We start from the raw sequence: 55048 nt of genomic DNA, 5'->3' as shown, positions 1-55048 counted from the left end.
CGACGTACGCAACAGCAGATCCCGGGCCGCCATCGAGGCACTCGGCGCACACTTCGACGGGGTGCGGCGAGCGGACAGCCGAGGCGCCGACGACACGGTCCGAGATACCGCGTTCTACTCGATCCTGAACTCTGAATGGCCGGCCGTTCGCGACCGGCTGCGCATGAGGCTCGGCCTGGTCGAGGCAGCCTGAAACCGTCCGTCCAAGGCCCCATCCGGAAATCCGGGTGGGGCCGGTATTTTTCCGGCCCTGCCCGCACTCCCTAGAGACACACGCCCCCGCGATGCGTGTCCTGCTTGCCGGTTCTCATCATCCAGGGGCGGGTTCAACACCGGATTGACGACGGATCAACAGGAAAATGAACGGATCTGCCGGGATCTAGGTGGCAAAGGTCGTTGGACTTATCATTTGGGGACAAATTATCTCGCTGGCTGGGAGACGAACGGCATGGCTGGTCAGAGCGGCGAAGGCGGGCTGCGGTTCGCCGTGCTCGGTCCTGTCCGCGCCTGGCATGACGGCCAGGAGCTCGACCTGGGCACCCCGCTGCAGCGTTCCATCCTCGGCATGCTGCTGCTGCGCGAGGGCCACGCGGTCACCCCCAACGAGATGATCGACGCCGTCTGGGGCGAGGAGGCGCCGCCGCGCGCGCTCGGGGCCCTGCGCACGTACGTCTCGCGCCTGCGTACGGTGCTCGAACCAGGCAGGCCCGCCCGCTCCCGCCCCGAGCTGCTCACCTCGATCGGCCGCGGCTACGCGCTGCGCCTGCCGGACGACGCACTCGACCTGACCCGCTTCGAGCGCGGCGTCGCCCACGCCGAGGCCGCGCGCAAGGCGGGCAGGCTCGCCGAGGCGGCCCGCGAGCTGCGCGCCGCGCTGGCTCTGTTCGAGGGCGAGCCGCTGGCCGGCACCGTCGGCCCGTACGCCGAGCACCAGCGCGACCGCCTGATCGAGCGGCGCATCAGCGTCATCGAGACCCTCATGGACGTCGACCTGGAGCTGGGCGAGCACGCCAAGGTCGTCTCCGAGCTGATCGCGCTGACCGCCGAGCACCCGCTGCGCGAGCGCCTGCGCGCCCAGCTCATGCTCGCCTACTACCGCTGCGGCCGGCAGGGCGACGCGCTCAACGTCTTCACCGAGACCCGCGAGGCGCTCATCGACGAGCTGGGCATCGAGCCAGGGCCCGAGCTGACGGCGCTGCACCAGCGCATACTCGCCGCCGACCCCGCGCTCGCCGCCCCGCACCGGGCCGAGGAGGACGAGGAGGAGGAGCCGCCGGCCGCCGACGACGAGCAGCCCGCCGCGCTTGAGCTGCCGAGACCTGCCCAGCTGCCCGCCGCCGTCAGCGACTTCACCGGCCGCAAGGAGGTCGCCGGACGCCTGCGCACGATGCTGTCGGCCCAGCCGTCGGCCGAGGGCGTGCCGGTGGCGGCCATCTCCGGCATCGGCGGGGTCGGCAAGACGACGCTGGCCGTCCACGTGGCCCACCTGCTCGCCGACGTCTTCCCCGACGGGCAGCTCTACGCCGACCTGCGCGGCTACAGCGAGGAGCCGACCGCGCCCGAGTCCGCGCTCGGCGGGTTCCTGCGCGCGCTCGGCATCCCGCCGGACGTCATCCCCGACGGCCTCGCGGAACGCTCCGCGCTCTTCCGCTCGATCCTGGCCGAACGCCGCATCCTCGTGCTGCTCGACAACGCCCGCGACGCCGGCCAGGTCACCCCGCTGCTGCCGGGCTCGCCGGGCTGCGCCGCGATCGTCACCAGCCGGGGCAAGCTCGCCGACCTGCCCGCCGCCCGGCTCATCGACCTCGACGTCATGGAGCCGGACGAGGCGCTGCAGCTGTTCGCCGCGGTGGCCGGCGCCGAGCGCGTCTCGGCGGAGCACGGCGCCGCCATGGACGTGGTCGCGGCCTGCGGTTTCCTGCCGCTCGCGGTCCGCATCGTGGCCGCCCGGCTGGCCGCCCGCCCTTCCTGGACGGTCGCCTCCCTGGTGCCCAGGCTGGCCGACGAGCAGCGCCGCCTCGACGAGCTACGGGTGGGCAACCTGGCGGTGGAGGCCACGTTCGCGCTCGGATACGGGCAGCTCACCCCCCTTCAGGCCCGCGCCTTCCGCCTGCTGTCGCTGTCGAACGGCCCCGACATCTCGGCGGGCGCCGCGGCCGCCGTGCTCGCCGCCGACGCGTTCGAGACGGAGGAGGTGCTGGAGTCGCTCGTGGACGCGAGCCTGCTCGAAGCGCCCGCGCCCGGCCGCTACCGCTTCCACGACCTGCTCAAGCTCTTCGCCCGCCGGGCGCTCGATCGGACGGAACGGCCGCAGGCCCGCACCATGGCGCTGCGCCGCCTGCTCGGCTTCTACCTGGCCTCCGCGCAGTCGGCGCACGCGCTGGCGTACGAGGGCAGCATGATCTCGGCGAACCTCGTCGTGGTCGGCACCGGGCGCACGTTCAGCACCGTGGACGAGGCCGTCGCCTGGCTCATCGCCGAGGGCGACTCGTTGTTCGCCACGATCAGCCAGGCCGCGTCCTGCGCGCGCACCTCCGAGCACCTGCTGCCCGCCGCCGACCTGCTGGTGGCCATGGAGCCGCTGCTGGAGTCGGGCACCCACACGCGCGAGTTCGACCAGAGCACCCGCGCCGTGCTCGCCGCCGCGCGGAAGAACGGCGACCAGGGCAGCGAGCTGCGCTCCCGGTACGTGCTCGGCCGGGTGCTGTTCGCCGCCAACCGGCTCAAGGAGGCCGAGGAACACTTCAGGATCGTCCACGAGCTGTCGGTCGCCCGCAGGGAGAAGGTCGTCACCGGCGAGGTGCTCAACGCCCTGGCCGTCGTGGTCGGCAGGCAGCGCCGCCACACCGAGGCGCTCGGCCTGTTCGACGAGGCGATGCGCTTCTACCGCGACAACGACGTGCCGGCCGGCGAGGCGCTCGTGCTCAGCTACTCCGCCCGCGACCACCTCGGCCTCGGCCGCCCCGACGACGCGATCGCCGCCGCCGAGAAGGGGCTCGCCATCTTCACCGAGATGGGCTCGGGGGCCGGCACCGCCCGCGCCCGCTACCACCTCGGCATCGTCCTGTCGCGGGTCGGCCGGCTCACCGAGGCCGTCCACCACCACGCCGAGTGCCTGGCCTTCTTCCGTGCCAGCAAGCAGCGGGTGTGGGAGCAGCGGGTGTGCTCCCGGCTGGCCGAGACGTTCATCGCCGCCGAGCGGTACCCGGACGCCGTCCGCCATGCCGAGGAGGCCCTGGTGGTCTCCCGCGACATCGGCCACCCGTACGGCGAGGCCCTGTCGCTCACCGTGCTCGGCAAGGCGCTGCGCGGGCTCGGCAGCACGACGCGCAGCCGCGACTGCCTACGCCGGGCCTTCGAGATCTTCACCAGGCTCGGCGCTCCCGAGGCCGGCGATCTGAAGGTCCTGCTCGACAGCATCCCCGCCGACGAGCCCGGCAGCAGGAGCGGCGCCGATTCCGTCGTCGAGTCCTGAGTACAGCTCGTCGTCCAGACGTGTCATCCACACATGGTTGATCAAGGCTGTCCTTAGGGTGTCACGAAGAGCTCGTGATCGATGGAGTTCAGCCCGGCCGGCCATCTTCGGCCGCCACACGTCGCTAGGGGGCCCGGTTATCCGGATGCTCCGTATGACGGCCTGCCGCCTCACACAAGACGACCGGCCGGACCTGACACGGCCCTCGAACCCCCCAGGTCCGTGTCCTGTCCCAGAGACTCCACCCCCGGTGTCAACGTCCGATCAACAGCGAATCAAAGCAGGAAGTAGCCCTCGGCGATGAGCGGGCGCAGCGCGTCGGCGTTGGTGACCTCACCGTCTCCGACCAGCTCGGCGATGACGTTGAGCAGCGGGCCGAGTGCCAGCTGGCCGTCGCAGACGCCGGCCAGCGCGGCCTCGACGGTGCCGACCTCCCTGCTGCGGCGCAGGCCCTGCGTCTGGCGCAGCACGATGCGCATCGGGTCCTCGGCACCGGGCAGGCCGATGCGCTCGTCGAGCAGGCCGTCGGCGGTCCGCAGCAGCGCCGACTCCAGGCCCTGCGCCCGGTGCGCCGCCGCGATGGCGTCGATCACGCCGTCCACGTAGTCGCCGACCGGGAGCACCACCTGGTGGTCCAGGTGCTCGACGCGGACGACGGGGTCGAGCGTGCCGGAGTTGCGCATCGTGATCCAGCCGAACCCGACGCCCTCGACCCTGCGCTCCTCGAACCAGGCCAGCCACCGGTCGTAGTGCTCGGCGTAGGCGGCGCTGCCCTGCTCCGCGGCGTCGCGCAGCCACAGCTCGACGTATTCGGCCGGGTCTTGGACGTCGCGCTGCACCACCCAGGCGTCGCAGCCGGTCTCGCGCAGCCAGCCGCCCACCCGGTCGTGCCAGTCCTCGCCCTCGACGTGCAGCCAGTTGGCCAGGAAGTGGGCCTGCCCGCCGGGGTTGAGGTAGGCGGGGGTGCGCCGGACCAGCTCGCGGCAGAAGTCGTCACCGGCCGCCCCCGACTCCCGGTAGGTCAGCCGCCCCTCCCGCTCCGGCGCGATCACGAACGGCGGATTGCTCACCACCAGGTCGAACCGCTCACCCTCGACCGGCTCGTACATCGACCCCACCCGCGCATCGACCCCGGAAACCCCCGACAACTCCCAGCTCAGCCGGGCCAGCTCCAGCGCGCGCGGGTTGACGTCGGTGGCGGTGACGCGCTCTGCCCGCCCGGCGAGGTGCAGCACCTGCACGCCGCAGCCGGTGCCGAGGTCGAGCGCGCTGCCGGCCGGGCGGCGGGTGACGAGCTGGGCCAGATTCGCCGATGCGCCGCCTGCCCCCACCACGTGGTCGGCCCGCAGCGCGGGGTCGCCCGGCCGTACTTTCCTGTCGGAGACGACGTAGCCGCCGGTCTCCCACGGTTGCAGGTGCACGGTCGCGGTGATCTGGTCGCCGTCGGCCGCGACCAGCCCCGACTCCAGCACCTCGGGCGCGACGCCCTTGGCCGGCACGGGCGCGCCCAGCCACCACAGCCTGATCAGCGTGCCCAGCGGGTCTCCGCCGGCGGTGGCGCGCAGGGCCGGTGTCAGCTCCTCGCGCGCGAGGGCCGAGGCGGCCGTGGCTCCCAGGCGCTCGCGGACGCCGTCGATCGTGTAGCCGGTGTCGAGGAGGTGATGGCGCAGTCGTTCCACCTGACCATCCTTTCACCGCGGACATGCCCGCTTGATCCGGCACCGACAGTGTTCATACTGTTACTTAAACTCCCAACCGTTCTGCAAGCGGCGGACAAGGGATGCGCGATATCTCTGGAGATGCACCTCACGTCACCACCCCCCAGGAGCAGGACCATGCTCATCCCCTGCTTGGCTTGTGACTCCAAGTTCCGGCCCGACGAGTACTTCGAAGCCTGCTCCGACTACAACCGCGGCATGGACCTCGTCTCGTGGACCTGCCCGTGCTGCGGCAACCGCGACGACCTGCGGGTGCTGCCGGGCGAGCTGGGCTTCGGCTATCCGAGCCGCGGCAGGTTCGACGTGCTCGACCGCGTACGCGTGCCGGGACTGCGCAGGCAGCGCGGCGAGCTGCGGCTGGACATCTCGCTCGACCGGTCGATCTGGCACGTTTCAACCCGGCTGCGGCAGCCCGTCTAGGCGAGCCCTTGGTCCTCGCCGCGCAGCAGCCGCGCGATGTCCTCCACCAGTGTCCCGGCCGGCTCCCCGCATCGGCGTGGGGGGCTCTGACCAGCGCGAACGTACGGTCAGGCAGTCTGGCGCAGGCTCTGCCAGGCAGCCTCGCCCAGCGCCTTGATCTCCTCCTCGGTCGGCGTGTGCGCCCCCGCGAACCACAGCCGGCACATCTCCTGGGCGGGCCCCAGCCACAGCACGTAGCACATGGTGGGGTGCACGGGCTGGAGCCGGCCGTTCTTCATGTGCGGCCGCCACCAGTCGGAGACCTGCTTGAAGAACCCGCGCCGCGCCTCGGCCACCTCGGCGCCGCCCGGCTCGTGCTTGCGCGGCGGGCGCTCGCTGATCAGCAGCCTGGCCCTCTCGGGGTGCTCGCCGGCCCAGCGCATGTGAAAGGCCACAATGGCCTCGATGCCTGCCCTGGCGTCGTCGTGACGGACCAGCTCGGCGAGGAACGCCGCCTGGTAGGCCTCGAGGATCTCGCCGTACAGCACGCCGAAGACGTGCTCTTTGCTGGCGAAGTGGTGGTAGAAGCTGCCGACGCTGACGCCGCTTTCCTCACGGAGGCTGGCCAGGGTGGTGGCCGAGACCCCGTCCTGGCTGAAACGGCGGAGGGCGCCCTCGATGATCCTGGTGCGGCCGTCGCGTCCGTTCTTGACACTCTTCACAGTGTCAATGGTGTGGCACCAGAACCTTGTTCCGCAAATAGGCCAGCTGATCGATCATAGCGGTCACTTCGACCGTACCGGATTCGACCCGCATTCTGGCGTCCGGCCAGAGGCGGCGGACGAGCCTCAGCACGCGGCGGTTCTCGCCCATGACGTCCATGCCCACGGTACGCGCGCCGCGCAGCGCGGCGCCGAACAGCAGCGCGTCGACCAGCCGCGGCCCGAGCCCCTGGCCCTGCCAGGCGTCGGCGACCACGACGGCGATCTCCACGTCGGTGCACCCGCCGCCCTGGAAGCTCATGGCGTGGGCGACGATCTCGCCGTCGCCGTCGGTCGCGACGAGCGCCTCGCGCTGCTCGTCCACGGCCAGCAGCGTACGCACGAGCGCGGCGGACGGCGCGGAGACCCCGGTGAAGAAGCGCAGCGTCTGCGTGTGCAGCGACAGCCCGGCGAGGAAGCGCCGCATCCGCTCCTCGTCGTCAGGGGTCACCGTCCGCACCTGAGTTCGTTGCATGGACTCAGCCTGCCCGGCAAAGCTGAGTCTGTCAATCGAACTCAGGTATAATGCAAAAATGAACATGCCTTATCGCATGGATTTCCCAGTGGACAATTGCTCGATCGAGCGCACCCTGGAGATCGTCGGGGAGAAATGGACCTTCCTGGTGCTGCGCGAGGCGTTCAGCGGCGTACGCAGGTTCGCCGACATGCAGGCCGGCACCGGCGCCCCCCGCCAGGTGCTCAGCGCCCGCCTGTCCCGGCTGGTCGACGAGGGCCTGCTGCGCAAGGTGCCCTACCGCGAGCCGGGCCAGCGGCAGCGCGACGAATACCGCCTCACCGACAAGGGCCGCGACCTCTATCCCCTGCTGGTCGCCCTCATGCACTGGGGCGACAAATACCTCGCCGGCGACGACGGCCCTCCCGTGCTGCTCACCCACCGCGACTGCGGCGCCCCCATCGAGCTGCGCTTCCGCTGCGCCGACGGCCATGAGGTCGCCGGGCCGCGCGAGGTCACCCCCGTCCCCGGCGAGGGCGCCCACCTCACCCGTGCCTGAGTTCGGCACCACCGGTGCCGATGCCTAGTCTTGAAGGCGTGTACCGGTTCCTGCTGACGCCTCGCTGGCTCGTGCTCCATGTCGTGGTGCTGCTGGTCATCCCCGCTTTCGTGCTGCTCGGGCGGTGGCAGTTCGGCCGGTTCGAAGAGCGCTCGGCCAACAGCGAGCGGGTGACCGCCAATATCGAGGCGCCGCCCGTGCCGCTCGACCGGCTCGCCGCGCCGGGACAGCCGGTCAAGGAGGACGACCGGTTCAGGAAGGTGACGGTCGCGGGGACGTACGACACCGCCCACGCCCTCGTCGTACGCCGCCGCCCCCAAGAGGGCCGCAACGGCTACTACGTGCTGACCCCGCTCGTCACCGGCCCGGGCACCGGCGTGATCGTCAACCGGGGCTGGGTGCCCGCCGGCGCCACCGCCGACACCCCGCCCGACGTGCCCGCCCCGCCCACCGGGCAGGTGACCGTGACCGGCCGGCTGCGGCCGAGCGAGACCGAAGAGAACAGCGGCGTCCGCGACCGTGGCGGGCTGCCGCCCGGCCAGGTGCTGCTCATCAACGCGGGCGCCATCGGCAAGGGGCTGCCGTACACGCTGGTGGGCGGCTACGTCGAGCTGACCGAGCAGCAGCCCGCGGCCGCCACCTCCCCGGCGCCCGTGCCCGCCCCCGACGTCGGCTCTGGAGGCGGGCTCAACCTGGCCTACGGCGTGCAGTGGTGGTTGTTCATCGGCATCGCGATAGGCGGCTGGCTGCTGCTCATCCGGCGCGAGGCGGCCGAGCGCCGGGCGTCATCGGCCTCGGACTCGGCGGAGAAGGCGGCCTCGGAAGAAGAGGCGACCTCGGAGACGAAGAGCGTCGCCAATTAGGGTGTTGAGGGTGATCCGCCACATTGAGTTCACCAATCTGTGCAACTTCCGCGACGTAGGTGGATATGCCGCCCAAGGCGGGCGTACCGTCCGCTGGCAGCGGCTCTACCGCGCCGACTCCCTCGGCTGGCTGGCCGGCGACGACCTCGCCGCCTACCGGGCGCTGGGCGTGCGCAGCGTCATCGATCTGCGTCACCCCTTCGAGGTCAAGAAGGCCGGACGCGTGCCGGAAAGCGACTGCCCGCACTACCAGAACCTGCCCATCGAGGGCCGGCGCTGGGAGCTCACCCCGTACAACGAGGAGGTGGGCATCTCCCGCTACCTCGCCGACCGCTACCTGGAGATCACCGAGGACGGCATCGCCAACCTCAGGACCGCCCTGGAGACCGTCGCGGCGGCGGACAACGCGCCCGTGGTCGTGCACTGCGCGGCGGGAAAGGACCGTACGGGCGTGCTCACCGCGCTCGTACTGTCGCTGGTCGGCGTGGACGAGGACGACATCGTGGCGGACTACGCGCTCACCGGCCGCGCCACCGAGCGCTTCATCGCCGACTGGCGCAGGCGCCACCCCGACACGCCGCTCTGGCCTGGGTTCGGGCTGGCCCCCGCCGAGACCATGCGGCTCTTCCTCACCGACCTCACGGCCCGTCACGGCAGCATCGAGAGGTATGTCACTCAGGTGCTCCAACTTTCCCCCGACGCGGTCGCGGAACTTCGCGCACATTTGCTGACTGAGGCGAACGGCGCTGGGTAGTGGAGCGCAGGGCCTGCTTGCTGCGCGAGGCGGGCCCGTTCATCCCGGGATCGCCAGCCATCCCCCTCCCGGCGGTCCCGGGTCAACATCTTCGCGCAGAGACCCAACGGATACGTCGCAGCTTGTTCGACGTTATGCCGCCGTCGTACGGTTACGTGCGTGACTACGCCGCTGCTCCCCGATCCTGACCCCAGGCGGCGCGACTACGTGATCATCTCAGCCGACGATCACCTGATCGAGCCGCCCGACCTGTTCGAAGGGCGCCTGCCGGAGAAATACGCCGAGGTCGCGCCCAAGGTCGTGGAGACGGAGGCCGGTCACCAGGTCTGGCGCTACGGCGGCGCGACCTATCCGTGCGCCGGCATCGACGTCGGCGCGGGGCTGCCACGCGAGCAGCGGACGCTCGATCCCATCAGGTTCGAGAACATGCGTCCGGGCTGCCACGACATCGAGGCCCGCATCCAGGACATGGACGTCGCCGGCATCTGGGCCGCGCTCTGCTTCCCCGGCATGCTGGCCGGGCAGGCCGGCATGCCGTTCGCCAGGACCCGCGACCAGGAGCTGGGCCTCGCCCTCGTGCGGGCGTGGAACGACTGGCACATCGACGTCTGGGCCGGCACCTACCCCGAGCGCATCATCGGCCTGCAGCTGCCCTGGCTGCCCGACGCCGAAGTGGCGGCCAAGGAGATCAGGGCCAACGCGGCCAGGGGCTTCAAGGCGGTCGTCTTCCCCGAGTTCCCGACCAGGCTGCGGCTGCCGTCGATCCACTCGGGCCACTGGGACCCGTTCTTCGCCGCGTGCGAGGAGACCGGCACCGTCGTCTGCCTGCACGCCGGCGACTCCTCCTGGTCGCCCGTGCCGTCACCCGACACGCCCATCGAGGCCATCACCACGCTCATGCCGACGAGCGCCATGTTCGCCTGCGCCGACTGGCTCTGGTCAGGGCTGCCGCTGCGCTTCCCCGCGCTGCGCATCCTCATCGTCGAGGGCGGCGTGGGCTGGCTGCCGATGCTGGCCGAGCGCGCCGACTACGCCCTCGACCACCCGGTGGCCGGCGAGGCGTCGTGGGAGGGCGGGCTCAAGCCCAGCGAGGTGCTGCGCCGCAACTTCTTCTTCGGCACCCTCGACGACCACGCGCTGTCGGGCGTGCGGCTCGCGGTCGGCCTCGACCACGTGCTGCAGGAGAGCGGCTACCCGCACTCCGACTCGACCTGGCCCGACACTCAGCAGTCGGTGGCCCGCAATCTCGGAACGCTCCCACCGGCCGACATCGCCAGGGTCGCCTACGGCAACGCCGCCCGTCTGTTCGGCCACCCGCTGCCGTCGCGGGCCTGGCTGCGGATGGAGGAGATCTAGCCCGATCTAGACCTCGTCGAGCCGGCCCTGGATGACCTCGCGTTCCTGCTGGACGTACCGGCCGCTCTCGCCGATCAGCGAGGCCATCAGCCACAGGAACACGCCGAAGTCGTCGGCCACCCCGATCAGCATGAGGAAGTCGGGGATGACGTCGATCGGCGAGATCAGGTAGACCACGCCGAGCCCCATCAGCGCCAGCTTGCCCTTGCCCATGCCCGCGTACTGGCCGCGCATGACCGCGCCCAGCATCCGCGGGATCGCCCTGACCCTGGTCATCAGCGGCGGCGACCCGGGCCTGGTCACCTCGCGGTAGGTCTTCCACGCCGCTGCCGCCCGTGCTGCCTTCGCCATCATGTGCAACCCCCTACCCCCGGTCTCTCACGACATAACGCGTCGGAAAGGCCAGGGGTTCCTGTCCTCAGGTCAGGGCAGGCAGGGGTGCTCGAAAGGCCCGGCCTGCTCGATCTGGGCGGCCACGCGTACGAGGAGGTCCTCGCGCCCGGCGGCGGCCACGAGCTGCACACCCACCGGCAGCCCGGCTGAGGTCCTGTGCAGGGGCAGTGAGACGGCCGGCTGGCCGGTCGCGTTGATCGGCGAGGTGAAGGCGACCACCGACGCGGTACGCCCGAACGCGGTGCTGAGGTCGTCCGGCGGGATCCAGCCCAGCGGGAACGGCGCCGCCGCCACCGACGGCACCAGCAGCAGGTCGTACCCGGAGCTCCACCAGGAGACCATCCTGCGGCGGAACCCGTCCATCCACTGCGTGGACAGCAGGTGGTCGGCGGCGCCGCGCTGGCGGCCCGCGCCGACCATGGCGGCGTTGCGCGGTTCCAGCTCCTCCATCTCCACCGGCTTGCCCCGTGCTTCGCCGAGTGCGGCGACCAGCGCGGCGAGGTTGTCGGAAACGATGGCGCCGAAATGGCGGGGGAAGTCGGGATCGGCGAGGGCCTGTGGCCCGCCCTCGGTGACGTCGTGGCCCAGCGACTCCAGCAGCGCGGCGGCCCCGGTGACCGCCTCCGTAACCTCGGGGGCCTCCGGGATGTCGCCGCGCGGGTGCGTGGTGAGGAACCCGACGCGCAGCCGTCCCGGGTCACGGCCCACCTCGTCGGCGAGCCTGCCGGGCAGCGGCGGGGCGTCGTACGGGTCGCCCGGGTGCATGCCGGAGACGGCGTCGAGCGCCGCGGCGGTGTCGCGTACGGTCCTGGTGACGAAACCGGGGCAGGAGAAGCCGTTCCACCCCTCGCCCATCGCCGGGCCGAGGCTGACCCGGCCGCGCGACGGCTTGAGCCCCACCAGCCCGCACAGCGACGCGGGCACCCGGATCGAGCCGCCGCCGTCGCTCGCCGTGGCCAGCGCGACCATCCCAGCCGCCACCGCCGCCGCCGACCCGCCGCTCGACCCGCCCGCCGAGTACGCCGGATCGTACGGGTTCCGCGTCGCCCCGAACGCGACGGGCTCCGTCGTGATCGTGCTGCCGAACTCGGGGGTGTTCGTCCGCCCGAGCAGCACGAACCCGGCCTCGCGCAGCCGGACGACCCCGTACGCGTCGGCGGCGTCCTCGACCCCGTCGCGCACGTTCGACCCCGCGCTGTACGGCTCGCCCGCCTCCCGCCAGCCGAGGTCCTTGAGCAGGATCGGCACCCCGCGGAAGGGCGCGCCGGCCGGGATGGCGTCGATCTCGGCGAGCGCCCGCTCGAACCGCCGGTGAACGACGGCGTTGAGCACGCCGTCGGTCTCCTCGATGCGCGCGATCGCGGCCTCGGCCAGCTCGCGCGCCGACACCTGACCGTCCCTGACAGCCTGGGCCTGGCCGGTCGCGTCCAGCCGCAGGAGGTCGCGCATCGCCTACGCCTCCGGCGCCAGCTCGCGGACCGCCTGGTCGATGGGCATCGCACCGGGCAGCGGCGCGAGGACCGGGGTGTCGAGGCCGTTGGCGACGTACTCCTTGATGCGGGCCCGGCAGGTGGCGGCGTCGCCGTGCACGATCAGGTCGTCCACCACCTCGTCGGGGATGGCCTTGAGCGCGGCCTGCCGGTCGCCCGCGGCCCACGCCTCGTGCATCGGGCGCAGCACCTCGCCGCGGCCCAGCCAGTCGTGGAAGGCCGCGTAGACGGGGACGGTGAGGTAGCTCGCGAGCATCCACCTGGCGGTCTCGCGGACCCGCTCGGTGTCCTCGTCCACGCAGACGAACAGGCGGGCGATCAGCTCGGTGTCGGGGCCGATCTCGGCGCGGACCTGCTGGACGTCAGCGGGCGCGAGCCAGTTCGTGATCGCGCCGTCGGCCTCCTCGGCGGCCAGCCGCAGCATCCTCGGCCGCAGCGCGGCCAGCACGATCTTCGGTGGCGTCTTGGGCGCGCGTTCCAGCTTGAAGCCTTTGACCTCGAACGTCTCGTACGCCTCCGAGACCTTCTCCCCCGCCAGCGCCCGCTTCAGGAAGCGCAGGGTGTCGCGGGTGCGCGCGTACGGCTTGGCGAACGTGCCCGCGTTCCACCGCTCGACGATCGCCGGCGACGACGCCCCGATGCCCAGCACGAACCGGCCAGGCGCGAGGTCTGCCAGCGTCGCGGCCGACATCGCGAGCAGCCCGGGGCCGCGCGTCGAGACGGGCACGATCGCGCTGCCCAGCCGCACCTGCGGCGCCCACTGCGCGGCCAGCGCCAGCGGCACGAACCCGTCGGTGCCGTTGACCTCGGCGGACCACACGTCGGTGTAGCCGAGCGCGGGCAGCTCGGCTATGAGGTCCTGCGCCTTGGACAGCGAGCGATCGTAGAAGGGGATCGTCATGCCCCAGTTCTGCGTCATACACGGCCTCCCAGATGCCACATCAGGAGGACCATACCAACCGCTCGGTATGTCGCCCTAGGCCCGCAGCTCGTGCACCGCCGCGATGAAGTCCTTCGTGATGCCCCGCAACCCCGGCAGGTGCGACAGCCCGACCAGCCGGTCCACCAGCGGCACCGTCACCTCGATCAGCCGGTACGTCCGCGCGCACCCCTCCGAGGTGTCGTGCACCCAGAACAGCACCATGCCCATCGACAGCAGCCACAGCAGCTCCGGCAGCTCCTCGCGCAGCTCCGCGTTCATGCGGTCGCGCGAGCCCTCGACGACCTCCCGATAGATGGCGATGGACGCCTCACGCGCGGGCGAGGACTGCTTGCTGAACGGGCTGAGCGGATTGGTCGGCTCGGCCGCGTGCTTGAAGAACTTCACGGCGAACTCGTGGTAGGGCTCGGAAACCCGCACCCACTCCCGCAGCACCCCGCTCAACCTGGCCGCGAACGACTCCTCCGTGGCGAGGAACTCCCTGCACGCGGCTTCGTGCTCGGCCTGCGCCCGGTCGTAATAAGCCTGGATCAACGCCTCCTTGCTGTCGAAGTAGTAGTAAGCGTTGCCCACGGACACACCGGCCTCGGCCGCGATGGCCCGCATGGTGGTCGCGTCGAAGCCGCGCTCCCTGAACAGTCGCAAGGCCGTCTCGACGATGACCTCTCGAGTGCTCTCCGCTCCTCTGTTTCGGGCTTCGGACACGTTCGTCACTTTACGTCGTCGAGCACGGTTAGGTCATGGAGCCGCACGGTGATCACCGCCACAAGGCAAAGTTGCACTCGCGGTGCGAGTTATCTCCAGTGAATGGTGGGATTGTCGTTTCAGGCGGAAGGGCTATTTCCGCGAAAAGGCATCGACATGTGGATACGTGGAACAGTGCGGCTCCTGATAGTCGCGCTCCTCGGCATTCAGATCACCATAATCGCGCTGGCCACCGCTGCCGCCGCCGCCACCTACCCCGAAAAGGTGCCGGCACCGAGCGGCCTGCACGGGCCCGGCGGCTGGGAGCACAGCCCGGCCGTGCTGAGCGCGGTCTTCTCCGACGCGTACGAGATCGGCCCGCGCATCGCCTGGGCGCACCGGCGGCTGATCGAGGCCCGCGCGGAACTCGGCGCGATGAGCGAGTGGCCGTCGTGGGACGAGAGCGACGACGCCCAGGAACCCGCGTGGGAAGAGGCGTCCGACCTCGTGGAGCCGGCCAGGCCGGCCGCCGTCGAGGCGGTCAAGACCCGCGTCGCGGAGACCAGGGCGCAGCCGGTCAAGCCCAAGGCACGCCCCAAGGCGCTGCCAGGGGCCAGGAAGGCGCACAAGCAGCGCGTCCACACCAGGGCCGCCACGATGCCCCGTATGCGGGCACACGCCGCGCAGCGGCACGCTCAGGTCGATCTGACCCGGGTCCTGCCCAGGACGGCCGCGGTGACGATGTCCCACACGACCGCCGCCCACTGGCTCAGGCACGCCGGGCTGAAGACGAAGTCCACCGGCCGCTGCACCAGCAAGCACATACGCCACTGCACGTCGCTGGAGCGCGTAAGGACCGGCACGATCGCTGAGATCATCCGGCTGAAGCACAAGAGCGGCTGCCCGATCCTGGTGACCGGCGGCACCGAGCACGGCCACGCGCCCGGCCACTACAGCCACGGCAACGGCTACAAGCTGGACATCGCCCACAACGCCTGCATCGACCGGCACATCCACAAGCACTACGACAAGGCCGGCGTACGCAGCGACGGAGCCCGCCTCTACAAGGGCTCGGGCAACGTCTTCGCCGACGAGGGCGACCACTGGGACATCCTCTTCCGGTGACAGGGCCGCGGCTCACGCAGCCGCCGGAAAAGAAAGTGACGCCGCACGAAGACGTACGGCGCCACCTCGAAGAACGGCTTACCGGAACTCGGCCGCCACCAGCTCGGCGATCTCCGCCGCGTTGAGCGCCGCGCCCTTGCGCAGGTTGTCACCGCAGACGAACAGGTCGAGCGTGTTGGGGAAGTCGATCGCCTGACGGACACGACCGACGTAGGTCGGGTCGGTGCCCACCACGTCGACGGGCGTCGGCCAGACACCGTTGGCCGGGTCGTCCATCAGCACCACCGTCGGCGCCGCCTCAAGCACGCGGTGCGCATCGGCGACCGTGATCTCGCGCTCGAAGCGCGCGTGCACGGCCAGCGAGTGGGTGGTGATGACCGGCACGCGCACGCAGGTCGCGGAGACCTTCAGGTCGGGGATGCCGAGGATCTTGCGGGACTCGTTGCGGAGCTTGAGCTCCTCGGAGGCCCAGCCGTCACCCTTGTCGGAGCCCGCCCACGGCACCACGTTGAACGCGATGGGCGCGGGGAACGGCGAGTCGGCCGGCAGCTTGTCGACCAGCGCCTTGCGGACGTCGCCCGCGCTCTGCCCGACCGTGCGGTCACCGGCCAGCGCCTCGATCTCGTCGTAGAGCCGCGCGGAACCCGCCACGCCTGCCCCGGACACCGCCTGGTAGGAGGCGACGACCAGCTCCTTGAGCGTGAACTCGGCGTGCAGCGCCCCCATGGCCGCCATCATCGACAGCGTCGTGCAGTTGGGGGTCGAGATGATGCCCCGCGGCCGCTCGCGCGCGTCGAGCGGGTTGACCTCCGGCACCACCAGCGGAACGTCGGGCTCCATGCGGAACGTGCCCGACTTGTCGATGGCGATCGCGCCGCGCTCGGCCGCGATCGGCACCCACACGGCCGACACCTCGTCGGGGACGTCGAAGATGGCGATGTCGATGCCGTCGAACACCTCGGGGGCCAGCGCCTGCACCACGACGTCCTCGCCGCGTACGGACAGCACCTTGCCCGCCGAACGGGCCGAGGCGACGAGACGGATCTCGCCCCAGATGTCCTCGCGCGTCGACACGATGTCGCGCATGACGGTGCCCACGGCGCCGGTCGCGCCGATCAGGGCCAGACTGGGCCTCTTGCTCATCGTCCTGAACCTCCGTACACCACGGCTTCGACCTGGTCGGCGTCGAGGTCGAAGGCGCGGTGGGCGGCCGCCACGGCCGCGTCGACACCGTCCTGCCCGACCACAACAGAGATGCGGATCTCCGAGGTGGAGATCATCTCGATGTTGACCCCCGCGTCGGCGAGGGCCGCGAAGAACGTCGCGGTGACGCCCGGGTGCGAGCGCATGCCCGCGCCGATCAGCGACACCTTCCCGATCTGGTCGTCGAACAGCAGCGACTCGAAACCGATCCGGGGCTGGATCTTCTTCAGCGAGCCCAGCGCCGTCTGGCTGTCGGCCGTGGGAAGCGTGAAGGAGATGTCGGTGCGGCCCGTGGCCGCGGCCGAGACGTTCTGCACGATCATGTCAATGTTGATCTCGGCGTCGGCCAGCGTTTTGAAGATCGTCGCAGCCTCGCCGACCTTGTCGGGCACCCCGACAACAGTGATCTTGGCCTCGCTCCGGTCGTGCGCCACGCCGGAGATGATCGGCTGCTCCATCTCGGTTCCTTCGGTGTAAGGGTCGGCTACGACCCACGTGCCTTCCTTGGTGCTGAACGAGCTGCGTACGTGGATCGGCAGGGCGAAGCGGCGCGCGTATTCGACGCACCGCAGGTGCAGGATCTTCGCGCCGCAGGCCGCCATCTCCATCATCTCGTCGTACGAGATCCGCGGAATCTGGCGCGCCGCGGGAACGATGCGCGGATCGGCGGTGAAGATGCCGTCGACGTCGGTGTAGATCTCGCAGACGTCGGCCTCGAGCGCCGCCGCCAGGGCGACCGCCGTGGTGTCGGAGCCGCCCCTGCCGAGCGTGGTGATGTCTTTGGTGTCCTGCGAGACGCCCTGAAACCCGGCCACGATCGCGATGTGGCCCTGGTCGATCGCCTCCTTGATGCGGCTCGGCGTCACATCGATGATGCGCGCCTTGCCGTGCGTGGAGTCGGTGATCACGCCCGCCTGCGAGCCGGTGAACGAGCGGGCCTCGTGGCCGAGGTTGGCGATCGCCATCGCCAGCAGCGCCATCGAGATGCGCTCGCCCGAGGTCAACAGCATGTCGAGCTCGCGTGCCGGAGGCAGCGGCGACACCTGCTCGGCCAGGTCGAGCAGCTCGTCCGTCGTGTCGCCCATTGCGGAGACGATCACGACCACGTCGTTGCCGGCTTTTTTCGTCGCGACGATCCGCTGCGCGACCCGCTTGATGCAGGACGCGTCGGCGACGGACGAACCACCGTACTTTTGCACAACGAGCGCCACGAGAGTCTCCCGGTTTGGACTGTGAGCTGCCAGTCTATCCGGGGCGTCTCGTGCGGCCGGTGGGTCGTACCAGTATGTGGATACTCAGACCGAGGTCGTCTCCTCCGCCACGTCGAGACGGGAATGCGCCGCGAGGGCCTGCAGCGCGCGCATCGCGGCGCCCGCGTGGTTGCCCCACGTGTTGAAGTAGGAGTATTGCCACCACCACAGCGCCTCGTGCGGCCGGCCCGCGTGATAGTGGCGCAGCCCGTGGATGAGGTCGGCGGCGACCGCGGTCAGGTCGTCGGAGAGCCGGTACGGCGTGACGGCCGTGTCCTTGTACGGGTCGAACACCTCGACGTAGTCGTCGACCGCCTCCAGCCGCTCGGCCAGCGCCGTGCGCACCCCGTCGATGTCGGGGTCCTCGCTCATCGGCGGCTCGTAGTTGCCCGACAGGATCACGTCGCGGTTCGCGCCCAGCTTGGCGCCCGCGAGGCTCACCTGGGCGACCTCCACCAGCAGGATCGACCAGATGGCGTCGCCGCCCTCGCCGCCCGCCATCCTGGTCAGACCGTCCACGTAGTTCTGGGCGTGCCCGGAGATCTCTTCCGCCAGGGCACTCCACTGGTCAGACATCCAGCAGCCTCCGTCCTTCGAACGCGCGGCCCAAGGTGACCTCGTCGGCGTACTCGAGATCACCGCCCACAGGCAGACCGCTGGCCAGTCGTGTCACTTTGACGCCCATCGGCTTGACCAGACGGGCGAGGTAGGTAGCCGTCGCCTCGCCCTCGAGGTTGGGGTCGGTGGCGAGGATGAGCTCGGTGACCCGGCCGTCGGCCAGGCGCGTCATGAGCTCGCGGATGCGCAGGTCGTCGGGGCCGACCCCGTCGATGGGGCTGATGGCGCCGCCCAGCACGTGGTAGGTGCCGCGGAACTCGCGCGTCTTCTCGATCGCCACGACGTCCTTCGACTCCTCGACGACGCAGATGACGTGGGTGTCGCGGCGGGCGTCGCGGCAGATGCGGCACTCCTCCTCGGAGGCCACGTTGCCGCACACCCGGCAGAAGCGCACCTTCTCCTTGACCTCCAGCAACGCGTGCGCCAGCCGCTTGACGTCGGCTGGATCGGCCGCCAGCAGGTGGAACGCGATCCGCTGCGCGCTCTTGGGACCGACGCCGGGCAGCAGCCCCAGCTCGTCGATCAGGTTCTGGACGACCCCTTCGTACATGCCTAGAACCCTGGCAACTGTCCGAGGCCGCCGCCACCCAGCCCCTGCGCGAGCGGGCCGAGCTTTTCCTGCTGCAGGTCGGCGGCCGCGCGTACGGCGTCGCGGACGGCCGCGATCACCAGGTCGGCGATCGTGTCGGCGGTGTCCTGCGCGTCGCCCGCGTCGATCACGCTCGGGTCGATCTTGAGCTCCAGCAGCTCGCCCGAGCCGTTGACGACGGCCGTGACCAGGCCGCCGCCGGCCGAGCCCTCGATCTGCGCGTCGTTGAGCTCCTGCTGGGCGCTCACGAGCTGCTGCTGCATGAGCTGGGCCTGCTCCAGCAGCTGCTGCAGGTTGACATCCCCTGGGTTCACCGTCGTGCGCTCCTCGTGGCTCCGCGTTCTTGACTGCCACGAGCCTACGGTGTTTGGGCGGCGTCATGTACTGGGGTGTCCCCTTGTTTCGTGGCCTTTTCCCCGTACGAGATGCGAATTGCGCTCCCCGATGCCCCTCATGGCGGGCTTTTCCGGTGTGGAGGCGCCGTCCTGACCAGGCCCTCATGACCATGTTCTGTCGTGTGTCGGCGTGTTCTGGCCGGATCTCGGCCCCCCTCCAGCGTCCGAGACCCGGCCACCACGTCGGCGGAGCGGCCGCACCACGCCGACGCGTTGGTCAGGAAGCTACCGGGGGCAACGTTGCACACACGTTGCGTTCATTCAATCACCCTCCGCAATCCCCCGAACGACTTGCGCTTATGGCTCATAAGGCGGATGCTCTAACTTGACTACTTGGAGTGACCGATGAGTTACCCCCATCTCGACGCGTACTCCCGCCTGCTGCGCGGGGCCTACGAAGCCGTCGCCGCCGGCCAGAGCTGGCCGCACGCGCCCCGCCGCCTGATCAAGGCATCCTGGCTCCGCTCGCTCGACGCCGGCATCGACCTCGAAGGCACGAGCGCGCCGCTCGTCATCGACCCCTCCCACATCAGGGACCTGCGCGACGACCACCCGCTGCGCCCGCTGCTCCCGCTGCTCGCCCAGGCCCTGGTCGGGCTCGCCGACGCGAGCGGCCACGTCATGATCGTCACCGACGGTGACGGGCGCGTGTTGTGGCGCGAGGGAAACCACACCACGCTGTCGCGCGCCGACGGCATCGGCCTGGCCGACGGTCACCAGTGGAGCGAGCAGCACGTCGGCACCAACGGCATCGGCACCGCGCTCGCCACCGGGCGGCCCGTCCACGTCTTCTCCGAAGAGCACCTCATGCGGGTGCTGCACGTCTGGTCCTGCAGCGCCGCCCCCATCACCGACCCCGACTCCGGCCGGGTCATCGGCTGCGTCGACGTCAGCGGCACCTCCCGCAGCCTCCACCCCGCCACCGTCGCCCTCGTCGCCACCACGGCCAAGCTCGCCGAGACACAGCTCGCGCTGCGCATGCACGAGCGCGACGAACGCCTGCGCCGGCGCTACGAGTCGCTGCGCGGCCGGCCCGGCATCCTGCTGTCGGCCACCGGCCGCGTCATCTCCGGCGACCCGGCCGGCGACCTCGGCGAGCGCGTCCACCTCGACGAGCGCGCCCACTTCGCCGGGCGGCGCATGATCCTCAGGGACGGCAGCGTCGCCCTGCTCGAGCCCTTCTCCGACGGCTACCTCCTGCGGCCCGCCCCGCCCGCCGCCCCGCCCCTGCTCACGCTCTCCTTCCTCGGCGAACGCCCGCCCTCCGCCGCCTACGGCGACCGCGACCGCCCCCTGTCGCTGCGGCACGCCGAGATCCTGACGCTCCTCGCCCTCCACCCCCACGGCCTGACCGCCGAGCAGCTCTCCTTCCACCTTTACGGCGACGACGGCAACCCCGTCACCATCCGGGCCGAGATCCACCGGCTCCGCGCCCAGCTCGGCGACGCCATCGCGGCGAAGCCGTACCGGCTGACCTGCCCCGTCGAGGCCGACTTCCTCGCGCTGCGCCGCTTGCTGACCGCCGGCGACCCCGCCAGCCTCGCCCGCTCCTACCCCGGCCCCCTGCTGCCCCGCTCGGAGTCACCGGAGATCCGCCGCGAACGCGACGAACTCGAAGCCCAGGTCCGCGCCTGCCTCCTGCGGCACGGGACACCCGAGGACTTGTGGACGTACGCACAGACCTGCAACGGCCGCGACGACTACGAGATCTTGGAACGCCTCGCCGCCCTCCCCCCGACCGACCCCCGCAGCGCCGCCGCCCGCTCCCGCCTGCTCTCCTGACCCCCGCCCACCACCGGCTACGCGAAACGCCGCCGCCGCCGTCGAGCAGCCGCCCCAAGCGAGGCAGGGTCAATCCCGGCAGCCGTCCCCAGCGACGCTCGGGCCGGATCCCGCAAACCTCCGGCCCAGAAGCCGCATCACTGGGCAGCCACCTGCTGCCTGGGCCACCCGCTGCGGCGCGGAGTCAGCCTCCTCCCTCTTCTTGCGACGCCTGCCGGAGCGGCCGGGGAGGGGAGGGTCAGGGGTGGTCGATCTCGCCGATGACCTTGGCGCCCAGTTCGCGTTCGAGCAGGGCCATGCCTGAGAGGGCGACCGTGTCGGCGTCGGCGTCGTTGAGCGGGTCGACGTCGTCGGAGTCGGTGGCCTTGGTGTCGCGGCCGGGGATCGCACTCGGCCACGCGGACGCCGACATGGACGTCGACGGGGACGCGCCGCCCCTGGCGCCCGAGGCGCGGGGGCCGGCCGCGGCCGCGGCCTTGGCGGCCGAACGGGCGGCGGCGAGCCCGCTGCCTGGACCGCTGGAGACGCGCTGCCCGGCGGGGACGGTCCGCGTCAGGTCAGGCCCGGGTGGGGAGCCGGGGCCAGGGTCGTCGTCGGGGGCGTCGGGCCAGGACTCGTCGGTGGTCGGGCGGGCCGCCGCCGGTGGGCCGGCCGGAGGCTGGTCGCCGTCTTGCCCGCCGCCGTCGTCGGAGGACCCGTGTGAGGCCGTACGTCCCTGAGAGCCGGACGCGCCCTGCCCACCGCTCTGACCAGCGTCCGAGGCCCCTGGCGAACCGGGGGACCCCTGCGTGCTCTGGACGTTCGGCCCATGCCCTCCAGAGGGCCCGTGACCACTCTGAGGACCGTTCGCCTGACCGCCGGGCGCACCCTGAGCGCCGTTCGCCTGACCGCCGGGCGCGCCCTGAAGACCCCCCTGCGCAGGGGGACGGGCGGGACCACGGGACGCCTGCGGCATCGGGGAGCCCCCGACCACCGCCTCGACCCGCCACGTGCCGCCGAGCACGTCGCCAAGCGCGGCGGCCACGACGGCGTCCTTGCCGCCGCCGGTGAAGTTCTTCATCGCGCCGACCTGGGTGAAGCCGAGCGTGACCAGGTTGCCCTCCACGCCGACCACCTGGGCGTTGGTGCTCACGTTGGCCCAGACGACGATGCTGCGCTGCTTGAGCGCGGCCAGCACGGCGGGCCACTGCGACTGGAGGCCACCGGCCCCGCCGCCGCTCGGGGCCGCGGCCGGAGGCGTACCGCCGGAAGGAGCCGCGCTGGGGGCGGCGCTCGATGGAGCGGCCCCCGCGGACGCCGCACCGGCCCCGGGACGAACCGCCTCGGGCCAGTCGTCACCGGAAACCCGCCCGGCGCCCTTCACGTCTCCGTCCGACCCGCCGGGACCCGCCACCTGAGCCCGCGCACCCGCCCCCGGATCCTGCGCACCGGCAGCGGCGGGACCATGCGTAGCGGAGGAGCCAGGCGTGGCGGAGGGGGCAGGAGCCGTCGCGGCCGCCGCGGGAGCGTGAGCCACGGGCGCGGCAGAAGGAGCGGGGACGGCCGGGGCGGCCGCGGCGCGGGCCGCCATCTGGGCCACGGCGCCACCGCGTTCGAGCCGCTCGAGCCGCGCGAGCAACGCCCCTTCGCCCTGCTCGGCGCCAGGCAGCAGCACGCGCGCGCACATCAGCTCCAGCAGCAGCCGCGGCGAGGTGGCGCCGCGCATCTCGGTGAGGCCCGCGTTGAAGACCTCGGCCGCGCGGGTCAGCTCGGCGGGGCCCATGGAGGACGCCTGCTGGACCAGGCGTTCGAGCTCGTCGGCGGGCCGGTCGAGCAGCCCGCTGGTGGCCGCCTCTGGGACGTTCGCCAGGATCACCAGGTCGCGGAAGCGTTCGAGCAGGTCCGAGGCGAAGCGGCGGGGGTCGTGGCCGCCCTCGATGACCCGGTTGACCGTGTGGAAGACCCGCCCGCCGTCACGGGCCGCGAACGCGTCGACGACCTCGTCGAGCAGGTCGCCGTCGGTGTAGCCGAGCAGGGAGACGGCCTTGGCGTAGGTGATGCCGTCGTCGTCGGCCCCGGCGAGCAACTGGTCGAGGATCGACAGGGAGTCACGGGCCGAGCCGGCGCCCGCGCGTACGACGAGGGGCAGCGCGGTGGGCTCGAAGGGCACGTTCTCGGAGGTGAGGATCTCCTCCAGCAACCCCCGGAGCGTCGCGGGCGGCATGAGCCTGAACGGATAGTGGTGTGTGCGCGACTTGATGGTGCCGATCACCTTTTCCGGCTCCGTCGTCGCGAAGATGAACTTCAGGTGCGGCGGGGGCTCCTCGACGAGCTTGAGCAGCGCGTTGAAACCCTCGCGGGTCACCATGTGCGCCTCGTCGATGATGTAGATCTTGTAGCGCGCGGACACGGGGGCGAAGAAGGCCCGCTCGCGCAGGTCGCGCGCGTCGTCGACGCCACCGTGTGAGGCGGCGTCGATCTCGATGACGTCGAGGTGGCCGGGGCCGGTGGGGGCGAGCGCGACGCACGACTCGCACGCGCCGCAGGGGTCGGGCGTCGGGCCCTGCTCGCAGTTGAGCGAACGCGCCAGGATGCGCGCGCTGGAGGTCTTGCCACACCCTCGGGGGCCGCTGAAGAGGAAAGCGTGGTTGATGCGGCCCGTACGCAACGCCTGCCGCAGCGGGTCGGTGACGTGTTCCTGACCCTTGACCTCGGCGAAGGTCCCGGGTCGGTACTTGCGGTAAAGCGCAAGGCTCATGCGACCATCCCGCCTTCGAGGGGGCTCTCAACGAAGAGACCCCCCGCACACCCGCCAGAGCCCGCTTATCCTTGCTGCCTTCCGGCCCTGGGGAGGTTCACAGGATGACGCCGCGCGAGGGGTCCCTGGACAGTCTAGCCGGATGCCGCAGTGCTCGCTCCACCCCGCGCGAACCCGTCCGGCCGGAAATTCATGGTCTTGGCACCCCCGGAAGTCCGGTAAGCTCGTCGGCGGAGGATTCGCCTAGTGGCCGAGGGCGCACGCTTGGAAAGCGTGTATAGGGCAACCTATCGGGGGTTCAAATCCCCCATCCTCCGCGCCTGGTTGAGGCAGTAAACGCGAAGGGGCCGACCCCATCCAAGTCGGCCCCTTTCGCTATTCGGGTCTCAGTCGGGGCGTGGTGGCGAACGGGAACGGCTTGAAGCCGTCTACCTTGCCGTCTCGCAGCAGCGGCCACGCGGGCTGCTTCATCTCGGACGCGGGCTGGTGGCCGACCCAGAGCGCCAGGCGTCCGGGGTGGCCGGCACCGGGCTCGGGCCAGACCTGATGAGCGGCAGGCGCATGCCGGACGCCAGACGTCCGCGCCGGGCGACAACGTCGGCGGCTTCGACTCCGTAGGAGCCAGGCATCCTTCGCGCCAGGGTGCGCGACCTGCTGGACGAGCCCGCTCTGCGCGCCCGAGTGCTGGAGCTGTATGGCATGAAGTCCGTGGGCCCGTAGTGGGTCGCGCGCGACATCGACAGTGGGAAGCCGTGCTCCTTGGCGTCCCGCGCCACCCACTCGAACTTGTGGGCGCCACGGTCTTTGCAACAGGCCCGGACTCGGGCGCGTCTTGTAGGTGTGGAGTTCGAGGATTTCGTCCGGGCGCGCGGGTCCGCCCTACTCAGATACGGCCACGTGCTGACCGGCAACGCCGACGACGCCGCCGACCTGGTACAGGAGGCACTGCTCAAGCTGAGCGACAGCTGGCGCAGGGTCCGCAACAAGGACGATCCAGAATCGTACGTACGTACGATCATGACCCGGCAGCACATCAGCTGGTGGCGCAGGCGGCGCAGGGAGCATCTGACGGACGACGTACCAGAAGGCTCCTACATCGACAGCCACTCCTACGGCGAGCTGTGGAAGGAACTGGCCACGCTGCCGCGCAAGCAGCGTGCCGTCCTGGTGCTGCGCTACTACGAGGACCTGTCGGATCAGGACATAGCCGAAATTCTGGGAATCTCCCGCGGAACCGTGCGCAGCCAGGCGTTCCGGGCGCTCAACACGCTGCGGGTCAAGCCGGCGATGCTTGAAAGGGGACGATCGTGAGGACAGAGAACGAGTTGACCGACGCGCTGCGGTCGGCGGCGGAGCGGGCGCCACAAGAGGGCGACCTGTTGGCAGCCCTTGCGGTGCGCAGGCGTCGCAGGCACCAGCGGCGCATGCAGATACTCGCGGCCGGGGCCGTAGTGGCGGTACTGGGTGGGGGCGTGGTGGGAATCAGGGGCGTCTTCTCCGGCGAGGGCCACTCCGCCGTCTCGGCGGCGACTCCCACGGACATGACAGTCTCCGTCACCACGACGCTCCCGAAGGCGGCGCTCTCCCCTTCCGCGCGCTCGAAGGTCGTGGACGCCGAGAGGCTCTGGCCCGGCGCGGTCTTCACGATGCCCGCCAAGAACGCCGACGGCTGGCGCTATCGCCCGATCACCAGCCTCAGCGCGACGGAGGTGCTGCTCAGAGCCGAGTCGTCGTTCGAGAAGACCGGGAAGTTCGAGGTGTACGACTCGGCGACCGGCAAGTCGCGCGTGGTCACCACGGTGCCGCGGACGCCGGGGCTCGACCGCTACTTCCCGCAGACCGCCACCACCGACGGCCAGAGCCTCGCCTGGTTCGCGCACGGCGAAAAGGACGGCGAGGCCGTGCGCGAGATCTGGACGGTCCCGCTGGCGGGTGGCGAGCCCAGGCTGCTCGGCACGTTCACCGGGAAGCACGCGCAGATCGACGCGATCGGCGTTGACGGCGACCACGTCTACTGGTCCGAGCGCTCCGGCGGCGTCTGGAGCATCCCCCTCGCGGGCGGCGAGGCGGCGCGCGTGCCCGGCGGCGACGGGCTGCACCTGATGAAATGGCCGTACGCCGTGGACGTGGCCGACGGCGAGAAGGGGCACGACCGCAACCAGACCAAGCTCGTGGACCTGGCGCGGGCCGCGCAGACCGAGATCAACGCGCCCACGTCGGCGCAGGGCCTGCGGTGCGGACCCACCTGGTGCTTCGGGCGTAACGGGCAAGGCTTGTTCGTGCAGTCCCTCGACGGCACGAACACGATCGCCCTCGACGGCATCAGCGGCACCTCGATGACCCGGTTCCCGATCCTCGACCGGTTCCTGTTCGCCGGGAGCACCGTCTACGACGCCGCCACCGGCGAGGTGGCCGCCACCATCGGCGAGGGCGGGGGGTCGTACGGCGTGGGCACCTCCTCCGAGCCCAGCACGATCATCTACTGGGACGGCGAACCCGGCACGTTCACGGTGCTGAACCTGGCAGCCGTCCCGCCCGCGCAATAGCGTTCGGGACCATGCGGACCTTCGCGAATGTTCAGGAGCGCAGCCACGCCCGACCCAGGCCGCCGGCCGCCAAGTAGGCGCTGACCTGGGGAATCAGCTGCTCGTCGCCCGCTCGGCTTGAGCCGTTGCCTCTTGGACGGCAGGGCGGCCCGTGGCGAGTTCGGGAACTGAATGTACTTGTAGATGGTCGAGCGACCGACACCGGAGGGGCCACCGATGACTGCCTAGTGGGGCCATGAACCAGTCTCAAACCAGACGGTGTTCTCCAGTCGGGTGAGCAGGTCGCAGGTTGAACGCATGAGCTGCCAAAGCTCGGGAGATGCGGTCAGCCTTGTGGTGTGGCGAGTTCGACTACGTTGGAGCTTCGCACCTTTCGTCTCGTCACATCTGTCGTTGTCGGCTGCCGAGGAGCGCCCCTAGATGAACTGGCTCTACGTCGCGGGGATCATCCTCTTCCTCCTCGGGTTGATGATCTCCATCGCGCTGCACGAGCTCGGCCACCTGCTGCCGGCCAAGCTCTTCGGCGTCAAGGTGACCCAGTACATGGTGGGTTTCGGCTCCACGGCCTGGTCCCGGCGCAAAGGCGAGACCGAATACGGCATCAAGTGGATCCCGTTCGGCGGCTACATCCGCATGATGGGAATGCTGCCGCCGCGCCCCGGAGAGGATCCCACCAAGGTCAGGAGCACGGCGACAGCACCGTTCCAGGGGCTGATCGAGTCCGCCCGCGAGGCCGCGCTGGAAGAGGTGCGTCCAGGTGACGAGAACCGCGTCTTCTACCGCAAGAAGTGGTGGCAGAAGGTCATCATCATGTCCGGCGGGCCGTTGATGAACTTCATGCTGGCGTTCGTCTTCTTCACGATCCTGCTGGTCGGCATCGGCCTGCCCGTCGATGCCCCGATCGTCTCGCCCACCACCGAAACGTGCGTAATCCCCAGTTCCGAGCAGCGCACCGCCTGCAAGCCCGGCGACCAGCCAACCCCGGCCGCGCAGGCGGGCCTCAAGCCGGGCGACCACATGGTCTCCTTCAACGGCGCCACGATCGGCTCCTGGGAAGACGCCAAGCGCCTGATCCGCTCCCACGGAGCCGGCCCGGTCAAGCTCGGCATCGTGCGTGACGGCAAGCCGATGACGCTCGACGTCACGCTCATCGCCCAGGACCGGCCCAACCTCGACGACCCCGAGAAGACCGATGAGAACGTCGGGTACCTCGGCGTGCGGCCCACCGAGGTGATGGAGCGGCAGAGCGTCGGCCAGGTGATCGGCTACATGGGCGGGCTGACGGCCAGAGTGGCGGGCTCGATCTTCAACTTGCCGGAGAAGATGGTCGGCGTCTGGCATGCGGCCTTCTCCGACAAGGAACGCGACCCCGAGGGCCCGGTGGGCGTGGTCGGCGCGGGCCGCTTGGGCGGCGAGATCCTGACCTCCGACCTGTCCAACGAGGCAAAGATCGCCACCTTCGTCAACCTGCTGGCCGGCTTCAACCTGGCGATCGGCATGTTCAACCTGATCCCGCTGCTGCCGCTCGACGGCGGGCACATCGCGGGCGGGCTCTGGGAGGGGCTCAAACGGGCCTACGCCAAGATCACGCGACGGCCGAAGCCCAAGCACGTCGACATCGCCAAAGTGCTGCCGCTGACGTACGCGGCGGCACTGGTGATGATGATCATGGCCGGTCTGTTGGTCTACGCCGACCTGGTCAACCCGCTCACACTGACGAACTGACGGACCGGTTCGTGCCAATAGATCCGCGCCGGGCCCTTCGACAATACAGAAGGTCAAGCCAGGGACCTCCGGGTGAACTGCAGGACCGCTCCCCGCGGGAAGTGGCCGGTGCCCGTCCGTGTCCTCCGGCCGAAGGGTGTGGAGACCGACTACCTCAATCGCTCCATCGGAGGACCGGCGGACAGCTGGCTCCCGGCAATGGCGAAACACGCGTGCAGCTCTCGAAGCGGTCCGGCCCCGGTGATGTCATGATCTCGGTGGCGCCTCGTCGATGGGATCCCCGATGCCTGCTCGCTCGCTCGTGCTGCTGATCGCCGCGCTCTTATTAGGCGGCTTCGCGGCCTTCGTGTACGTCCAGGACTCGAGCCTGGTGCTCCTGCGGGAACACCTCAATCATCCGTTCGCGTTCAGCGTGCTGGCCTGCACGCTGGTCGCGCTGGCCGCACTCGGGCTCCGGTGGAAGTGGCTACGGGCGCTGGTCATCATCCTCGCCGGGCTGGCCGGGAGTGGTGCGCTGCTGATAGGCCTGTTCCTCGCCGCACTCGGCTCGCAAGAGGACATCGGCTTCGTGGACGGCCCTGGCCCGTACAGCGTGCGGCTCCAGCAGTCGATGGCGGGGCTCGGGCCGGACCGCATCACGTGGCTCAGCCTGCGCAGGGACGACGGGCTCCTCAGCAGGGAGTGGCACGTCGCCTGCCTCAACGACGACGACCCCGCCGACGCCTACGAGTCGGTCAGGTGGACGGGGGCGAGTTCATTCGAGATCCGAGTGAACGACGAGCGGACGTTCCCCGTGGCCCTGGATCCCGCATCCGGCCGACCCAAGACCACGGTCGCGATCAACTGCTGACAGCGGGCCGGACGACGCCGTCCACCGAACACCCTGACACCATGATCCGCAGCCGAGACGAACGCCACTGGGAGGCGCCCCCGTGCACAACCACGCACCCGCCGACTACGACTGCCCGTTCTGCGACCTCCCCTCGGACCGCGAGCCCGACGTGGTCTACCGCGACGAGCGGGTCTTCGCGATGATCTGTCCGCGCTGGTGGCCGCGGAACCCCGGGCACCTGCTGATCATCCCCGTCGCCCACCACGAGAACCTGTACGACCTCCCCGCCGCCGACGGTCACGCCATCTTCGACGCCACCCAGCTGCTGGCCCGCGCCATGCGCACCGCGTACGAGTGCGCCGGCGTCTCCACCCGCCAGCACAACGAGCCCGCGGGCAACCAGGACGTCTGGCACTTCCACCAGCACCTCTTCCCCCGCTACCCGGGCGACGACCTCTACCGCACACCCCCGCAGCCCGACTGGCTCCCCGCCGACCGCCGCCGCGCCTACGCCGACCTGCTGCGCGCGGCACTCGCCTCGTGAGCTTTCAGGAGGCCACGACGGCCTTGGAGCGGTCGGTGGCCATGGTGACGGCGAAGACGCCGAGGACGGTGCCGGTGAGGTAGCGCTGGACGCGGACCCAGACGGGGCGCCGGGCGAGGAACGCGGCGAGGCCGCCGGCCGTGATCACGATCAGGCCGTTGACCAGGGTGCCGATGGCCACCTGGACCGAGCCGAGCGCGATGCTCTGGAGCAGGACGTGTCCCATCGACGGGTCGACGAACTGCGGGAGCAGCGACAGGTACAGGATGGCGATCTTGGGGTTGAGCAGGCAGGTCAGCAGGCCCATCGTGAACAGCTTGCCGGGACGTTCGACGGGCAGCTCGCGCGGCTCGAAGGCGGAGGCGCCGCCCGGGCGGACGGCGTTCCAGGCCAGCCAGAGCAGGTACGCGGCGCCGGCGAGCTTGAGCGCGGTGTAGGCGGCCGGTACGTACGCGAAGACCGCCGTCAGTCCGAGGCAGGTCGCGATGAGGTACGTCGTGAACCCGAGGAACACCCCGATCAGCGAGATGAACCCCGATTTGCGGCCCTGGGTGATCGAGCGCGACACCAGGTAGATCATGTTGGGCCCGGGCGTGAGCACCAGGCCGAGGGAGACCAGCGCGATCCCGATCAGGCCAGCAGTCATAGCGGCAGAGTAACTGACATATCGGAAATTTCGCATCCACAGCTAATTGCTCTGCGTAATCGCCTCGCTACAGGGCAGACTGCTGCCGGAGGCTTCGATGCAGTTCGACGACGACAAACCGCTCGACCCGTCGCAGGTCGAGGACGCCCGCGCGTCGCGCCCGCGGCCCGGCGGCGGGTTCGGCAGGATGCCCGGCGGCTGCATGGTGCCGATCGGCGGCCGGGGCGGCGGGTGCCTGCTGCTGATCCTGGCGGTGGCGGCGATGTTCCTGTTCGGCATCATTCCGACGTCCTTCACCGGAGACCCGGGCGAGCAGCGCGACCCGGGCGGGCAGGGCGGCGGCCAGGCGCCGAGCGCCCCCGTCACCGGCAACCTGGCCGAGCGCTGCAAGACCGGCGCCGACGCCGACCAGTCGGAGGACTGCCGGGTGGTCGGGACGGTCAACAGCATCCAGACGTACTGGCGGCGGGCGCTGCGCGACGGCGGGGAGACGTACCGGCCGGCCAAGACCGTGCTGTTCACCAGGGCCATCGAGACGGGCTGCGGCGCGGCGGACTCGGCGGTGGGGCCGTTCTACTGCCCGGCCGACCGCCGGGTCTACCTCGACCTGACCTTCTTCGACACGCTCCAGCGCGACTTCGGGGCCGAGGGCGGGCCTTTCGCGCAGGCGTACGTGATCGCCCACGAGTACGGGCACCACGTACAGAACCTGCTCGGCACCATGGACCAGCTGGGCCGCGACAGCAGGCCCGGCGCCGACAGCCCCTCCGTACGTCTGGAGCTTCAGGCCGACTGCTACGCCGGCGTCTGGGCCCGCAACGCGGTCAAGACCGGCTTCTACGAGCAGCCGTTCTCGCAGAACGACATCCAGCAGGCGCTCAGCGCGGCGGCGGCCGTCGGCGACGACAGCATCCAGCGGCGCTCCCAGGGCCGCGTGACGCCGGACGCGTTCACGCACGGCACGTCGGAGCAGCGCGAGAAGTGGTTCAGCACCGGGTACGACAGCGGCGACCCCCAGCGGTGCGACACGTTCTCCGGGCGGATCTGAGCCCGGCTCGATAGAGCGGTCCCGGTTCGGGGCAGTCTGTCCTGCGGGCAATACCCCAGAAAGGGATGTCAGCATGGACTTCAGGGACCAGGCGGACCTCGACGCCTCGCAGGTGGAGGACGCGGGAGGGGGCGGCGGCTCCTCCGGCTTCTCCGGCTTCCCCGGAGGTGTGGTGGTCGGCGGTGGCGGGATCGTCGGGCTGATCGTGCTGGTGCTGGTGTTCGTCCTGAACAACGTGAGCGCCGAGCCGGGGCAGGGCAGGCCGCCGGCCGATCTGTCGGCGCGGTGTCAGAAGGGCAAGGACGCGGACCAGTCGGAGAAGTGCCGGGTGGTGGGCGTGGTCAACAGCATCCAGGACTACTGGAAGCAGGAAGTTTCGGGATATCGGGCGGCGAAGACCGTCCTCTACTCGGGACGGTTAAGGACCGCCTGCGGCTCCGCGAGCTCCTCCGCCGGCCCCTTCTACTGTCCCGGCGACCAGCGCGTCTACCTCGACCTCAGCTTCTTCGACCAGCTCCAATCCCAGTTCGGCGCCAAGGGCGGGCCTTTCGCGCAGGCGTACGTGATCGCCCACGAGTACGGACACCACGTGCAGAAGCTCCTCGGCGCCCTCGACGGCGGCGGCTCGGTCGCGGTCGAGCTGCAGGCCGACTGCTACGCCGGCGTCTGGGCCCGCAACGCGGTCAGCACCGGCTTCTACGAGCAGCCCTTCACCTCCGCCGAGATCTCCGAGGCGCTCGACGCCGCCGCGGCGGTCGGCGACGACAGCATCCAGCGGCGCACCACCGGAAGAATCGATCCTGAATCGTTCACCCACGGCAGCTCACGGCAGCGCGTGGCCGCGTTCAAGCGCGGATACGAAAACGGCGCACCCGCCGACTGCGATCTCCAGAACCCGGCCTGACGCGACCGGACAACGCGAGGAATCGGATTCTCTCCTAAAATCGGGGGGGTGATCTTCAAGCTAGTCGGCGACGGACGCCCTTATCCCAACCACGGTCTGACGAACCGCGATTGGGCCCAAATCCCTCCACGGCAGGTCCGGCTCGACTCGTTGATCACCACGAAGGCCATGCTGGACCTGCACTCGCTGCTCGCGGCCGACTCCACGTTCTACGGGGACCTCTTCCCGCACGTGGTTCAGTGGCAGGGCGAGCTTTATCTGGAGGACGGCCTGCACCGAGCGTTGCGGGCCGCGCTGCACCAACGATCGATCCTGCACGCCAGGGTCCTCGAACTGCCCAACTGAGAAAGGGGGCGCCGCGAATCTCGCGGCGCCCCCTTTGATTTTTTTCCGCCAACATCATTTCTCCGGCCGTGAACGACCAGTGAATACGATTACGGTTGTCGCCCGCCGCATGGTCTCCGGACATGCGAAAGGGCCCCCGAGATCTCGGAGGCCCTTCGGCGTGGCGGTGGTGGTGGGATTTGAACCCACGGATGAGTTGCCCCATCACACGCTTTCGAGGCGTGCGCCCTCGGCCACTAGGCGACACCACCGCGGAAGAGCTTACCGGATCCTGCGCGTAGCGAAGAACCGCTTCAGGGCCGCACCGCACTCTTCTGCGAGCACGCCCATGACGACCTCGGGCCGATGGTTGAGCCTGCGGTCGCGTACGACGTCCCAGAGCGAGCCCACGGCGCCGCCCTTCTCGTCCGTGGCGCCGTACACGATCCGCTCCACCCTGGCCAGCACCGCGGCGCCCGCGCACATCGTGCACGGCTCCAGCGTCACCACGAGCGTGCAGCCGCCGAGCCGCCACTCGCCGCGCCGCGCGGCGGCCGCGCGCAGCGCGAGCACCTCGGCGTGGGCGGTCGGGTCCGCAGTGGACTCGCGGTCGTTGCCCGCCTTCGCCAGCACCTCGCCGTGCTCGTCGAGCACGACCGCGCCGACGGGGATCTCACCCCTCGCGGCGGCCGAGCCGGCCTCCGCCAGGGCCAGACGCATGGCGTCCTCGTACGTCACCGCAACCGGTCGAGCTCGTCGGCGAACGACAGCCGCTCGGCGATCACCGACAGGATGTCGGCCGGCAGCATGCCCTCCTCCATGCTCAGCTCAAGCAGCTCCTCGGAGCTCACTCCCAGGTCACTGAGCAGCTCGAAGTCGCCCGCCGGGCGTACGCCGAGGCCGTTGCCCTCCTTGTCGGGCGCCACCCCGGCGAACTCGGCGAACAGCTCGCCGAGGTTGTCGGCCACGACGGCGTGCACGTCGGAGAGGAACACCCGCGGCTCCTCGATGCCGTGATAGCGGGCGATCGCGAACCACTCGTCCTCGACCTCGACGCACAGCAGGGCGAGCTCGTCGCCGGAGAGTCCCAGCGTCTCCGTGACGGCGTCACCGAAGTCGTCGACGATCTCGACGTCCCCGAGATCGACCTCGGCACCGTTCCAGCCGTCGGAGGTCCTGACGAAGGCCGCAGAGAAGGTGTTGGACGCCATGTCCGCGCTCCAGGGGGGGTCAGCCGAAGACCGATTCGATGGCACGCTCGAACGGCTCGGAGAACCCCAGCCGCGCGGCGATGCTGGACAGCACATCTTCGGGAAGCAGGTCAATGTCGCCGGAGAGGATGCCCAGCTCCATCTCGTCCAACCCGAGATCGGCGAAGATCGACAGATCTCCTGCGGGAAGCACGGTCTCCTCGTCCTGGAGGATCTCGTCGAGCTCCTCCTCGTCCGGCACGGGGACGTCGAGGTAGTGGAGGACCTGGCGGGCCAGCGGGAAGTCCCACGAGGCGGCGATGTCGGACAGGAACACGTCGACCCGCTCGCCGATGACCCTGAGCGCCACGAAGAACTCGTCGCCGACGGCGACCAGCCCGATCGTGCCGCTCTCGCTCGGCTGCTGCCTCAGGGCATGGATGAGCCCGTGCAGGTCGGACGTGAGCGTGACCGGCAGGAGCTCGGCCTGCCAGCAATCGTCCTCGCGATAAACCACGATGGCGAAGTCGAGAGCGTCTTCGTCTGTCATCGCCATCCCCACCCGACCTCTGACACGACAGATATCACCAGGACCCAATCGTTCCAGAACCGGCCACCGGGCGTGTGCCTCTCCGACCAAATTGTGATCAAAACCAAAGATCTGATGCCCCCGCACCCCTCCCGTCACGTTCGCCTCCCCGGGCGCGACGGTTCCCGGCCTTCGGGGGGAGGAGGAAGCGACGGCCCAGCAACCCACCTTCACGCCCGCCACTCTCCCGGGCGCGAGACTCTCCGTCCTTTGGGAGGAGAGGAGGCCACTGTCCCGGACGCGAGACTTTCCGCCCTCTGAGGAGGAGAGGAGGCCGCGCTTCCCGGCGCTGCCGGCGTGGGGGTTGGGGGGCTGGTGGGGGGGTCGATAGCAGGCTTGGGCAGGAGATAGCGTTGGGTGCCATGGAGACCCTCGTCGTCGATCATCCGCTCGTGGCTCACAAACTCACCACGTTGCGTGATGTCCGCACCGACTCGCCCACCTTCCGCAGGCTCGCGGACGAGCTGGTGACGTTGCTCGCCTACGAGGCCACGCGCGACGTCCGGGTCAGCGAGGTCACCGTGCAGACTCCGGTGGCGCAGGCCGAGGGGGTGCGGATGGCGAAGCCTTACCCGCTGGTGGTGCCCATCCTGCGGGCCGGGCTTGGCATGCTCGACGGCATGATGCGGCTGCTGCCGACGGCCGAGGTCGGGTTCCTCGGCATGATCCGCAACGAGTCGACGCTGCAGGCCGAGACGTACGCGACGCGCCTGCCCGACGACCTGTCCGGGCGCCAGTGTTACGTCGTCGACCCCATGCTGGCCACCGGTGGCACGCTGGCGGCGGCGGTGCAGTTCCTGTTCGACCGGGGCGCGGTCGACGTCACGGCCCTGTGCCTGCTGGCGGCCCCCGAGGGGCTGGCGCACATGGACAAGGTGTTCGCCAATTCCGGCAAGCCGATCCGGGTGGTCACGGCGGCCCTGGACGAGCGGCTCAACGAGAACGGTTACATCGTTCCTGGGCTCGGTGACGCCGGCGACCGGCTCTACGGCGTCGTCTGACGCACGTCGAAGCCTCACCCCACAACTTCCAAGCCCCCACCCCACAAGCACCGCCCCACAAGCCCCGCCCTACGAGCCGCTCCCTCCGGAGCGGCACCCATCCGTGCGGGAAAGTTCTCTCGGAAAAGTCCACGACCCGTCACGACACGTCATCACTTCGTTACATACTGTGGTTGGGTGGGTACGAAGAGACTGGAAGACATCTTCCGCATGCGCGTGGGGGCACGATGAGCGAGCACACCGAGGCGGACCCGACTCCGTACGCCGACGTGGAGACGGTGCTGTGCGACGAGTTCGCCGGCATCCACTCCGCGACCACGGTAACGCGCTGCGTGGAGGCGGCGCACTACGGCGCGCTGGAGGTCACTGGCTACGCCCATCCGAGCCTCGTGGAGCGCATCGCGCGTAAACATCTACACGTCCTGGCCCTGGTGGCCAGCGACCGCGGCTAAGCAAGATCAGAACTTACCTGCCAACTTACCTTTACCCCGGCATCCGGGTGGGTAATGTATAGGGCGGGTGGAGTGGGTAAGTGGGTACGGAGGCGACGGTGCAGGTCAAAAAGGTCCTCACATACGGTGGTATCGCATTTGTTGCGTACTACCTGTTCGCGCGACCAGCTGACGCCGCGGACGCGGTGAAGGGAGCGTTCGACACGGTGTTCAACGCGGCCGACTCGCTGGCCCAATTCGTGAACAGCCTCTCATGAGACTTGTGACCCACGGGGACTCTGCTCCATCGTCGGTCAACCGCTACCTCCTCCCCCAGGAACAACAGGTCATCATGGTGCGGCGGCATCCCGCCATTCTGCTGCGCCCGGTCGCCGAGGTGCTCGGCGGCCTCATCGTCGCCGGGCTCCTCAGCAGATTCTTCGGCGGCGGCGAGGCGGGCGGCACGGCCCTGGTCGTCGTCTGGTGGCTGTGGCTGCTGTTGCTGATCCGCTTCGTTTGGAAAGTCGCGGAGTGGTCGGTCGATTACTTTGTGGTGACGTCCAAGCGAATGCTGCTCACCACCGGCCTCATCACGCGCAAGGTCGCGATGATGCCATTGGGCAAGGTCACCGACATGAGCTTCCAAAGATCTCTGCTGGGGCGCATGCTCGGTTACGGTGAGTTCATCCTCGAATCGGCCGGTCAGGATCAGGCTCTGTCAACGGTCGAATACATTCCGTATCCGGAGACGCTCTACCTAGAGGTCTGCCAGATGCTTTTCCCCGGCAAGGACGACGGGGACGATTAATCTCGACGTGGCAAATTCTTCACGTGGGGATACCAGATTCGGCTACTTCATGCAATCATTGCGTGTTGTTGACCCTTCCCCGCCTTGAGAGATGAGATGCCGAGTCAGGGAACCATCGGTGACCGCGTCCGTGGATTGCGGCTGAACAGGCGGATGTCTCAGGCCCAGCTGGCCGGACCCGACCTGTCGGACAGTTATGTCTCGCTCATTGAGTCGGGTAAGCGTACGCCGACTCCTGTGGTTGCCCGGCTCCTGGCCGAGCGGCTCGGATGCACGACGGAGTTCCTCCTTCACGGGATCGAGCCACGCCAGCGCATCGACACCGAGCTCGGCCTGCGCCATGCCGAGCTAGAGCTCCAGCACGGCGACCCCGCCAGCGCCGCGGACCGGTTCACGGAGATCGTGAAGGCCGCGGACGAGGAGAACGCGATGCTGACCGCGCAGGCGCGGTTCGGCAGGGCGCGTGCCCTCGAGGCCCAGGGGCGGCTCGGCCAGGCGGTGGAGGCGTTCGAGCGGCTGCGCAGAGAGGCGGCGGCCCATCCCGAGCGGCTGGCCGACCTGCCGCTCACGATCGCGTTGAGCCGCTGCTACCAGCAGGCCGGCGACCGGCTGCGGGCCCGCGACCTCGCGGCCACGGCGCTGGCGCAGGCCGAGCGGCTGCGGATCACCCAGGGCGAGCTGGCCGTCGAGCTGGCCGCGGCGCTGATCGAGGCACGTGGCGAGAGCGAGACCGACTCCCCCGCGCTGGCCTACGTCGAGCAGGTGCTCGACACGGCGGGTGCGCCTCAGGTTGTGGACCGTTCCGCTGAGATCCGGACCCTGTGGCACGCGAGTGCCGCAGCCGCGGCGGGCGAGGACTCCGCGCTGGCCGTCGCGCTGGCCGACGACGCCATCATGGCCGGGCGGCCGACCCGGCTCGCGCTGGTGCTGGCCCGGGCGGCCATGCACTGGGCCAGGATGGGCGTGGGACCGATCGAAAAGGCCGAGCGGCTGGCCGGCGAGGCCGTCAGCGCGTTCTCGGTCTTCCCCGGCACGGCGCGCGAATACGGCGAGAGCCTGATCGTCCACGCGCGGGTGAAGCTGCGTGCCGGCGACCTGGTGGGCGCGGGCGAGCTGGCCGTCAAGGCGTCCGGGCTCGACCACGACGGCAGCGGCACCACCGCGGCCGAGGCGCACCTGGTGCTGGCGACCGTCGCCTACGAGCAGGCGGGCGACGCCTCCGGGCATCTGCGCGACGCGTACGAGCTGCTCGACACCCTCGACCGGCCGGTGTTCGGCTCCGATCGGCAGGCCGCGCGGTGCTGGCGTGAGCTGGGCGACCTTTATGGCAGGGGCGAGTCCAGAGCACTTCAGACGGCGGCATATCGTAAAGCCCTCGAAGCTGCCGGAGTTCGCTCCGCCATGGCAGGGGTGACGATTGACGCCACAGTTTCTCGCTGAACCTCCGGGAGCTCCAGATTTGGCCTGTTGAGTCTGGAATAATTAGGGTCTACCAGTCATTGACTCATAGGATGATTGGCTTTCCCGGAGGAGGCGGACTGTGAGTCTGCGTACGGCGCAGCGGGCTTCGCTCGTCGACCAGGTGATCGATCAGCTCAAGGAGCAGATCACCTCAGGGTCGTGGCCGATGAACGGCAAGATCCCGACTGAGACCGCGCTCGCCGAGCAGCTCGGAGTGGGTCGCAACACCGTTCGGGAGGCCGTGCGCGCGCTCACACACGCCGGGTTGCTCGAGTGCCGTCAGGGGGACGGCACTTACGTCCGCGCGACGAGCGAGCTGTCCGGCGCGATGCTGCGGCGGCTGCGCCAGGCGGAGCAGCTGGAGATCCTCGAAGTACGCCGTGCGCTGGAGGTAGAGTCCGCCCGGCTGGCCGCCACCCGGCGTACGGAGGAGGACATCCGGCGCATCGAGGCGGCGCTGGCCGAGCGGGAGCGGGCCTGGGAGCTCGACGACCCCGACTTCTTCGTGGAGGCCGACCTGGCCTTCCACATGGCGGTCGCGCACGCCACCCACAACCTCGTGCTCATCGACCTCTACGAGGACTTCTCGGCGGCCCTGCGGGCCAGCATCACGGCCGCGGGCACGTCGCTGAACAAGAACTACATCCCCCACGAGGCCATCGCCAGGGCCATCGCGGCCGGCGACGCCGCGGCGGCGGAGCGGGCCGGTCACGCCTGCATGGAGCACATCCTCATCGCGCTCACCGAGTCCTGAGCCGCTCGCGGGGAGCGCGGGGAGCGCGGGGAGCATGGACAGGAGCCGGCGCACCCAGGAGGACCCCGATCTGGGGATGCTGAGCGGGCGAACGTTGTTCGGGCTGCAGCGGGAGCTGTTCGCCGCGCTTGCCGAGCAGGGGCATCCGGGGCTGCGGCCGCGCCACGGCGCCGTGCTGGCCTATCTCGACGACGACGGCAGCCGCGCGACGGACCTCGCCGCGCGCTCGGGCCGGCACAAGCAGGTGATCGGCACGCTGGTGGACGAGCTGGTCGAGCTCGGCTACGTGGAGCGCCGGCGTGACCCGGCCGACCGGCGCGCCAAGCTCATCGTGCCCACCGAGAGGGGGCGCGACTTCATCGCACGCTCCGACGCCATCCTCGCCGACCTGGAGGCGGCCCACGCGCGGGCCGTGGGCGAGCAGGCGTACGCGGAGTTCAAGCGGGTCTTCAGGCTGGTCGCCGCCCGTCAGGCGGCGCTCACGTCTGACGCAGGGACATGACGAGGTAGCGGAAGGCCGGCTGGGCGTCGCCCGGCACGTCTTGGATGAGCGCGGGCCTGGTGGGCGATTCGAGGTTGATGCGGGCCAGCTCGGTCTCGATGCCGGTGAGCCCGTCGAGCAGGAACTGCGACTGGAAGGCGATCTGGATGTCGTCGCCGCGCAGCTCGCACGGCACGACCTCGGCGCCGCGGCCGATGTCGCCGCCGCCCGCCTGGATCAGCACCTGCCCCTGGCTGAACGACAGCCGCACCGCGGTGTTGCGCTCGGCCACGAGGGCCACCCGCTTGATCGCGTTGACGAACGGCGCGACCGCGACGTCGGCCCTGATCGACCACTCGGACGTGAGCCGCGCGCGGTAGTCGATGAACTGCTCGTCGAGCAGCCGCACGGTGGTGCTGCGGCCCACGCTCTCGAACCCGGCCACCCCGTCGCCCATGGCCACGGAGACCTCGCCGCCGCGCAGCGACTTGGCCACCTCGACCAGCACCCGGGCGGGCACCATGGCGGAGACGGCGACGTCGGGGGCGGCCGGACGCCAGGTGAAGTCGCGGGCGGCGATGCGGTAGCGGTCGGTGGCGGCCATGGCCACCGACTCGCCCTCGATGTCGACCCTGATGCCGGTGAGCATGGGCAGCGTGTCGTCGCGGCTGGCGGCCGGCGCGACCTGGCCGACCGCGGAGGCGAACACGCCGCCGCCGATGGCGCCGATGGCCGGCGGCATGGCGGGCAGGACGGGGAAGTCTTCGACCGGCATGGTGATGAGGCCGAACTCGGCGCTGCCGCAGGTGAGCACCGCCTCGGCGCCCTCGGTGACCAGCTCGACGTCGTCGGCGGGCAGGCTGCGGCTGATCTCGGCGAGGAGCTTGCCGGGGATGAGCACGCGGCCCTCCTCGGACACCTCGGCCTCGATGGCGGCGCGCGCGGAGACGTCGTAGTCGAACGCCGACAGGGTGAGCTCGTCGGTCGCCTCCAGCAGCAGCCCGGACAGCACGGGCACCACGGGACGGCTGGGCAGGACTCGGGCAGCCCATGCCACCGCATCTGCCAGAACATCGCGGTTAACCCGGATTTTCACCTCATACCACCTTCTCGTCGCCGCCTGCCCTATGAAAATAGCCGGTGCCACCGACAACTCAGCGCAGTTCGGGGGACAGGGGGTCAGCGGCTGTTGAGGTAGGCGAGCACGGCGAGCACGCGCCGGTTGTCGTCGTCCGACGGCGCCAGGCCGAGCTTGGCGAAGATGGAGGCCGTGTGCTTGGCCACGGCACTCTCGCTCAGATAGAGGCGCTGGGAGATCGCCGCGTTCGAGCGTCCCTCCGCCATGGCCTCCAGGACCTCGCGCTCGCGTGGCGTGAGGCCGCCGAGCGGCTCCCGCTTGGCGTTGCTGGCCAGCAGCTTCGCGATCACCTCTGGGTCCATGGCGGTGCCGCCTGCGGCGACCCGGCGGACGGCGTCGATGAACTGCTCGGCGTTGAAGACGCGGTCCTTCAGCAGGTAGCCGATGCCGCCCGAGCCGTCGGCCAGCAGCTCGCGGGCGTAGAGCTGCTCGACGTGCTGGGACAGCACGAGGATGGGCAGCCCGGGCACCTGCCGCCTGGCCGTGAGCGAGGCCTGCAGACCCTCGTCGGTGAGGGTGGGCGGAAGCCGTACGTCGACGATGGAGACGTCGGGGCGCAGCTCCAGCAGGCCCTTGAGCAGCTCGGGCCCGCTCTCGACGGCGGCGACGACGGTGAATCCGTGGGCCTGCAGCAGGTGGACGAGGCCGTCACGGAGCAGGTAGAGGTCTTCTGCGATGAGGACGCGGTTCATGGTTTCCAGGGCTTGACGAGCGTGAGCGGGGAGAAGTCTTGCATGAGACGCCCGTGGTCGTGGGTCGCCGGGATGCGGATGGCCATGACGTGCATGGAGACACCCACCGCGATCATGCCGATGATCGTCGGCCACTGCCAGGGCAGCGGCAGGTGCAGGGCGAGGAACCAGGTCTCCTCCTCGATGCCGAAGATCTTGAAGACGGCCGCCACGATCCCCTGGGGGAAGGTGGGGCACCAGGCCGTGGCCCAGAGGGCCGCCACGACGACCGTCTTCCAGCGCGGCATCTTGCGGGCCGCTGCCTCGGGCACCGGCAGCACGCGGGGCAGCTCCATGGTGACCGTGGTCGGGCCGCCCGGCGGGCTGTGCAGGGCGAGCACGCCGTCGAAGGCCGCGATCCGCCTCTCGATGCCGGACAGGCCGCTGCCCTTGGACGGGTCGGCGCCGCCCATGCCGTCGTCCATGACCGTGACGCGCAGGTCGGCGCCGTGGGCGCTGATGTCCACGCTGACCTCCTGGGCGTCGCCGTGCCTGGCGGCATTGGTCAGCAGCTCGCTGATCGCGAAGTAGACCGCCGCCTCCACCGGCGCCTCCGCCCGTTTCGGCAGGTCGGCGTCCACGGTGACGTGCAGCGGGTGGTCCATGGCGAGGGCGCGTACGGCGTCGATCAGGCCGCGCTCGGCCAGCACCGGCGGGTGGATTCCGCGGATGACCCTGCGCAGCTCGGTGAGCGTCTCCGATGAGGCGTCCCTGGCCCTGGCCAGCAGCGCCTTCGCCGCGGCCGGGTCCTTGTCCACGAGCTCCTCGACCGCGCCCAGCGTCATGCCGATGGCCACCAGCCTGGCCTGCGTGCCGTCGTGCAGGTCGCGCTCGATCCTGCGCATCTCGGCCGCCTGGGAGTCGGCGGCCAGGTTGCGGGTGCGCGTGAGATGGCTGACCTGGCCGGCCAGGCGGCTGGCGGCGGTGGCGTCCAGCAGCAGCCGGCACCAGCGGGCGTAGATCGCCAGGCCGCGCCTCGGCACCAGCAGGAGCGCAGGGAGGAGCAGCAGCTTGACCAGCGGGTCGAGCAGCATCCAGCTCTGGTCACGCCAGGTGCCCGGGTCGCCGAGCAGCCACTTGAACCGGTTGTTCCACTCGGGCACGCGGGGCGTCTTGTAGAGCGTACGGTCGGCGCGGTAGAAGCCGTCGGGCTGCGGCACGGGAGGCGGGGGCGCGGGCAGGTAGGGCGACTCGATGGTGACGCCGAGCCGCTCGGAGACCAGCCTGCGGTGCAGCTCGGCCATCCGCCTGACCATCATCACCTGCGTCGGATACAGGAACACCATGCCGAGCGCGAACGACAGCATCAGCAGGAAACCGCTCGCGACGATCATGGGCACCTGCAGGACACCGAATGCCAGCAGCGTGACGACGTGACCGTACCTCTTGAGCATGACATCAGTCTGCGCCACCAGGATGGGTCAGGTCACTGCACCTAAGTACACCCTTGCCGGGCATCTAGCGAGATTACGCCTGCTTATCCGCGTCCCTAGCGTCAATGTCATGAAAATCATCGAGGTCAGGAACCTGCGCAAGCAGTACCCCGATCACCTCGCGGTGGACGACGTGTCGTTCGAGGTGGCGGAGGGCGAGATCTTCGGCATCCTCGGGCCCAACGGGGCCGGCAAGACGACGACCGTCGAGTGCGTCGCCGGTCTGCGGCAGCGCGACGGCGGTACCGTACGCGTGGCCGGCCTCGACCCGGCGACCGACCGCGACGAGCTGCGCCACGTGATCGGCATGCAGCTCCAGAGCGCCGCGCTGCCGGAGAAGATCAAAGTACGTGAGGCGCTCGACCTGTACGCCTCCTTCTACCCCGACCCCGCCGACTGGCACGAGCTGATCGACCGGGTGGGACTCGGCGGCAAGCGCGATACCCAGTTCAGGAACCTGTCGGGCGGGCAGCGGCAGCGGCTCTCCGTGGCGCTGGCCCTGGTGGGCAGGCCGCGCGTGGCCGTGCTCGACGAGCTGACCACCGGGCTCGACCCGCAGGCCCGCAGGGACACCTGGGAGCTGATCGAGCAGGTACGCGCATCCGGCGTGACCATCGTGCTGGTCACCCACTTCATGGAGGAGGCCGAGCGGCTCTGCGACCGTCTCGCCCTCATCGACGCCGGCCGCGTCGTCGCCACCGACACCCCCGAGGGGCTCATCGCCCAGGTGGGCGGCGACCAGCGGCTGCGCTTCCGCCCGTCCGCGCCGGTGGACGAGGCCGTCCTGCTGGCGCTGCCCGAGGTGCGCGAGGTCACGAGGAGCGGCGAACAGGTCATCGTCAGCGGCTCGGGCAATCTCGCGCCCGCCGTCACCCTCGCCCTGGCCCACCACCAGATCGTCCCGGGAGACCTGCGCATCGAGCAGGCCACGCTGGACGACGCGTTCCTCGCGCTGACCGGAAGGAAGCTGTCATGAAGCTGCTCGTCACGGAGACCAGGCTGCACCTGAGGGAGTGGCCGCTGCTGTTCTTCACCATCGGGCTGCCGCTCGGGCTGCTGGTCGTGCTGGGGCTCAGCATCCCCTTCTTCACCGAGTCGGGCGCGGGCGGTGAGCGGTACGTGGACGCGCAGTGGCCGAGCATGATGGTGCTGCTCGCGCTGCTGACGCTGGCCTGCAGCGTGCTGCCCGCGACGCTGGCCACCTACCGGGAGCAGGGGGTGCTCAGGCGGATGTCCACCACCCCGGTCGGCCCGGGACAGATGCTGGGGGTGCAGCTGCTGATCAACCTGGGCATCGGCGTGGTCTCCACGGCGCTGCTGATCGTCGCGGGGACGGTGGTGTTCGGCTCGGCGCCGCCGCGGCAGCTCGCCTGGTTCGTGCTGGTGTTCCTGCTCGGCACCGCGGCGCTGCTCGCCATGGGGCTGGTCATCGCCTCCCTGGCGCCGAACGCCAAGGTCGCGCCCGGCATCGGCTCCGCGGTGATGTTCCCGCTGATGTTCCTCGCCGGGATGTGGGTGCCGCGCGACGTCATGCCGGACGTGCTGCGCACGATCAGCGACTACTCGGTGGCCGGGCCGTTCGCCGCGGCGCTCAGGGACACGTGGGCCGGGCATCCGCCGCAGGTCCTCCACCTGGTGGTGGTGACGGCAGGGCTGGTCGTCTTCGGCGGTCTCGCCGTACGGCTCTTCCGATGGGAGTGAGCCGCGCACCCCGCCGTCGCGGGGGCGCGGCGGGAGGAGTCAGCGCCCGGTGGCCCACACCGGGCGCGCTCCTGTGACGTTGGTCAGCAGGGAGTACAGCGAGGTCGCGGACGCGATGAACAGCCGGTTGCGCTTGGGGCCGCCGAACACCAGGTTCGCGGTCGGCTCGGGCAGGCGCAGGCGGCCGAGCAGCGTGCCGTCGGGGTCGTAGCAGAGCAGGGCCTTGCCGGCCGCGGCCCACACCCGGCCCTTGTCGTCGAGGCGCAGGCCGTCGTACGCGTCCGGCTCGCCGCCCGTCGCGAACACCTTGCCGTTCGCCGGCGTGCCGTCGTCGCGGACCTCGAAGACGCGGATGTGCCTGGCTCTCGTGTCGGCCACGTAGAGGTGCCGCTCGTCCAGCGAGAACGCCAGGCCGTTGGGGCGGTCGAAGTCGTCGGCCACCCGCCGCACCTCGCCCGTCACCGGGTCGGCGCGGTAGACGTGGCAGCCGTCGATCTCCTGCTCGGCGGCCACGCCCTCGTAGTCGCTGAGGATGCCGTACGGGGGGTCGGTGAACCAGATGGAGCCGTCGGAGCGTACGACGACGTCGTTGGGGCTGTTGAAGCGCTTGCCCTGCCACCGGTCGGCGATCACCGTGATGGAGCCGTCGTGCTCGGTGCGGGTGACCCGGCGCGGGCCCTGCTCGCAGGAGATCAGCCGGCCCTCGCGGTCGAGGGTGTTGCCGTTGACGTAGCCGGACGGCAGGCGGAACGGGCCCACCGCGCCGGTCATCTCGTCCCAGCGGAGCATGCGCTCGTTCGGGATGTCGCTCCAGACCAGGAACCGGCCGGCTGGGAAGTAGACCGGCCCCTCGCCCCAGCGGGTGCCGGTGTGGAGGATCTCGATTTTCGTGTCGCCGCCGATCGCGGCCATGCGCTCGTCGAGGACCTCGAACTCAGTGGGGATCGTGTCCGTCATGGCGACCACCCTACGATCCTGAAGTAAGGTCGAGGTATGACGAAGGTCGCCTGGAACACCAAGGAGCTCACCGTCGGGCAGCTCTCCGAGCGCAGTGGCGTCGCCGTCTCCGCCCTGCACTTCTACGAGGCCAAGGGCCTGCTCACCAGCCGGCGTACGGCGGGCAACCAGCGCCGCTACCCGCGCGACAGCCTGCGCAGGGTCGCCTTCATCAGGCTCGCGCAGCGCATCGGCATCCCGCTCAAGGTCATCAAGGACGCCCTCAGCGAACTCCCCGACGAGCGCACCCCCACGCGCGAGGACTGGGCCCGGCTGTCGGCGGCCTGGCGCGGCGAGCTGGACGACCGGATCGAGCAGCTGCAGCGCCTGCGTGACGACCTCACCGACTGCATCGGGTGCGGCTGCCTGTCGCTCGACCGGTGCCCCGTCGCGAACCCGTACGACCGGCTGGGCGAAGAAGGGCCCGGCGCGCGCCGCATCGACACCCGCCTGTGCCCGCCCCAGCAGTGCTGCGCGTCCTGACCGTCAGTTCCTGGGAGCGGGCGGGACGATGAGGGTCGGGCGGTGGGCGTGGTGCAGCACGTGGTTGGAGACGCTGCCGAGCAGCACCGACCGTACGCCGGCCAGCCCTCGTGAGCCGGTCACGATCAGCGAGGCGTCGATCTCGTCGGCCACGTCCACGATCGTCTTCCAGATCGACTCGTTGTCGGCCACCGCCCGGTAGGTCACCTCGGAGAGCCCCGACGCGACGGCCAGCTCAGCGCCTTCCTTGGCGTGCTGCTCCGCCTGGGCGTGCGCCTCGTCCTCGGTGCCGGGGTCGATGGCCCCCGCGGCCAGCGGATACTTCTTGAGCTGGACGAGCAGCGGCTCCCAGACCGTGACGATGACCGCGGGCTCGGCCGTGAGGTGCTTGGCGGCGAACTCGATCGCGGCGCGGGCGTCGGCCGAGCCGTCGTAGGCGACGAGGATGGTCATGGCGTTTCCCTTCGCTTCAGTCCTCTCGTAGAGCACCGAGGCGATCACCCGCCATTCCGTGGCGACTTGTCTGTTAGGTCACAGCTCCGAAGTCCGGCGCCCCTGTGTAGTCGGGCAGCTCGACGCCGTTGATCGCGCGCTCGATCAGGTCGGCGAACCAGGCGCCGGAGAAATCGGGGCTCGGCTCGGCGTCCCCGAGGCTGTGGACGTGCAGCCGGCCCATCTCCTGGTTGGCCTCCACGTACGGGCGCATCCGAGCCTCGTAACCGGCGAACCCGGCCTTCGGCTCCCACCCGGCGGCGGCCAGCTCTCCGGCCAGCAAGTAGGCGCCGACCAGGGCCAGCCCGGTGCCCGCCCCCGACATCGGCGACGCGCAGAACGCCGCGTCCCCGAGCAGCCCCACCCGCCCGCTCGACCAGCGGTCCATCACCACCTGAGCGACCTGGTCCAGATAGAAGTCAGGGGCGTCGTCCACATGCGCGAGCATGCGCCCGGTCAGCCAGCCGAAACCGTCCATCCGCTCGCGCAGCAGGCGCTTCTGCGCCGCGACGTCGCGGTGATCGACGTCGAAGTCGGCCGCGGGGAAGGAGAACATGGCCATCGCCCGGGTGGCGTCAGGGACGGGCCGCAGGCCGGCGGACCGTCCGCCCTCCTGGTGGTCGATCATCCAGCGGTCCACGCCGAACTCGTTGGGCACGCTGTAGAAGGCGAGCACGAGCCCGAGATGGCGGACGAACTGCTCGCGCGGCCCGAACACCATCGCGCGCAACTGCGAGTGCAGCCCGTCGGCCCCGATCACCAGGTCGAAACGCCGCCGGTCGCCTCCCTCGAAGACCACGTCGACCCCGTCCGCGTCCTGGCCGAGCTCGGCGATCCGGTCGCCGAAGACGTACTCGACGCCGTCCCTGGTGTCGTCGTAGAGCACGCGGGACAGGTCCCCGCGCAGGATCTCGATGTCCGCGATGAACCCGTCGCCGCCGTGGTCGTCCGCGCGGTGGGTCTCCAGCACGTTCCCGTCGGCGTCCACGATGTACGCGCCCGCGGTGTCGGTCCGGGCCGCGCGCACCGCCGCGTCCAGCCCCATGCGCCCGATGACCTCCTTGGCGACCCCGCGCGCGTCCACCGCCTGCCCACCGGGACGCAGCTCAGGAGCCCGCTCCACGACGGTCACCTCGGCCCCCCGCCGGCGCAGCCAGTGGGCCAGCGCCGGCCCCGCGACACTCGCCCCCGCCACCAGCACCCTGGGACCCTGCTCGGAACCGCCAACGCTCATCACTGCCTCCATGCGCTTCCCACCCCTGTCGATTCACCCGTATCGACCACGGATGCGCACAGAACTCATCGGTGGGAGGCGTCCCCGCGCCCGAGCGGACGGCTCAGTGCTGGGCCATGTCCACGAACCGGCTGTAGTGACCCTGGAAGGCGACCGTCACCGTGGCCGTGGGGCCGTTACGGTGCTTGGCCACGATCAGGTCGGCCTCCCCCGCCCGAGGGGACTCCGGCTCGTACGCATCCTCCCGGTGCAAAAGGATGACCATGTCGGCATCTTGCTCGATACTGCCCGACTCACGCAGGTCGCTCACTTGTGGGCGCTTGTCGGTGCGTTGTTCCGGACCTCGGTTCAGCTGGGAGATCGCGATGACCGGGACCTCCAGCTCCTTCGCCAGGAGCTTGATGGCTCGGGAGATCTCCGAGACCTCGTTCTGGCGGCTTTCGACCTTCTTCGGGGAGCTCATCAGCTGGAGGTAGTCGATGACCACGAAGCGCAGGTCGTTGCGCTGCTTGAGGCGGCGGCACTTGGCGCGGATCTCCATCATCGACATGTTGGGCGAGTCGTCGATGAACAGCGGGGCCTCGGCCACCTCGCTCATGCGGCGGGCCAGGCGGGTCCAGTCGTCGTCGCCCATCATGCCGGAGCGCATGTGGTGGAGGGCCACGCGGGCCTCGGCGGACAGCAGGCGCATGGTGATCTCGTTGCGGGACATCTCCAGGGAGAAGATGACCGTGGTCATGCCGTGCTTGATCGCCGCGGACCTGGCGAAGTCGAGGCCGAGCGTGGAGTTGTGGGTGGGGATCAGGGTGCGGCCGGCGAGGTAGAGGTGGTCGGCGTTGTCCACCTCCACGCAGCGCACCGGCACCGAGGGCACCGGGCGGACTGCGGTGATCGTGCGGTGGAGGGTGGCGGCGGCGGTGTCGATGCGGGCGTTGGCGTCGGTGCGGCGCTGGAAGACCTTGTCGGGCGGGGTGAACGTGACCGCTGTCTCGCAGCCGGCCGCCGTGTGGCCGAGGCTGTGGATCAGCTCGCGGACCTCCTCGGCCAGGCCGGGGTCCGTGAGGTCGAGGTGTACCGTTCCTGCGGCGTCGATGGTGGCCGCCGTGTCGAGCAGGCCCGCCAGGAGGTCTCTGCGCTGGTCTTCTGACGCGCGCAGGTAGGCCGTGGGGATACGCGGCGAGCCGCCGTCCGTGCCCGCGGTGGCCAGGCGGGTGCCCAGGGCGTAGGGGTGCTCAGGGAGGTCGCGCTCGGGGAGGGCCAGGGGGCTTGTGTTGGCGATCGTGTGACCTCGGGCGAGTCGTTCCGTCGTACGGACCCGCGCCTCTCCCCCGTCGTGCCTGGTGAGCCACTGGTGATGGGCGTCGGCCACGATCACCGTGCCGTCGGCGAACTCCACCTCGTAGCAGGGCCGCCCTCGCAGCACCTCGGTGGCCGCGACCACGCGGGTGGGCCGGCCGTCGGCGCCGATGAGCAGGTCGCCCACCTGGACCTCGCCCATCGTCGTCCAGCCCGAGGGCGTGGGCAGCGGGGTGTCGAGCGCGAGGGCCTTGCCGATGGCGGGACGCGCGGCCACGACGATCATCTGGCCGGGGTGCAGGCCGTTGGTGAGCTGGTCGAGGTCGGCGAAGCCGGTGGGGACGCCGACCATCTGGCCGCCGCGGCTGCCGATGGCCTCGAGCTCGTCGAGCGCGCCGGGCATGATGTCGGCGAGCGGCGCGTAATCTTCGGACGTGCGGCGCTCGGTGACCTGGTAGATCTCCGCCTGGGCGCGGTCGACCAGCTCGTCGACCTCTTCGTTCTGGCCGCCGTAGCCGAAGGAGACGATGCGGGTGCCGGCCTCGATGAGGCGGCGCAGGATGGCCTGCTCACGGACGATCTTGGCGTAGTAGCCGGCGTTGGCGGCGGTGGGGACGACGGCGGTCAGCGTGTGGAGGTAGGCGGCGCCGCCCACGCGGGCCATCTCGCCGCGCTTTTGCAGCTCGTCGAAGACGGTGACGGCGTCGGCCGGCTCGCCCCTGCCGTAGAGGTCGGTGATGACGTCGTAGACCATCTGGTGGGCGGGGCGGTAGAAGTCGTCGGAGCGCAGGATCTCGACGACGTCGGCGATGGCGTCCTTGGACAGCAGCATGCCGCCGAGGACCGACTGCTCCGCCTCGATGTTGTGCGGAGGGGTGCGCTCGAACCCCGGACTGCCGACGGCCTCTTGGTCAATGCTCACCGCGCCCCCTCGTGCACCTCGCAGGTGGTCGCACCACCCCCACTTGTAGTCGACCGGTGTGACAGTTTCGCGGAGTCCTGGCCACTCGGCAACGTGGCCTGTGGACAACCCTGTGGTCAACCTGTGCACGAGTGCCCCGAGGGTGTGAACGGCCTGTGGACGGGGCTGGGGATAACTCTTCCTGATATCCCCCGATGCTCGACTGAGCAGGGCGAACGGTATCCACCGGCTGTGGAGGAAAGAAAGTTGGCGCGACACGCCGTGTAATGTCCATAATGGACAAATGCCCATTACATCCAGAGACCGGGAGATTCTGCGGCTTGCCGTGCCCGCGTTCGGGGCGCTCGTGGCCGAGCCGCTGTTTCTGCTCGCCGACTACGCCATCGTCGGGCACGGGCTCGGCACCACGGCGGTCGGCGCTCTGGGCGTGGCCGGCACGGTCCTGACGACACTGGTGAACCTGTGCGTCTTCCTCGCGTACGGCACCACCGCCCAGGTCGCGCGGCAGACCGGCGCGGGCGAGCACGGACGGGCCATGCGCAGCGGCGTGGACGGCATCTGGCTGGCCATCGGCCTCGGCGTGGCGCTGATCGCGGTGGGCTGGCCGCTGGCCCCGGAGGTCGTGGGCTGGCTCGGCGCGAGCGGCACGCAGGCCGGGCAGGCGGTGACGTACCTGCGGATCAGCCTGCTCGGCACGCCAGGGATGCTGGTCGTGCTGGCCGGCACCGGCGTGCTGCGCGGGCTGCAGGACACGGTGACGCCGCTGGCGGTGGCGATCGGGTCGTTCGCCGCGAACGCCGCGCTGAACGCCTGGTTCGTGCTGGGGCTGGGCTGGGGCATCGCGGGCTCGGCGTGGGGCACGGTGCTCGCGCAGACCCTGGGCGCGGCCGTCTACCTGGTCGTCGTCGCACGCGGCGCGCGCCGGCACGGCACCCCGCTCACCCCCTCCCTGTACGGCGTCAGGCAGGCCGGTACGGCGGGCATCGCCCTGTTCGTCCGCACCCTGTGCCTTCGCATCGTGCTGCTGGCCGCCACCGCGATCGCCACCCGGATGGGCGAGGCGGAGCTGGCCGCGTACGCGCTGGCCACGCAGGTCTGGACGCTGCTCGCCTTCGCGCTCGACGCCATCGCGATCGCCGGCCAGGCCATCACAGGACGCTCGCTCGGCGCCGGCGACGTGCCCGCCACCAGGGACGCCACCCGCCGCATGGTCACGTGGGGCCTGTGGTCGGGCGCGCTGCTCGGCCTGCTGGTGCTCGCGGCCAGGCCGCTGGTGCCGGGCCTGTTCGACGCCGAGCCCGCGGTGGCCGGGATGCTGCTCGACCTGCTGTGGCCGGTCGCCCTCTTCCAGCCGATCTGCGGGATCGTGTTCGTGCTCGACGGGGTGCTCATCGGCGCCGGCGACCAGCGCTACCTGGCGTGGGCCGGGGTGTGGACGACGCTCGCGTACCTGCCGGCCGCGCTGCTCGCCTCCGGGCTCGGCGTGGTCGCCCTGTGGTGTGCGCTCGGCGTGTGGATGGTGGCACGCCTGGTCACCCTCGTACGCCGCGCCGCCGGCACCGCTTGGCTGGTGACCGGCGCGTAACCGTATCGTGCTTGCCGTTGTCCAAGAGGTGGGACAGAGTGGGCGCGTTCCCTGAGCGGGGTGTGCTTTGTCCACGATTCTGCGAAGACTGCCGCCTTCGGAGGCCGGCGGGCTGCGTACGGGCGCCCGGCACAGCCTGGCCGAGGTCTACCGGCCGGCCGATCTGGTGGTGCTCGGGCTCGGCGTGATGATCGGCGCCGGCATCTTCAGCATCGCCGGCGAGCAGGCCGCCACCACGGCGGGCCCCGGCGTGATCCTGTCCTTCATGATCGCCGGCATCGCGTGCCTGCTGGCCTGCCTGTGCTACGCGGAGCTGGCGTCCACGATGCCGACCTCGGGCAGCGCCTACACCTTCACGTACGTCATCTTCGGCGAGGTCTGGGCGTGGATCATCGGCTGGGCGCTGATCCTTGAGCTGCAGTTCGCCGCCGCGCTGGTGGCCAGGGCGTGGGGCGCGATCACGGTCGGCGCGCTCGCCAACTTCGGGGTGCGCGTGCCGGACGAGCGGCCGGCCCAGGACTTCCTCGTGCTCGTCATCCTCGTGCTGCTCACCGGCATCGTCTCGCTCGGCGCCAGGGTCGGGCTGCGGGCCCTGTGGATCATGGTGTCGGCCAAGCTGCTGGCCGTCGGCGCGGTCATCGTCGTCGGCCTGCCGCACATCGACGCGGCCAACTTCGGCGACTTCTTCGTCCCGCCGCGGACGCTGGACACCCCGCCCGCGACCGTGCTGGAGACGCTCATCGGGGAGGGGCAGGCGTTCGGCTGGTTCGGGATCTTCGCGGCGGCCTCGGCGATCGCGTTCGCGTACATCGGGTTCGACATCGTCGCGACCTCGGCCGAGGAGACCGTGAACGCCCGCAGGGCCATCCCCAAGGGCATGATCCGCAGCCTGGTGATCGCCACCGTCATCTACATCGCGGTGGGCCTGGTCATGGTCGGCATGGTCCCCTACACGCGGATCTCCGAGCAGGCGCCGCTGGCCAGCGCTTTTCAGGCGGCCGACCTGGGGTGGATGGCCCACGTCATCGACGTCGGCGCGGTGCTCGGGCTCACCACCGTGATCCTGGTGCTGATCGTGGGGCAGACGCGGGTGCTGTTCTCGATGGCGCGCGACGGGCTGATCCCGCGCGGGCTGGCCACGGTCAGCCGGCGCTACCACACGCCGACGCGGGTGACGCTGGTGATCGGGGCCGTGGCGATCGTGCTGGCGGAGTTCGTCCCTGTGGTGCCGCTGCGGGAGCTGGTGGTGATCGGGACGTTGTTCGCCTTCGCGTTCGTGGCGGCCGGGGTGATCGTGATGCGGCGCCGCATGCCCGATCTGGAACGCGGCTTCCGGGTGCCGCTCTCGCCGCTGCTGCCCGCGCTGTCCTTGGTCGCCACGTTCTGGCTGATGATCAACCTGCGGCTGCTCACCTGGGCGTGGTTCGTCCTGTGGATGGCCTTCGGCCTGCTCGTCTACCTCGTGTACGGCCGCCGCCACAGCCTCCTCGCCCGCCCGCGTACCGAAGCCCAGGGCGGCCGGCACCGCCGCTAGAGCCGGCCCGAGTCCAGCACGCTGCGCAGGAACTCGCGCGTGCGGGGATGCTCGGGCTCGCTGAAGATCTTCTCCGGCGGGCCCTTCTCGATGAGCACGCCACCGTCCAGGAAGCACACGGTGTCGGAGATGTCCCGGCAGAAGCTCATCTCGTGCGTCGTCAGGATCATCGTCATGCCCGACTCCTTGAGCTCCCTGATGATCCCCAGCACCTCCACCACGAGCTGCGGGTCGAGCGCCGAGGTCACCTCGTCGAGCAGCATCAGCCTGGGCCGCGTGGCCAGCGCCCTGATGATGGCCACGCGCTGCTGCTGGCCGCCGGAGAGCTGGTCGGGGTAGGCCCGCACCTTGTCGGCCAGCCCGAACGTGGTGAGCAGCTCGTGCGCCTGCTCCTCCGCCTGCGCCCTGGCGACGCCGTGCACCTGGCGGGGCGCGAGCGTGATGTTGTCCAGCACGGTCATGTGCGGGAACAGGTTGAACGCCTGGAAGACGATGCCGAGCCGCTTGCGCACCTGGTCGACGTTCACCCTGGGGTCGGTGATCTCGACACCGTCGAGGTAGATGGCGCCGTCGTCCACCGTCTCCAGCAGGTTGACGCAGCGCAGCAGCGTGGACTTGCCGGACCCGGACGCGCCGATGAGGCTCACCACCTCGTGCGGGGCCACGTCCAGGTCGATGCCGCGCAGCACGCTGTGGCCGCGGAAGTTCTTCCACACGCCCTCGATGGTCAGGACGCTCATGCGCCGCGCCTCCTGCGGGTGCGTGCGGCCAGGTGGTCGGTGAGCCTGGCCATCGGGATGGTGAGCAGGATGAACAGCAGCGCCGCCGCCAGGTAGGGGGTGTAGTTGAAGGTGTCGGCGGTGTGGATGTACGCCTGCCTGAGCGCCTCGAGCGGCCCGATCGTGGCCACCAGCGCCGTGTCCTTCTGCAGCGAGGCGAAGTCGTTCAGCAGCGGCGGTACGACCCGGCGCACGGCCTGCGGCACGACCACGTGCCTCATGGTCTTGACGTGGCTGAGGCCCAGCGACCGCGCCGCCGCGATCTGGCTGGGGTGCACGGACTCGATGCCCGCCCTGAACACCTCGGCGACGTACGCGCCGTACGAGAGCGTCAGCGCGATGATGCCCAGCGTCACGAGGTCGGACGGGATGCCCTGCAGCCGCAGCGCGGGCAGCCCGAACCCGATGAGGTAGATGACCAGGATCGTCGGCACGCCTCTGAACAGGTCGGTGTAGAGCGTCGCGAGCGCCCTGATCGGGAAGAACGCCGGCGCGGTGATGCCCCTGGCCAGCGCCACCAGCAGCCCGATCACCAGGACGAGCACCTCGGCGATCAGGAAGATCTTGATGTTGAGGAGGAACCCGCTCAGCACGTCGGGCAGCGCGGCGACGAACTGCTCACCGTCGAAGAACGTCGCGCGCACCGCCGGCCAGCCCGGCGAGCTGGTGACGCCCCAGACGACGAGGACGAGGAAGACGACCGTCGAGGCCGTCGCGATCGAGGCCGAGCGGCGGCCACGCGACCTGCGGACGCGCTCCCGCTCGATCTGCCGCTCTGACTTGACCCACTCGCTCATTTCAGCTCGGGCGCGCCCGCCGCCGATCCCAGCCACTGCTCCTCGATCTTGGCCAGCTCACCCTTGGACTTCAGCGCGTCGACGGCCTTGTCCACGCACGGCTTGATCGGGCTGCCCTTGCCCATGACCAGCCCGAACTCCTCAGGCGTGCCGCCGGTCGAGCTGAACTGGCCGACGATCGTGGAGTTCTCGACCTGCGCGGCGGTGACGTAGAACGCCGTCGGCAGGTCCACCACCGCCGCGTCGATCTGCTTGTTCTTCAGCGCGTTCACGACGTCTATCTGGTCGTTGTAGACGTTGGGGTCGGACGACGGCTTGATGACGTCCCTGACCGCGTTGAACGAGGTCGTCCCGGCCTGTACGCCGATCTTCGCGTCCTTCAGCTCGGCCAGGCTCTTCGCGCCCGCGACCTTGCCGCCCTGCGCCGCCACCACGGCCTGCTTGACCGTGTAGTAGCCGTTGCTGAAGTCGACCGCCTTGGCCCGCGCCGGAGTGATCGAGACCTGGTTGATGTCGAAGTCGAACTTCTTGTCACCCGGCGCGAAGGCGACGTCGAACTTCACCGTCGTCCACTGCACCTCGTCGCGGTCGAAGCCCAGCTCCCCCGCCACCGCGAACGCGACCGCGCTCTCGAAGCCCTGCCCGTTGCTCGGGTCGTCGTCCTTGAACCACGGCTCGTAAGCGGGCTTGTCGGTGCCGATGGTGAGCTTGCCCGGCGTGATCAGCTTGAGCTGGTCTTTCGTGCAAGCGGTGGAGGTGGTGGGAGCGGCCGCGGTGCTCGCCGGGTCGTCGACCGGTGCGCAGGCGACGCTCGCCGCCGCCAGGGCTCCGATGGCGAGCAGCATCGAGGGACGGGCCATGGCCTCTGCCTCCAGGGGGACGTGCGAAAGAACGAGGCGATTCTACGCGGATGATGTCGGAAATATGCCGCCAGGGTGCCTGTGCCTGGACATACAGAAGGCCCCCTCGAAGAGGGGGCCCGCTGCCGCTGAGGTCAGCCTGCGACGACCTCGACGTCGACCGAGGCGGAGACCTCGGGGTGGAGCTTGACGGTCACCCGGTGGGAGCCGACGCTCTTGATCGCGTTGACGATCTCGA

At 70.3% G+C, this 55048-nt stretch carries 57 protein-coding genes, 2 tRNA genes and 1 other RNA gene (2 of these 60 only partly in view); 30 read left to right on the top strand and 30 right to left on the bottom strand.

Annotation, left to right across the window (positions count from 1 at the left end):
• Both AB0K12_RS14590 and AB0K12_RS14585 read left to right on the top strand, forming a co-directional pair.
• Positions 1–193, top strand: the 3' end of a protein-coding gene (locus AB0K12_RS14590; protein WP_364368876.1) for a GNAT family protein. The gene continues 452 nt to the left of window position 1, outside the view; the window shows 193 of its 645 coding nt (coding positions 453–645); the start codon falls outside the window, past its left edge; its stop codon occupies positions 191–193.
• Positions 194–448: 255 nt separating this feature from the next.
• Positions 449–3475, top strand: coding sequence for a BTAD domain-containing putative transcriptional regulator (locus tag AB0K12_RS14585; RefSeq protein ID WP_364560109.1), 3027 nt, complete (start codon positions 449–451; stop codon positions 3473–3475).
• A gap of 275 nt (positions 3476–3750) precedes the next feature.
• Here AB0K12_RS14585 and AB0K12_RS14580 read toward each other — a convergent pair whose 3' ends face one another.
• Entirely contained in the window at positions 3751–5154 is a 1404-nt protein-coding gene (locus AB0K12_RS14580; protein WP_364560107.1) for a class I SAM-dependent methyltransferase, read from the bottom strand.
• Between the two features lie 156 nt (positions 5155–5310).
• On the opposite strand from AB0K12_RS14580, the gene AB0K12_RS14575 reads away from it, so the two are divergent.
• The gene (locus AB0K12_RS14575; protein ID WP_364560104.1) at positions 5311–5613 is read left to right on the top strand and encodes a hypothetical protein; all 303 of its coding nucleotides are present in this window, start codon (positions 5311–5313) and stop codon (positions 5611–5613) included.
• A gap of 107 nt (positions 5614–5720) precedes the next feature.
• On the opposite strand, the gene AB0K12_RS14570 is transcribed toward AB0K12_RS14575, so the two are convergent.
• A complete protein-coding gene (locus AB0K12_RS14570) occupies positions 5721–6314 on the bottom strand; it encodes a TetR/AcrR family transcriptional regulator (RefSeq protein WP_364560102.1) in 594 nt (197 codons plus the stop codon).
• A 4-nt stretch (positions 6315–6318) separates the two neighbouring features.
• The gene (locus AB0K12_RS14565) at positions 6319–6828 is read right to left on the bottom strand and encodes a GNAT family N-acetyltransferase (protein ID WP_364560100.1); all 510 of its coding nucleotides are present in this window, start codon (positions 6826–6828) and stop codon (positions 6319–6321) included.
• Between the two features lie 76 nt (positions 6829–6904).
• Between AB0K12_RS14565 and AB0K12_RS14560 the strand changes: the two genes are divergently transcribed.
• The 4 genes from AB0K12_RS14560 to AB0K12_RS14545 all read left to right on the top strand — a co-directional run bounded on the left by AB0K12_RS14560 (position 6905) and on the right by AB0K12_RS14545 (position 10339).
• Entirely contained in the window at positions 6905–7366 is a 462-nt protein-coding gene (locus AB0K12_RS14560; RefSeq protein ID WP_364368861.1) for a helix-turn-helix domain-containing protein, read from the top strand.
• A gap of 38 nt (positions 7367–7404) precedes the next feature.
• Entirely contained in the window at positions 7405–8229 is an 825-nt protein-coding gene (locus tag AB0K12_RS14555) for an SURF1 family protein (protein ID WP_364560096.1), read from the top strand.
• Positions 8230–8239: 10 nt separating this feature from the next.
• On the top strand, positions 8240–8983 hold the full coding sequence (locus AB0K12_RS14550) for a tyrosine-protein phosphatase (protein ID WP_364560093.1): 744 nt from the start codon (positions 8240–8242) through the stop codon (positions 8981–8983).
• A gap of 159 nt (positions 8984–9142) precedes the next feature.
• The gene (locus AB0K12_RS14545; RefSeq protein ID WP_364560090.1) at positions 9143–10339 is read left to right on the top strand and encodes an amidohydrolase family protein; all 1197 of its coding nucleotides are present in this window, start codon (positions 9143–9145) and stop codon (positions 10337–10339) included.
• Positions 10340–10345: 6 nt separating this feature from the next.
• Here the strand turns inward: AB0K12_RS14545 and AB0K12_RS14540 are convergent, their stop codons facing one another.
• The 4 genes from AB0K12_RS14540 to AB0K12_RS14525 form a co-directional block, all read right to left on the bottom strand.
• A complete protein-coding gene (locus tag AB0K12_RS14540) occupies positions 10346–10693 on the bottom strand; it encodes a YkvA family protein (RefSeq protein WP_364560088.1) in 348 nt (115 codons plus the stop codon).
• A gap of 69 nt (positions 10694–10762) precedes the next feature.
• Entirely contained in the window at positions 10763–12181 is a 1419-nt protein-coding gene (locus AB0K12_RS14535) for an amidase (RefSeq protein WP_364560086.1), read from the bottom strand.
• A gap of 3 nt (positions 12182–12184) precedes the next feature.
• The gene (locus AB0K12_RS14530) at positions 12185–13141 is read right to left on the bottom strand and encodes an LLM class F420-dependent oxidoreductase (RefSeq protein ID WP_364560083.1); all 957 of its coding nucleotides are present in this window, start codon (positions 13139–13141) and stop codon (positions 12185–12187) included.
• 57 nt (positions 13142–13198) lie between these two features.
• Positions 13199–13867 (bottom strand): TetR family transcriptional regulator, encoded by a 669-nt coding sequence (locus AB0K12_RS14525; protein WP_364368845.1) that lies wholly within the window; start codon positions 13865–13867, stop codon positions 13199–13201.
• A gap of 174 nt (positions 13868–14041) precedes the next feature.
• Between AB0K12_RS14525 and AB0K12_RS14520 the strand changes: the two genes are divergently transcribed.
• Positions 14042–14971 carry a hypothetical protein gene (locus AB0K12_RS14520; RefSeq protein ID WP_364560080.1) on the top strand — a complete coding sequence of 310 codons (930 nt, stop codon included), beginning with the start codon at positions 14042–14044 and terminating at the stop codon, positions 14969–14971.
• Between the two features lie 78 nt (positions 14972–15049).
• On the opposite strand, the gene AB0K12_RS14515 is transcribed toward AB0K12_RS14520, so the two are convergent.
• From AB0K12_RS14515 to AB0K12_RS14495, 5 genes are all read right to left on the bottom strand, one after another.
• The gene (locus AB0K12_RS14515; RefSeq protein ID WP_364560077.1) at positions 15050–16114 is read right to left on the bottom strand and encodes an aspartate-semialdehyde dehydrogenase; all 1065 of its coding nucleotides are present in this window, start codon (positions 16112–16114) and stop codon (positions 15050–15052) included.
• The gene (locus AB0K12_RS14510) at positions 16111–17385 is read right to left on the bottom strand and encodes an aspartate kinase (protein WP_364560074.1); all 1275 of its coding nucleotides are present in this window, start codon (positions 17383–17385) and stop codon (positions 16111–16113) included. The genes AB0K12_RS14515 and AB0K12_RS14510 overlap by 4 nt, the downstream gene beginning before the upstream one ends.
• Positions 17386–17469: 84 nt before the next feature.
• Positions 17470–18000 (bottom strand): DUF5063 domain-containing protein, encoded by a 531-nt coding sequence (locus AB0K12_RS14505; RefSeq protein WP_345392988.1) that lies wholly within the window; start codon positions 17998–18000, stop codon positions 17470–17472.
• Positions 17993–18592: a recombination mediator RecR gene (gene recR, locus AB0K12_RS14500; protein ID WP_219508192.1), complete on the bottom strand. Its 600-nt coding sequence runs from the start codon at positions 18590–18592 to the stop codon at positions 17993–17995. Before recR ends, AB0K12_RS14505 begins: the two co-directional genes overlap by 8 nt.
• Positions 18593–18594: 2 nt before the next feature.
• Positions 18595–18945: a YbaB/EbfC family nucleoid-associated protein gene (locus tag AB0K12_RS14495; RefSeq protein WP_185069492.1), complete on the bottom strand. Its 351-nt coding sequence runs from the start codon at positions 18943–18945 to the stop codon at positions 18595–18597.
• Between the two features lie 426 nt (positions 18946–19371).
• Here AB0K12_RS14495 and AB0K12_RS14490 point away from each other — a divergent pair, with 426 nt between their 5' ends.
• A complete protein-coding gene (locus AB0K12_RS14490; protein WP_364560069.1) occupies positions 19372–20808 on the top strand; it encodes a GAF domain-containing protein in 1437 nt (478 codons plus the stop codon).
• 238 nt (positions 20809–21046) lie between these two features.
• On the opposite strand, the gene AB0K12_RS14485 is transcribed toward AB0K12_RS14490, so the two are convergent.
• Both AB0K12_RS14485 and ffs read right to left on the bottom strand, forming a co-directional pair.
• Positions 21047–23545: a DNA polymerase III subunit gamma and tau gene (locus AB0K12_RS14485; protein ID WP_364560067.1), complete on the bottom strand. Its 2499-nt coding sequence runs from the start codon at positions 23543–23545 to the stop codon at positions 21047–21049.
• Positions 23546–23576: 31 nt separating this feature from the next.
• Positions 23577–23672: signal recognition particle sRNA small type (gene ffs / locus AB0K12_RS14480), an RNA gene on the bottom strand.
• A gap of 105 nt (positions 23673–23777) precedes the next feature.
• Here ffs and AB0K12_RS14475 point away from each other — a divergent pair.
• The 6 genes from AB0K12_RS14475 (at position 23778) to AB0K12_RS14450 (ending at position 29192) form a co-directional block, all read left to right on the top strand.
• Positions 23778–23862 (top strand) — tRNA-Ser (locus AB0K12_RS14475).
• 523 nt (positions 23863–24385) lie between these two features.
• Positions 24386–24856 carry a SigE family RNA polymerase sigma factor gene (locus AB0K12_RS14470; RefSeq protein WP_364560064.1) on the top strand — a complete coding sequence of 157 codons (471 nt, stop codon included), beginning with the start codon at positions 24386–24388 and terminating at the stop codon, positions 24854–24856.
• Complete coding sequence (locus AB0K12_RS14465; RefSeq protein ID WP_364560061.1) at positions 24853–26091, top strand: hypothetical protein; 1239 nt, start codon at positions 24853–24855, stop codon at positions 26089–26091. The genes AB0K12_RS14470 and AB0K12_RS14465 overlap by 4 nt, the downstream gene beginning before the upstream one ends.
• Positions 26092–26511: 420 nt before the next feature.
• Positions 26512–27816, top strand: coding sequence for a M50 family metallopeptidase (locus tag AB0K12_RS14460; protein ID WP_364560058.1), 1305 nt, complete (start codon positions 26512–26514; stop codon positions 27814–27816).
• A gap of 283 nt (positions 27817–28099) precedes the next feature.
• Positions 28100–28666 (top strand): hypothetical protein, encoded by a 567-nt coding sequence (locus AB0K12_RS14455; RefSeq protein ID WP_364560055.1) that lies wholly within the window; start codon positions 28100–28102, stop codon positions 28664–28666.
• An 82-nt stretch (positions 28667–28748) separates the two neighbouring features.
• Positions 28749–29192 (top strand): HIT family protein, encoded by a 444-nt coding sequence (locus AB0K12_RS14450; RefSeq protein ID WP_364560052.1) that lies wholly within the window; start codon positions 28749–28751, stop codon positions 29190–29192.
• A gap of 4 nt (positions 29193–29196) precedes the next feature.
• Here AB0K12_RS14450 and AB0K12_RS14445 read toward each other — a convergent pair whose 3' ends face one another.
• Complete coding sequence (locus AB0K12_RS14445; RefSeq protein WP_364560050.1) at positions 29197–29838, bottom strand: LysE family translocator; 642 nt, start codon at positions 29836–29838, stop codon at positions 29197–29199.
• A gap of 97 nt (positions 29839–29935) precedes the next feature.
• Here AB0K12_RS14445 and AB0K12_RS14440 point away from each other — a divergent pair, with 97 nt between their 5' ends.
• From AB0K12_RS14440 to AB0K12_RS14430, 3 genes are all read left to right on the top strand, one after another.
• Positions 29936–30886 carry a neutral zinc metallopeptidase gene (locus AB0K12_RS14440; RefSeq protein WP_364560047.1) on the top strand — a complete coding sequence of 317 codons (951 nt, stop codon included), beginning with the start codon at positions 29936–29938 and terminating at the stop codon, positions 30884–30886.
• A 73-nt stretch (positions 30887–30959) separates the two neighbouring features.
• Positions 30960–31790, top strand: coding sequence for a neutral zinc metallopeptidase (locus AB0K12_RS14435; protein ID WP_364560043.1), 831 nt, complete (start codon positions 30960–30962; stop codon positions 31788–31790).
• Positions 31791–31838: 48 nt separating this feature from the next.
• Positions 31839–32135 (top strand): type II toxin-antitoxin system VapB family antitoxin, encoded by a 297-nt coding sequence (locus AB0K12_RS14430; RefSeq protein ID WP_345393030.1) that lies wholly within the window; start codon positions 31839–31841, stop codon positions 32133–32135.
• Between the two features lie 161 nt (positions 32136–32296).
• Here the strand turns inward: AB0K12_RS14430 and AB0K12_RS14425 are convergent.
• The 4 genes from AB0K12_RS14425 to AB0K12_RS14410 all read right to left on the bottom strand — a co-directional run bounded on the left by AB0K12_RS14425 (position 32297) and on the right by AB0K12_RS14410 (position 33854).
• Positions 32297–32386, bottom strand: a tRNA-Ser gene (locus AB0K12_RS14425).
• Between the two features lie 10 nt (positions 32387–32396).
• Positions 32397–32834 carry a tRNA adenosine(34) deaminase TadA gene (gene tadA / locus AB0K12_RS14420; protein ID WP_355417468.1) on the bottom strand — a complete coding sequence of 146 codons (438 nt, stop codon included), beginning with the start codon at positions 32832–32834 and terminating at the stop codon, positions 32397–32399.
• A 14-nt stretch (positions 32835–32848) separates the two neighbouring features.
• Positions 32849–33325: a tRNA adenosine deaminase-associated protein gene (locus AB0K12_RS14415; protein WP_355417471.1), complete on the bottom strand. Its 477-nt coding sequence runs from the start codon at positions 33323–33325 to the stop codon at positions 32849–32851.
• A gap of 19 nt (positions 33326–33344) precedes the next feature.
• Positions 33345–33854 (bottom strand): tRNA adenosine deaminase-associated protein, encoded by a 510-nt coding sequence (locus tag AB0K12_RS14410; RefSeq protein WP_364560040.1) that lies wholly within the window; start codon positions 33852–33854, stop codon positions 33345–33347.
• A gap of 401 nt (positions 33855–34255) precedes the next feature.
• On the opposite strand from AB0K12_RS14410, the gene upp reads away from it, so the two are divergent.
• From upp to AB0K12_RS14375, 7 genes are all read left to right on the top strand, one after another.
• Positions 34256–34894, top strand: coding sequence for a uracil phosphoribosyltransferase (upp, locus tag AB0K12_RS14405; protein WP_364560037.1), 639 nt, complete (start codon positions 34256–34258; stop codon positions 34892–34894).
• A 227-nt stretch (positions 34895–35121) separates the two neighbouring features.
• Positions 35122–35346, top strand: a complete 225-nt coding sequence (locus AB0K12_RS14400; protein ID WP_345393042.1) for a hypothetical protein — start codon at positions 35122–35124, stop codon at positions 35344–35346.
• Positions 35347–35426: 80 nt separating this feature from the next.
• Positions 35427–35603, top strand: coding sequence for a hypothetical protein (locus AB0K12_RS14395; RefSeq protein ID WP_345393045.1), 177 nt, complete (start codon positions 35427–35429; stop codon positions 35601–35603).
• Positions 35600–36133, top strand: coding sequence for a PH domain-containing protein (locus tag AB0K12_RS14390; RefSeq protein WP_355417483.1), 534 nt, complete (start codon positions 35600–35602; stop codon positions 36131–36133). Before AB0K12_RS14395 ends, AB0K12_RS14390 begins: the two co-directional genes overlap by 4 nt.
• A gap of 96 nt (positions 36134–36229) precedes the next feature.
• Positions 36230–37573 (top strand): helix-turn-helix domain-containing protein, encoded by a 1344-nt coding sequence (locus AB0K12_RS14385; RefSeq protein ID WP_364560034.1) that lies wholly within the window; start codon positions 36230–36232, stop codon positions 37571–37573.
• A gap of 100 nt (positions 37574–37673) precedes the next feature.
• Positions 37674–38348 carry a FadR/GntR family transcriptional regulator gene (locus AB0K12_RS14380; RefSeq protein WP_364560031.1) on the top strand — a complete coding sequence of 225 codons (675 nt, stop codon included), beginning with the start codon at positions 37674–37676 and terminating at the stop codon, positions 38346–38348.
• Between the two features lie 34 nt (positions 38349–38382).
• On the top strand, positions 38383–38850 hold the full coding sequence (locus tag AB0K12_RS14375; RefSeq protein WP_364560028.1) for a MarR family winged helix-turn-helix transcriptional regulator: 468 nt from the start codon (positions 38383–38385) through the stop codon (positions 38848–38850).
• Here the strand turns inward: AB0K12_RS14375 and dnaN are convergent.
• From dnaN to AB0K12_RS14360, 3 genes are all read right to left on the bottom strand, one after another.
• Positions 38828–39925, bottom strand: a complete 1098-nt coding sequence (gene dnaN / locus AB0K12_RS14370) for a DNA polymerase III subunit beta (RefSeq protein ID WP_364560025.1) — start codon at positions 39923–39925, stop codon at positions 38828–38830. The genes AB0K12_RS14375 and dnaN overlap by 23 nt on opposite strands.
• An 83-nt stretch (positions 39926–40008) precedes the next feature.
• The gene (locus AB0K12_RS14365; RefSeq protein ID WP_364560022.1) at positions 40009–40659 is read right to left on the bottom strand and encodes a response regulator transcription factor; all 651 of its coding nucleotides are present in this window, start codon (positions 40657–40659) and stop codon (positions 40009–40011) included.
• The gene (locus AB0K12_RS14360; protein WP_364560019.1) at positions 40656–42092 is read right to left on the bottom strand and encodes a histidine kinase; all 1437 of its coding nucleotides are present in this window, start codon (positions 42090–42092) and stop codon (positions 40656–40658) included. The genes AB0K12_RS14365 and AB0K12_RS14360 overlap by 4 nt, the downstream gene beginning before the upstream one ends.
• A gap of 109 nt (positions 42093–42201) precedes the next feature.
• On the opposite strand from AB0K12_RS14360, the gene AB0K12_RS14355 reads away from it, so the two are divergent.
• Positions 42202–43107, top strand: a complete 906-nt coding sequence (locus AB0K12_RS14355; RefSeq protein WP_364560016.1) for an ABC transporter ATP-binding protein — start codon at positions 42202–42204, stop codon at positions 43105–43107.
• The gene (locus tag AB0K12_RS14350) at positions 43104–43832 is read left to right on the top strand and encodes an ABC transporter permease (RefSeq protein WP_364560013.1); all 729 of its coding nucleotides are present in this window, start codon (positions 43104–43106) and stop codon (positions 43830–43832) included. The genes AB0K12_RS14355 and AB0K12_RS14350 overlap by 4 nt, the downstream gene beginning before the upstream one ends.
• Before the next feature lie 39 nt (positions 43833–43871).
• On the opposite strand, the gene AB0K12_RS14345 is transcribed toward AB0K12_RS14350, so the two are convergent.
• The gene (locus tag AB0K12_RS14345; RefSeq protein WP_364560010.1) at positions 43872–44789 is read right to left on the bottom strand and encodes an SMP-30/gluconolactonase/LRE family protein; all 918 of its coding nucleotides are present in this window, start codon (positions 44787–44789) and stop codon (positions 43872–43874) included.
• 36 nt (positions 44790–44825) lie between these two features.
• Between AB0K12_RS14345 and soxR the strand changes: the two genes are divergently transcribed.
• Positions 44826–45311, top strand: coding sequence for a redox-sensitive transcriptional activator SoxR (gene soxR, locus AB0K12_RS14340; RefSeq protein WP_364560007.1), 486 nt, complete (start codon positions 44826–44828; stop codon positions 45309–45311).
• Positions 45312–45314: 3 nt separating this feature from the next.
• Here soxR and AB0K12_RS14335 read toward each other — a convergent pair whose 3' ends face one another.
• The 3 genes from AB0K12_RS14335 to dnaB form a co-directional block, all read right to left on the bottom strand.
• The gene (locus AB0K12_RS14335) at positions 45315–45764 is read right to left on the bottom strand and encodes a universal stress protein (protein ID WP_364560004.1); all 450 of its coding nucleotides are present in this window, start codon (positions 45762–45764) and stop codon (positions 45315–45317) included.
• Between the two features lie 73 nt (positions 45765–45837).
• Positions 45838–47037 carry an FAD-dependent monooxygenase gene (locus AB0K12_RS14330; RefSeq protein WP_364560001.1) on the bottom strand — a complete coding sequence of 400 codons (1200 nt, stop codon included), beginning with the start codon at positions 47035–47037 and terminating at the stop codon, positions 45838–45840.
• A 103-nt stretch (positions 47038–47140) separates the two neighbouring features.
• A complete protein-coding gene (dnaB, locus tag AB0K12_RS14325; protein ID WP_364559998.1) occupies positions 47141–49255 on the bottom strand; it encodes a replicative DNA helicase in 2115 nt (704 codons plus the stop codon).
• Positions 49256–49538: 283 nt separating this feature from the next.
• On the opposite strand from dnaB, the gene AB0K12_RS14320 reads away from it, so the two are divergent.
• Positions 49539–50840, top strand: a complete 1302-nt coding sequence (locus AB0K12_RS14320) for an MATE family efflux transporter (protein WP_364559996.1) — start codon at positions 49539–49541, stop codon at positions 50838–50840.
• Between the two features lie 67 nt (positions 50841–50907).
• Entirely contained in the window at positions 50908–52374 is a 1467-nt protein-coding gene (locus tag AB0K12_RS14315) for an amino acid permease (protein ID WP_364559993.1), read from the top strand.
• Here AB0K12_RS14315 and AB0K12_RS14310 read toward each other — a convergent pair.
• The 4 genes from AB0K12_RS14310 to rplI form a co-directional block, all read right to left on the bottom strand.
• A complete protein-coding gene (locus tag AB0K12_RS14310; protein ID WP_364559990.1) occupies positions 52371–53114 on the bottom strand; it encodes an amino acid ABC transporter ATP-binding protein in 744 nt (247 codons plus the stop codon). The genes AB0K12_RS14315 and AB0K12_RS14310 overlap by 4 nt on opposite strands.
• Entirely contained in the window at positions 53111–53950 is an 840-nt protein-coding gene (locus tag AB0K12_RS14305; RefSeq protein WP_364559987.1) for an amino acid ABC transporter permease, read from the bottom strand. Before AB0K12_RS14305 ends, AB0K12_RS14310 begins: the two co-directional genes overlap by 4 nt.
• On the bottom strand, positions 53947–54810 hold the full coding sequence (locus tag AB0K12_RS14300; protein WP_364559984.1) for an ABC transporter substrate-binding protein: 864 nt from the start codon (positions 54808–54810) through the stop codon (positions 53947–53949). The genes AB0K12_RS14305 and AB0K12_RS14300 overlap by 4 nt, the downstream gene beginning before the upstream one ends.
• Positions 54811–54944: 134 nt before the next feature.
• Positions 54945–55048 carry the final stretch of a 50S ribosomal protein L9 gene (gene rplI / locus AB0K12_RS14295; protein WP_364559981.1) on the bottom strand. It continues 343 nt past the right edge of the window, so only the last 104 of its 447 coding nucleotides appear in the window; its start codon lies beyond the right edge, outside the window; the stop codon is at positions 54945–54947.

Source organism: Nonomuraea sp. NPDC049419, assembly GCF_040676995.1.
Classification (GTDB): domain Bacteria; phylum Actinomycetota; class Actinomycetes; order Streptosporangiales; family Streptosporangiaceae; genus Nonomuraea; species Nonomuraea salmonea.
This window is presented reverse-complemented; position numbering and strand designations above follow the sequence as displayed.

Bases quoted from the DNA above. Each gene is read 5' to 3' on its own strand.
- AB0K12_RS14335 (WP_364560004.1), bottom strand. From the start codon at position 45,764: ATGACCATCCTCGTCGCCTACGACGGCTCGGCCGACGCCCGCGCCGCG.
- AB0K12_RS14560 (WP_364368861.1), top strand. From the start codon at position 6,905: ATGGATTTCCCAGTGGACAATTGCTCGATCGAGCGCACCCTGGAGATC.
- tadA (WP_355417468.1), bottom strand. From the start codon at position 32,834: ATGCGTCTGGCCCTGGCGGAGGCCGGCTCGGCCGCCGCGAGGGGTGAG.
- AB0K12_RS14435 (WP_364560043.1), top strand. From the start codon at position 30,960: ATGGACTTCAGGGACCAGGCGGACCTCGACGCCTCGCAGGTGGAGGAC.
- AB0K12_RS14415 (WP_355417471.1), bottom strand. From the start codon at position 33,325: ATGGCGTCCAACACCTTCTCTGCGGCCTTCGTCAGGACCTCCGACGGC.
- AB0K12_RS14390 (WP_355417483.1), top strand. From the start codon at position 35,600: ATGAGACTTGTGACCCACGGGGACTCTGCTCCATCGTCGGTCAACCGC.
- AB0K12_RS14365 (WP_364560022.1), bottom strand. From the start codon at position 40,659: ATGAACCGCGTCCTCATCGCAGAAGACCTCTACCTGCTCCGTGACGGC.
- AB0K12_RS14485 (WP_364560067.1), bottom strand. From the start codon at position 23,545: ATGAGCCTTGCGCTTTACCGCAAGTACCGACCCGGGACCTTCGCCGAG.
- AB0K12_RS14565 (WP_364560100.1), bottom strand. From the start codon at position 6,828: ATGCAACGAACTCAGGTGCGGACGGTGACCCCTGACGACGAGGAGCGG.
- AB0K12_RS14355 (WP_364560016.1), top strand. From the start codon at position 42,202: ATGAAAATCATCGAGGTCAGGAACCTGCGCAAGCAGTACCCCGATCAC.
- AB0K12_RS14455 (WP_364560055.1), top strand. From the start codon at position 28,100: ATGCCTGCTCGCTCGCTCGTGCTGCTGATCGCCGCGCTCTTATTAGGC.
- AB0K12_RS14490 (WP_364560069.1), top strand. From the start codon at position 19,372: ATGAGTTACCCCCATCTCGACGCGTACTCCCGCCTGCTGCGCGGGGCC.
- AB0K12_RS14345 (WP_364560010.1), bottom strand. From the start codon at position 44,789: ATGACGGACACGATCCCCACTGAGTTCGAGGTCCTCGACGAGCGCATG.
- AB0K12_RS14330 (WP_364560001.1), bottom strand. From the start codon at position 47,037: ATGAGCGTTGGCGGTTCCGAGCAGGGTCCCAGGGTGCTGGTGGCGGGG.
- AB0K12_RS14440 (WP_364560047.1), top strand. From the start codon at position 29,936: ATGCAGTTCGACGACGACAAACCGCTCGACCCGTCGCAGGTCGAGGAC.
- AB0K12_RS14445 (WP_364560050.1), bottom strand. From the start codon at position 29,838: ATGACTGCTGGCCTGATCGGGATCGCGCTGGTCTCCCTCGGCCTGGTG.
- upp (WP_364560037.1), top strand. From the start codon at position 34,256: ATGGAGACCCTCGTCGTCGATCATCCGCTCGTGGCTCACAAACTCACC.
- AB0K12_RS14385 (WP_364560034.1), top strand. From the start codon at position 36,230: ATGCCGAGTCAGGGAACCATCGGTGACCGCGTCCGTGGATTGCGGCTG.
- AB0K12_RS14320 (WP_364559996.1), top strand. From the start codon at position 49,539: ATGCCCATTACATCCAGAGACCGGGAGATTCTGCGGCTTGCCGTGCCC.
- AB0K12_RS14575 (WP_364560104.1), top strand. From the start codon at position 5,311: ATGCTCATCCCCTGCTTGGCTTGTGACTCCAAGTTCCGGCCCGACGAG.
- AB0K12_RS14515 (WP_364560077.1), bottom strand. From the start codon at position 16,114: ATGAGCAAGAGGCCCAGTCTGGCCCTGATCGGCGCGACCGGCGCCGTG.
- AB0K12_RS14505 (WP_345392988.1), bottom strand. From the start codon at position 18,000: ATGTCTGACCAGTGGAGTGCCCTGGCGGAAGAGATCTCCGGGCACGCC.
- soxR (WP_364560007.1), top strand. From the start codon at position 44,826: ATGACGAAGGTCGCCTGGAACACCAAGGAGCTCACCGTCGGGCAGCTC.
- AB0K12_RS14350 (WP_364560013.1), top strand. From the start codon at position 43,104: ATGAAGCTGCTCGTCACGGAGACCAGGCTGCACCTGAGGGAGTGGCCG.
- AB0K12_RS14310 (WP_364559990.1), bottom strand. From the start codon at position 53,114: ATGAGCGTCCTGACCATCGAGGGCGTGTGGAAGAACTTCCGCGGCCAC.
- AB0K12_RS14585 (WP_364560109.1), top strand. From the start codon at position 449: ATGGCTGGTCAGAGCGGCGAAGGCGGGCTGCGGTTCGCCGTGCTCGGT.
- AB0K12_RS14410 (WP_364560040.1), bottom strand. From the start codon at position 33,854: ATGACAGACGAAGACGCTCTCGACTTCGCCATCGTGGTTTATCGCGAG.
- AB0K12_RS14400 (WP_345393042.1), top strand. From the start codon at position 35,122: ATGAGCGAGCACACCGAGGCGGACCCGACTCCGTACGCCGACGTGGAG.
- AB0K12_RS14305 (WP_364559987.1), bottom strand. From the start codon at position 53,950: ATGAGCGAGTGGGTCAAGTCAGAGCGGCAGATCGAGCGGGAGCGCGTC.
- recR (WP_219508192.1), bottom strand. From the start codon at position 18,592: ATGTACGAAGGGGTCGTCCAGAACCTGATCGACGAGCTGGGGCTGCTG.
- AB0K12_RS14535 (WP_364560086.1), bottom strand. From the start codon at position 12,181: ATGCGCGACCTCCTGCGGCTGGACGCGACCGGCCAGGCCCAGGCTGTC.
- AB0K12_RS14375 (WP_364560028.1), top strand. From the start codon at position 38,383: ATGGACAGGAGCCGGCGCACCCAGGAGGACCCCGATCTGGGGATGCTG.
- AB0K12_RS14540 (WP_364560088.1), bottom strand. From the start codon at position 10,693: ATGATGGCGAAGGCAGCACGGGCGGCAGCGGCGTGGAAGACCTACCGC.
- AB0K12_RS14530 (WP_364560083.1), bottom strand. From the start codon at position 13,141: ATGACGCAGAACTGGGGCATGACGATCCCCTTCTACGATCGCTCGCTG.
- AB0K12_RS14460 (WP_364560058.1), top strand. From the start codon at position 26,512: ATGAACTGGCTCTACGTCGCGGGGATCATCCTCTTCCTCCTCGGGTTG.
- AB0K12_RS14300 (WP_364559984.1), bottom strand. From the start codon at position 54,810: ATGGCCCGTCCCTCGATGCTGCTCGCCATCGGAGCCCTGGCGGCGGCG.
- AB0K12_RS14360 (WP_364560019.1), bottom strand. From the start codon at position 42,092: ATGCTCAAGAGGTACGGTCACGTCGTCACGCTGCTGGCATTCGGTGTC.